Origin of the sequence: Actinosynnema sp. NPDC049800 (assembly GCF_040656635.1) — a bacterium.
In the GTDB taxonomy this organism is placed as follows: Bacteria; Actinomycetota; Actinomycetes; order Mycobacteriales; family Pseudonocardiaceae; genus Actinosynnema.
This window is the reverse complement of the sequence record NZ_JBFAMT010000015.1, coordinates 114,191-170,515: the sequence shown is the minus strand read 5'-3', so window position 1 is coordinate 170,515 and position 56,325 is coordinate 114,191. Positions and strand designations below refer to the sequence as shown.

51 protein-coding genes (1 of these 51 running past the window's edge) are annotated in these 56,325 nt (G+C 73.1%); 25 read left to right on the top strand and 26 right to left on the bottom strand.

The window, feature by feature from the left end; all coding sequences use genetic code 11:
• Window positions 1-96 precede the first annotated feature (96 nt).
• Window positions 97-999 carry an RluA family pseudouridine synthase gene (locus AB0I91_RS20135; protein ID WP_498776914.1) on the bottom strand — a complete coding sequence of 301 codons (903 nt, stop codon included), beginning with the start codon at window positions 997-999 and terminating at the stop codon, window positions 97-99.
• Between the two features lie 2 nt (window positions 1,000-1,001).
• A complete protein-coding gene (locus tag AB0I91_RS20130; RefSeq protein WP_498776916.1) occupies window positions 1,002-1,598 on the bottom strand; it encodes a DUF4386 domain-containing protein in 597 nt (198 codons plus the stop codon).
• Between the two features lie 89 nt (window positions 1,599-1,687).
• On the opposite strand from AB0I91_RS20130, the gene AB0I91_RS20125 reads away from it, so the two are divergent.
• A complete protein-coding gene (locus AB0I91_RS20125; protein WP_498776918.1) occupies window positions 1,688-2,356 on the top strand; it encodes a TetR/AcrR family transcriptional regulator in 669 nt (222 codons plus the stop codon).
• On the opposite strand, the gene AB0I91_RS20120 is transcribed toward AB0I91_RS20125, so the two are convergent.
• Together AB0I91_RS20120 and AB0I91_RS20115 are read right to left on the bottom strand one after the other, a co-directional pair.
• Entirely contained in the window at window positions 2,340-2,963 is a 624-nt protein-coding gene (locus tag AB0I91_RS20120) for a DUF4230 domain-containing protein (RefSeq protein ID WP_498776919.1), read from the bottom strand. The two genes, AB0I91_RS20125 and AB0I91_RS20120, sit on opposite strands and share 17 nt — an antisense overlap.
• Before the next feature lie 22 nt (window positions 2,964-2,985).
• Entirely contained in the window at window positions 2,986-3,666 is a 681-nt protein-coding gene (locus AB0I91_RS20115) for an SDR family NAD(P)-dependent oxidoreductase (protein ID WP_499612150.1), read from the bottom strand.
• A 61-nt stretch (window positions 3,667-3,727) separates the two neighbouring features.
• On the opposite strand from AB0I91_RS20115, the gene AB0I91_RS20110 reads away from it, so the two are divergent.
• From AB0I91_RS20110 to lipB, 6 genes are read left to right on the top strand one after another with little or no spacing between them, the layout of a single operon-like run.
• Complete coding sequence (locus AB0I91_RS20110) at window positions 3,728-4,009, top strand: acyl carrier protein (protein ID WP_498776923.1); 282 nt, start codon at window positions 3,728-3,730, stop codon at window positions 4,007-4,009.
• Window positions 3,996-5,207, top strand: a complete 1,212-nt coding sequence (locus tag AB0I91_RS20105; protein WP_499612152.1) for a beta-ketoacyl-[acyl-carrier-protein] synthase family protein — start codon at window positions 3,996-3,998, stop codon at window positions 5,205-5,207. The genes AB0I91_RS20110 and AB0I91_RS20105 overlap by 14 nt, the downstream gene beginning before the upstream one ends.
• A 13-nt stretch (window positions 5,208-5,220) precedes the next feature.
• Complete coding sequence (locus tag AB0I91_RS20100; protein ID WP_498776926.1) at window positions 5,221-6,192, top strand: beta-ketoacyl-ACP synthase III; 972 nt, start codon at window positions 5,221-5,223, stop codon at window positions 6,190-6,192.
• A 3-nt stretch (window positions 6,193-6,195) separates the two neighbouring features.
• Window positions 6,196-6,540, top strand: coding sequence for a 3-hydroxyacyl-ACP dehydratase FabZ family protein (locus AB0I91_RS20095; protein ID WP_498776928.1), 345 nt, complete (start codon window positions 6,196-6,198; stop codon window positions 6,538-6,540).
• Entirely contained in the window at window positions 6,537-6,980 is a 444-nt protein-coding gene (locus tag AB0I91_RS20090) for a 3-hydroxyacyl-ACP dehydratase FabZ family protein (protein WP_499612158.1), read from the top strand. Before AB0I91_RS20095 ends, AB0I91_RS20090 begins: the two co-directional genes overlap by 4 nt.
• An 11-nt stretch (window positions 6,981-6,991) precedes the next feature.
• Window positions 6,992-7,672 (top strand): lipoyl(octanoyl) transferase LipB, encoded by a 681-nt coding sequence (lipB, locus tag AB0I91_RS20085; RefSeq protein ID WP_499638129.1) that lies wholly within the window; start codon window positions 6,992-6,994, stop codon window positions 7,670-7,672.
• Between the two features lie 38 nt (window positions 7,673-7,710).
• Here lipB and AB0I91_RS20080 read toward each other — a convergent pair whose 3' ends face one another.
• Window positions 7,711-9,471, bottom strand: coding sequence for a 1-deoxy-D-xylulose-5-phosphate synthase (locus AB0I91_RS20080; RefSeq protein WP_499638126.1), 1,761 nt, complete (start codon window positions 9,469-9,471; stop codon window positions 7,711-7,713).
• A gap of 636 nt (window positions 9,472-10,107) precedes the next feature.
• Between AB0I91_RS20080 and AB0I91_RS20075 the strand changes: the two genes are divergently transcribed.
• Complete coding sequence (locus AB0I91_RS20075; protein WP_499638123.1) at window positions 10,108-10,527, top strand: HAD domain-containing protein; 420 nt, start codon at window positions 10,108-10,110, stop codon at window positions 10,525-10,527.
• Between the two features lie 25 nt (window positions 10,528-10,552).
• On the opposite strand, the gene AB0I91_RS20070 is transcribed toward AB0I91_RS20075, so the two are convergent.
• Together AB0I91_RS20070 and AB0I91_RS20065 are read right to left on the bottom strand one after the other, a co-directional pair.
• The gene (locus AB0I91_RS20070; RefSeq protein WP_499638120.1) at window positions 10,553-11,725 is read right to left on the bottom strand and encodes an alpha/beta hydrolase; all 1,173 of its coding nucleotides are present in this window, start codon (window positions 11,723-11,725) and stop codon (window positions 10,553-10,555) included.
• 13 nt (window positions 11,726-11,738) lie between these two features.
• The gene (locus tag AB0I91_RS20065) at window positions 11,739-12,521 is read right to left on the bottom strand and encodes a MerR family transcriptional regulator (protein WP_499638117.1); all 783 of its coding nucleotides are present in this window, start codon (window positions 12,519-12,521) and stop codon (window positions 11,739-11,741) included.
• Window positions 12,522-12,671: 150 nt separating this feature from the next.
• Here AB0I91_RS20065 and AB0I91_RS20060 point away from each other — a divergent pair, with 150 nt between their 5' ends.
• Both AB0I91_RS20060 and AB0I91_RS20055 read left to right on the top strand, forming a co-directional pair.
• Window positions 12,672-13,406, top strand: a complete 735-nt coding sequence (locus AB0I91_RS20060; RefSeq protein ID WP_499638114.1) for a sugar phosphate isomerase/epimerase family protein — start codon at window positions 12,672-12,674, stop codon at window positions 13,404-13,406.
• On the top strand, window positions 13,403-14,512 hold the full coding sequence (locus AB0I91_RS20055) for a Gfo/Idh/MocA family protein (protein WP_499612169.1): 1,110 nt from the start codon (window positions 13,403-13,405) through the stop codon (window positions 14,510-14,512). The genes AB0I91_RS20060 and AB0I91_RS20055 overlap by 4 nt, the downstream gene beginning before the upstream one ends.
• On the opposite strand, the gene AB0I91_RS20050 is transcribed toward AB0I91_RS20055, so the two are convergent.
• The 3 genes from AB0I91_RS20050 to AB0I91_RS20040 form a co-directional block, all read right to left on the bottom strand.
• The gene (locus AB0I91_RS20050) at window positions 14,493-15,083 is read right to left on the bottom strand and encodes a TetR/AcrR family transcriptional regulator (RefSeq protein ID WP_498776948.1); all 591 of its coding nucleotides are present in this window, start codon (window positions 15,081-15,083) and stop codon (window positions 14,493-14,495) included. The genes AB0I91_RS20055 and AB0I91_RS20050 overlap by 20 nt on opposite strands.
• 109 nt (window positions 15,084-15,192) lie before the next feature.
• Window positions 15,193-15,432 (bottom strand): hypothetical protein, encoded by a 240-nt coding sequence (locus AB0I91_RS20045; protein WP_499638111.1) that lies wholly within the window; start codon window positions 15,430-15,432, stop codon window positions 15,193-15,195.
• A complete protein-coding gene (locus AB0I91_RS20040) occupies window positions 15,402-16,442 on the bottom strand; it encodes a YncE family protein (protein ID WP_499638109.1) in 1,041 nt (346 codons plus the stop codon). The genes AB0I91_RS20045 and AB0I91_RS20040 overlap by 31 nt, the downstream gene beginning before the upstream one ends.
• A 306-nt stretch (window positions 16,443-16,748) precedes the next feature.
• Between AB0I91_RS20040 and AB0I91_RS20035 the strand changes: the two genes are divergently transcribed.
• From AB0I91_RS20035 to AB0I91_RS20025, 3 genes are all read left to right on the top strand, one after another.
• Entirely contained in the window at window positions 16,749-21,206 is a 4,458-nt protein-coding gene (locus AB0I91_RS20035) for a carbohydrate-binding protein (protein ID WP_499638142.1), read from the top strand.
• A gap of 64 nt (window positions 21,207-21,270) precedes the next feature.
• Window positions 21,271-22,089, top strand: coding sequence for a TIM barrel protein (locus AB0I91_RS20030; protein ID WP_499638106.1), 819 nt, complete (start codon window positions 21,271-21,273; stop codon window positions 22,087-22,089).
• Window positions 22,090-22,135: 46 nt separating this feature from the next.
• Window positions 22,136-23,032 carry an RICIN domain-containing protein gene (locus tag AB0I91_RS20025; protein ID WP_498776954.1) on the top strand — a complete coding sequence of 299 codons (897 nt, stop codon included), beginning with the start codon at window positions 22,136-22,138 and terminating at the stop codon, window positions 23,030-23,032.
• Here AB0I91_RS20025 and AB0I91_RS20020 read toward each other — a convergent pair.
• Both AB0I91_RS20020 and AB0I91_RS20015 read right to left on the bottom strand, forming a co-directional pair.
• Window positions 23,013-24,233 (bottom strand): RNA polymerase sigma factor, encoded by a 1,221-nt coding sequence (locus tag AB0I91_RS20020; RefSeq protein ID WP_499638103.1) that lies wholly within the window; start codon window positions 24,231-24,233, stop codon window positions 23,013-23,015. The genes AB0I91_RS20025 and AB0I91_RS20020 overlap by 20 nt on opposite strands.
• Window positions 24,230-24,550 carry a YciI family protein gene (locus AB0I91_RS20015; RefSeq protein WP_498776958.1) on the bottom strand — a complete coding sequence of 107 codons (321 nt, stop codon included), beginning with the start codon at window positions 24,548-24,550 and terminating at the stop codon, window positions 24,230-24,232. Before AB0I91_RS20015 ends, AB0I91_RS20020 begins: the two co-directional genes overlap by 4 nt.
• Window positions 24,551-24,919: 369 nt before the next feature.
• Between AB0I91_RS20015 and AB0I91_RS20010 the strand changes: the two genes are divergently transcribed.
• On the top strand, window positions 24,920-26,110 hold the full coding sequence (locus tag AB0I91_RS20010) for a lipase family protein (protein WP_498776960.1): 1,191 nt from the start codon (window positions 24,920-24,922) through the stop codon (window positions 26,108-26,110).
• Here the strand turns inward: AB0I91_RS20010 and AB0I91_RS20005 are convergent.
• Complete coding sequence (locus AB0I91_RS20005; protein ID WP_498776962.1) at window positions 26,044-27,333, bottom strand: PucR family transcriptional regulator; 1,290 nt, start codon at window positions 27,331-27,333, stop codon at window positions 26,044-26,046. The two genes, AB0I91_RS20010 and AB0I91_RS20005, sit on opposite strands and share 67 nt — an antisense overlap.
• A gap of 215 nt (window positions 27,334-27,548) precedes the next feature.
• Between AB0I91_RS20005 and AB0I91_RS20000 the strand changes: the two genes are divergently transcribed.
• Complete coding sequence (locus AB0I91_RS20000) at window positions 27,549-28,763, top strand: lipase family protein (RefSeq protein ID WP_499638100.1); 1,215 nt, start codon at window positions 27,549-27,551, stop codon at window positions 28,761-28,763.
• Window positions 28,764-28,839: 76 nt separating this feature from the next.
• Here AB0I91_RS20000 and AB0I91_RS19995 read toward each other — a convergent pair whose 3' ends face one another.
• Window positions 28,840-30,048: a DUF6801 domain-containing protein gene (locus tag AB0I91_RS19995; protein ID WP_499638097.1), complete on the bottom strand. Its 1,209-nt coding sequence runs from the start codon at window positions 30,046-30,048 to the stop codon at window positions 28,840-28,842.
• A gap of 200 nt (window positions 30,049-30,248) precedes the next feature.
• Entirely contained in the window at window positions 30,249-30,791 is a 543-nt protein-coding gene (locus AB0I91_RS19990) for a hypothetical protein (RefSeq protein ID WP_498776969.1), read from the bottom strand.
• A 147-nt stretch (window positions 30,792-30,938) separates the two neighbouring features.
• On the opposite strand from AB0I91_RS19990, the gene AB0I91_RS19985 reads away from it, so the two are divergent.
• Window positions 30,939-31,538 (top strand): polysaccharide lyase family protein, encoded by a 600-nt coding sequence (locus tag AB0I91_RS19985; RefSeq protein ID WP_499612183.1) that lies wholly within the window; start codon window positions 30,939-30,941, stop codon window positions 31,536-31,538.
• Window positions 31,535-32,203: a fibronectin type III domain-containing protein gene (locus AB0I91_RS19980; RefSeq protein ID WP_499612185.1), complete on the top strand. Its 669-nt coding sequence runs from the start codon at window positions 31,535-31,537 to the stop codon at window positions 32,201-32,203. The genes AB0I91_RS19985 and AB0I91_RS19980 overlap by 4 nt, the downstream gene beginning before the upstream one ends.
• Here AB0I91_RS19980 and AB0I91_RS19975 read toward each other — a convergent pair.
• Window positions 32,200-32,883, bottom strand: a complete 684-nt coding sequence (locus AB0I91_RS19975) for an aspartate/glutamate racemase family protein (RefSeq protein WP_499638094.1) — start codon at window positions 32,881-32,883, stop codon at window positions 32,200-32,202. The genes AB0I91_RS19980 and AB0I91_RS19975 overlap by 4 nt on opposite strands.
• A gap of 90 nt (window positions 32,884-32,973) precedes the next feature.
• Between AB0I91_RS19975 and AB0I91_RS19970 the strand changes: the two genes are divergently transcribed.
• A complete protein-coding gene (locus AB0I91_RS19970; protein ID WP_498776977.1) occupies window positions 32,974-34,596 on the top strand; it encodes an AMP-binding protein in 1,623 nt (540 codons plus the stop codon).
• Between the two features lie 8 nt (window positions 34,597-34,604).
• Here the strand turns inward: AB0I91_RS19970 and AB0I91_RS19965 are convergent, their stop codons facing one another.
• Both AB0I91_RS19965 and AB0I91_RS19960 read right to left on the bottom strand, forming a co-directional pair.
• The gene (locus tag AB0I91_RS19965) at window positions 34,605-36,455 is read right to left on the bottom strand and encodes an ABC transporter ATP-binding protein (protein ID WP_499612215.1); all 1,851 of its coding nucleotides are present in this window, start codon (window positions 36,453-36,455) and stop codon (window positions 34,605-34,607) included.
• A 46-nt stretch (window positions 36,456-36,501) separates the two neighbouring features.
• Window positions 36,502-37,707, bottom strand: coding sequence for an FAD-dependent monooxygenase (locus AB0I91_RS19960; RefSeq protein WP_498776979.1), 1,206 nt, complete (start codon window positions 37,705-37,707; stop codon window positions 36,502-36,504).
• Window positions 37,708-37,800: 93 nt separating this feature from the next.
• Here AB0I91_RS19960 and AB0I91_RS19955 point away from each other — a divergent pair, with 93 nt between their 5' ends.
• The 3 genes from AB0I91_RS19955 (at window position 37,801) to AB0I91_RS19945 (ending at window position 41,242) form a co-directional block, all read left to right on the top strand.
• Window positions 37,801-38,733, top strand: coding sequence for a TetR/AcrR family transcriptional regulator C-terminal domain-containing protein (locus AB0I91_RS19955; RefSeq protein ID WP_498776981.1), 933 nt, complete (start codon window positions 37,801-37,803; stop codon window positions 38,731-38,733).
• Window positions 38,734-38,752: 19 nt separating this feature from the next.
• Window positions 38,753-39,652 carry a proteasome assembly chaperone family protein gene (locus AB0I91_RS19950; protein ID WP_498777200.1) on the top strand — a complete coding sequence of 300 codons (900 nt, stop codon included), beginning with the start codon at window positions 38,753-38,755 and terminating at the stop codon, window positions 39,650-39,652.
• 1,176 nt (window positions 39,653-40,828) lie between these two features.
• Window positions 40,829-41,242 (top strand): chorismate mutase, encoded by a 414-nt coding sequence (locus AB0I91_RS19945; RefSeq protein ID WP_499612191.1) that lies wholly within the window; start codon window positions 40,829-40,831, stop codon window positions 41,240-41,242.
• 42 nt (window positions 41,243-41,284) lie between these two features.
• Here the strand turns inward: AB0I91_RS19945 and AB0I91_RS19940 are convergent, their stop codons facing one another.
• Together AB0I91_RS19940 and AB0I91_RS19935 are read right to left on the bottom strand one after the other, a co-directional pair.
• Window positions 41,285-42,253: an LLM class flavin-dependent oxidoreductase gene (locus AB0I91_RS19940; protein ID WP_498776985.1), complete on the bottom strand. Its 969-nt coding sequence runs from the start codon at window positions 42,251-42,253 to the stop codon at window positions 41,285-41,287.
• Window positions 42,254-42,555: 302 nt separating this feature from the next.
• Window positions 42,556-43,797 carry a family 16 glycosylhydrolase gene (locus AB0I91_RS19935; protein ID WP_499612193.1) on the bottom strand — a complete coding sequence of 414 codons (1,242 nt, stop codon included), beginning with the start codon at window positions 43,795-43,797 and terminating at the stop codon, window positions 42,556-42,558.
• Between the two features lie 137 nt (window positions 43,798-43,934).
• Here AB0I91_RS19935 and paaZ point away from each other — a divergent pair, with 137 nt between their 5' ends.
• Complete coding sequence (gene paaZ / locus AB0I91_RS19930) at window positions 43,935-45,959, top strand: phenylacetic acid degradation bifunctional protein PaaZ (RefSeq protein WP_499638091.1); 2,025 nt, start codon at window positions 43,935-43,937, stop codon at window positions 45,957-45,959.
• Window positions 45,960-46,081: 122 nt separating this feature from the next.
• Entirely contained in the window at window positions 46,082-46,921 is an 840-nt protein-coding gene (locus AB0I91_RS19925) for an aldo/keto reductase (protein WP_498776991.1), read from the top strand.
• A 7-nt stretch (window positions 46,922-46,928) separates the two neighbouring features.
• Here the strand turns inward: AB0I91_RS19925 and AB0I91_RS19920 are convergent, their stop codons facing one another.
• The gene (locus tag AB0I91_RS19920) at window positions 46,929-47,582 is read right to left on the bottom strand and encodes an MOSC domain-containing protein (protein WP_498776993.1); all 654 of its coding nucleotides are present in this window, start codon (window positions 47,580-47,582) and stop codon (window positions 46,929-46,931) included.
• Between the two features lie 95 nt (window positions 47,583-47,677).
• On the opposite strand from AB0I91_RS19920, the gene AB0I91_RS19915 reads away from it, so the two are divergent.
• Window positions 47,678-48,403 (top strand): SCO4651 family lipoprotein, encoded by a 726-nt coding sequence (locus AB0I91_RS19915; protein WP_498776995.1) that lies wholly within the window; start codon window positions 47,678-47,680, stop codon window positions 48,401-48,403.
• Window positions 48,404-48,407: 4 nt separating this feature from the next.
• Here AB0I91_RS19915 and AB0I91_RS19910 read toward each other — a convergent pair whose 3' ends face one another.
• The 5 genes from AB0I91_RS19910 to AB0I91_RS19890 form a co-directional block, all read right to left on the bottom strand.
• Entirely contained in the window at window positions 48,408-49,091 is a 684-nt protein-coding gene (locus tag AB0I91_RS19910; protein ID WP_499638139.1) for a peptidylprolyl isomerase, read from the bottom strand.
• A 63-nt stretch (window positions 49,092-49,154) separates the two neighbouring features.
• The gene (locus tag AB0I91_RS19905) at window positions 49,155-52,094 is read right to left on the bottom strand and encodes a helix-turn-helix transcriptional regulator (protein WP_498776997.1); all 2,940 of its coding nucleotides are present in this window, start codon (window positions 52,092-52,094) and stop codon (window positions 49,155-49,157) included.
• A 90-nt stretch (window positions 52,095-52,184) separates the two neighbouring features.
• Complete coding sequence (locus AB0I91_RS19900) at window positions 52,185-52,397, bottom strand: hypothetical protein (RefSeq protein WP_498776999.1); 213 nt, start codon at window positions 52,395-52,397, stop codon at window positions 52,185-52,187.
• Window positions 52,394-55,231, bottom strand: coding sequence for a type 2 lanthipeptide synthetase LanM family protein (locus tag AB0I91_RS19895; RefSeq protein ID WP_499612200.1), 2,838 nt, complete (start codon window positions 55,229-55,231; stop codon window positions 52,394-52,396). The genes AB0I91_RS19900 and AB0I91_RS19895 overlap by 4 nt, the downstream gene beginning before the upstream one ends.
• A gap of 206 nt (window positions 55,232-55,437) precedes the next feature.
• Window positions 55,438-55,986 carry a hypothetical protein gene (locus tag AB0I91_RS19890; RefSeq protein ID WP_498777003.1) on the bottom strand — a complete coding sequence of 183 codons (549 nt, stop codon included), beginning with the start codon at window positions 55,984-55,986 and terminating at the stop codon, window positions 55,438-55,440.
• 80 nt (window positions 55,987-56,066) lie between these two features.
• Here AB0I91_RS19890 and AB0I91_RS19885 point away from each other — a divergent pair, with 80 nt between their 5' ends.
• Window positions 56,067-56,325: the 5' portion of an enoyl-CoA hydratase/isomerase family protein gene (locus tag AB0I91_RS19885; RefSeq protein ID WP_498777005.1), read on the top strand. 284 nt of this gene lie beyond the right edge of the window; 259 of the gene's 543 nt are visible here — the first part of the coding sequence; it begins with the start codon at window positions 56,067-56,069; its stop codon lies beyond the right edge, outside the window.

Here is a 56,325-nt window from a genome sequence, read left to right as displayed (position 1 = left end):
GCATACCGCTGTTGTATGTGGCCCATTCGGCCGTGCCCCCGGGAGCCGCCTCAGGCCCGACTATCGCGAACACGGACTTGTGAAACAGGCGCTAGTCTAGAGGTCGAGCCGCAGGCCGCTGGTGAAGCGACGGTGCTCGCCCGTCACCGGATCGGTGAACTCGAGCACCTTCGCCAGCAACTGCAACGGGTCGGTGAAGTCGTCCAAGGGCTTCTCGCGCAGGACGGGGTAGAAGTCGTCGTGGCGGATGGGCACGCCGAGCGACGCCATGTGCAGGCGGAGCTGGTGCGTGCGGCCGGTGCGGGGCAGGAGCCGGTACCGGCCCCAGCCGTCGCGGTGCTCGACCAGCTCGACCCGCGTCTCGGCGTTCGGCGGACCGGGCACCTCCTGCGCGGTGATGACGCCCTTGACCTTCACGATCCGGCTGCTGACGGTCCTCGGCAGCGTCAACGCCGGGTCGTGCGGCGCGATGGCCTCGTACTCCTTGCGCACCGCGCGGTCGGCGAACAGGGTCTGGTACTTGCCGCGCAAGGTCGGTTCGACCACGAACATGACCAGCCCGGCGGTCACGCGGTCCAGCCGGTGCGCCGGGCTCAGGTGCGGCAGCCCGAGGTCGCGGCGCAGCCGCACGAGCGCGGTCTCGACCACGTGCTTGCCGCGCGGGATGGTGGCCAGGAAGTGCGGCTTGTCGACCACGAGGATGGCGTCGTCGCGGTGCACGACCCGGACCTCGAACGGCACCGCCACCTCGTCGGGCAGGTCGCGGTGGAACCACACCGCGCCGCCGGGCGTGAACGCGGCGTCCGGCGCGATGGGCCCGGCGAGGTCGTAGACGCGGCCTTCGGCGAGCATCAGGTCGATCCGCTCCGGCGCGACCCGGGGCAACCGCTCGACCAGGTGATCGCGAACGGTCGCCCACGGCCCCTCGTCGGGGAACCGCAGGCGTGCCGGGTCGAGGCCGTGGCGCTGGTCGAGCGGCGGCCGGAGCTTGCGCCTCATCGTCACGCAGCGTACGCCGGGGCCTTCTCGTCCGAGGCCACCGGAGTGGCGAACCCCTTGACGACCAGCAGCACGCCCAGCGCGATCTCGAACAGGCCGCCCGGCACGGAGAGCGCCACGCCGACGCCGTAGCCGAGGACTTCGAGCACCGCGCCCAGCAGGAAGACGGCGTAGCCGACCACGCCCCACGCCGCGATGGCGCGGGGGACCAGGCGGGCGCGGAGCAGGACCCGGCAGAACAGCACGCCCACCGCGCCCACGGCCATCATCGCGACCTGGTAGCTGTAGTGGTTGCCCGCCGCGCCCACCCCGGCCGACGCCGGCAGCAGCACGAACACGACGCCGACGGCCAGCAGCGCCGCCTCGACCGCCCGGCCGACCAGGTACGCGTGCGCGGTGAGCTCGCTGTGCGGGCGCAGCACCGGGAACGCCAGCACGCCGATGCCGACCACGACGGCGGAGTTCGCCAGCATGAGCAGGGCCCCGGCGCCCACCTGCGCGCTCGAACCCGAGCCGACCAGGGCGGTGCCCCCGCCGTACGCGACGAACGCCACGAGGAACAGCGTCCCCACGGTCCGGCCGATGGCTCTCGATGACATGGGGTTCCCCTTCGACGGCGGGCTCAGCCTTACTTAGTAAGGCGGACGGTACCGTACTAAGTACGGAGCTGTCACCGCCGGAGGTCGGGTTGTCGAAGCAAGGCGCACCACTGAGCCGGGAACGCGTCCTGCGCGCCGCCGTCGCCATCGCCGACGCGGGCGGGATCGCGGGGTTGACCATGCGGTCCCTCGCCGACGCGCTCGGGGTCAAGCCGATGTCGCTGTACCACCACGTGGCGAACAAGGACGAGATCCTCGACGGCATCGTGGACGTGGTCTTCGGCCGGATGGAGCTGCCGACGCCCGGCGGCGACTGGCGGCACGAGATGGTCAAGCGGGCGAACTCCGCGCGCGACGTGCTCCGGCGGCACCCGTGGGCGATCGGCCTGCTGGAGTCGAGGAAGGCGCCCGGCCCGGCGACGCTGCGGCACCACGACGCGACCATCGGCACCCTGCGCCGCGCCGGCTTCCCGGTCGCGACGACCGCCCACGCCTACGCCCTGCTGGACAGCTACGTGTACGGGTTCGCGGTCCAGGAGGCCGCGCTCCCGTTCAGCGGCCCCGACTCCGCCACCGAGGTGACCGAGGACATCCTGGCGCACCTCGCGCGGGAGGACTACCCGTACCTCGTGGAGATGGCCACCGAGCACGTCCTGCGACCGGGCCACGACTTCGCCGACGAGTTCGCGTTCGGGCTCGACGTGATCCTCGACGCCATGGCGGCCTGGCTGCCCGGGGGGATCAGTCCAGGCTCGTGAACTCGACCTGGTACCCCAGCGCGCCGAACATGCCGGTCAGCATCTTGCGGGTGTTGTCGTCGGCCCGCTGCACCAACCCGGACTCCCGCGCCGCGTCGGAGATCTTCTGCTCGGCCGCCACGTAGAACGGCTGCTGGTCCTGCGTCTCCACGAGCGAGGCCAGCCGGTCGAACAGCCCGCGCTCCTGCGCGAACACGTAGCACCGCTGCTGGTCCAGGTTCGGCTTGTCCAGCACCGCCTTCGGCAACGCCAGCTGGACCTTGCGCGCCTCGCCGGACGCGGTCGTCGGCGGCACCCGCAGCGCGTCCTCGGCCAACCCGCCGAAGTCGACGTAGGCGTTCACCGTGCCGGCCGCCACGAACAGCGTCCGCTGCCCGGCCAACGCCGACGGCACGTACCGGACGTCGCGCTCGAGGTCGAGCACGACCTGGAACTCGCCCGCCGAGGCGTGGTACTGGCTCAAGTCCCGCAACGACTGCAGCAACGCGGGTTGGCTGCGGTCGATCGTGTCCGTGCCCGTCAGCAACCGGGGCACCACCAACACCGCCGCCACCAGGACCCCGACCGCCACCAGCGCCGCCGCCGCCACACCGATGCGCCATCTCATGGCGGCGGGATACCCCGGCGCGCTACCAGGGAATCCGCCTCCCGTCGCGGAAGAACCCGCCGGTCGGCCCGTCGTCGGGCAACGTCGCCGCCCACACCACGCTCGCCGCGCCCTGCTCGACCGGTCGCCCGCCGGCGCCGCCCATGTCTGTCGCGACCCACCCCGGGCACACCGCGTTGACCTTCATCGCCGGCAGTTCGGCCGCCAACATCAAGGTCAACGCGTTCAACGCCGCCTTCGACGTGCCGTAGGCCGGCGTGCCGCCGCCCATCGACGCCAACGACGCGGCCTCGCTCGACACGTTCACCACCCGCGCCCGCCGGGCCGCCCGCAGCAGTGGCAGCAGGGCCAGGACGGTCCGCCACGGCCCGTAGAAGTTGGTCTCCATGGCCTCCCGGACGACCCCCAGATCGGCCGACGACGCGCGCTGCCAGGTGTCGTAGTGGATGGCCGCGTTGTTCACCAGCACGTCCAGCCGCCCGTGCCGCGTGGTCAGGTGCGCGGCCAGTTCGGCCGCCGACGCGTCGTCGGTCACGTCCAGCCGGCAGTGGTCGACGCCCAGCCGTTCGGCCGCCGACCTGGCCTTCCCCGCGTCACGCGCGGTCAGCACCACGACGTGGCCGAGCGCGGCCAGCCGACGGCACACCTCCAGCCCGATGCCCCGGTTCCCGCCCGTCACGACCGCCACCGGCGCGTCCGCCATATCCGTCCTCCCCGAGTCCTGCCGCCCGGACATTCTCCCTGGTTGACCGGCGGTCCGGCCGATGAGGTTCGATGGTGGGGAGGAGTCGCGCGAACGAGGGGAGACCGCCGTGTACGAGACGCTGAAGAAGATCCTCGTCGACACGTTGAAGGTCGAGCCGGAGCAGATCACCCCGGAGGCGACCAAGGACGACCTCGACCTGGACTCGCTCGCGTTCGTGGAGCTGTCGATGGTGCTCGGCAAGGAGCACGGGCTGCACATCAGCGACGACGAGCTGTTCGACATGGAGACCGTCGGCGACATCGTGGCGCTGATGGAGGAGCGCGCCGGTGACCGGTCTTGACATCGCGGTGACCGGGCTCGGCCTCGTCACGCCGGGCGGTGTCGGCGTGGAGGCGGGCTGGGCGGCGGTGCGCGCGGGCCGTTCGACCGCCGCGCACGACCCGGTGCTCGCCGGTCACGAGGTGACGATCTCGTGCCGCGTCCCCGACTTCGACGCCGACGCGCTGCTCGGCGCGCGGCGTGCCGTCCGGCTCGACCGGTTCACCAGGTTGGCGCTGGTTGCGGCACGGGAGGCGGTTGCCGGGGAAGACCTCGCCGGCTGGGACGCGGCGCGGGTCGGCGTGGTGATCGGCACGTCGGCGGGCGGCGTCGAGACCTTCGAGCGGCAGCACGGCGTGCTGCTCGCCGACGGGCCGACCGGGGTGTCGCCGCTGGTGCTGCCCATGCACCTGCCGAACATGGTCGCGGGTCAGCTCGCGATCGAGTTCGGCTTCCGCGGGCCGAACCTGGTGGTGTCGACGGCGTGCGCGTCCGGCGCCACCGCGATCGGCGTCGCGTGCGACCTGCTCGCCGCGCGGCGGTGCGACGTGGTGCTGGCCGGCGGCGTCGACGCGCTGCTCACCCCGGTGACCATGGCGGGTTTCGCCCGGATGGGCGCGCTGTCGCGGCGGGACGACCCGGCGACGGCGTCGCGGCCGTTCGACGTGGACCGGGACGGGTTCGTGGCGGGCGAGGGCGCGGCGGTGCTCGTGCTGCGGCGCGCGGAGGACGCGCGGGCCGACCGGCGGCGGGTCCGGGCGCGGGTCGTCGGGTACGGCGCGACCGCCGACGCGCACCACATCACCAACCCGGACCCCGAGGGGCGGGGCGTGATCGCGGCGACGAAGGCGGCGCTGGCGGACGCGGGCGCGTCGGCTCCGGACGTCGACCACGTCAACGCGCACGGCACGTCGACGCAGCTCAACGACCTGGTGGAGGGGCGCGTGCTGGCGGAGCTGCTGCCGTCCGGGCCACTGGTGACGTCGACCAAGGGCGTGACCGGGCACATGCTCGGCGCGGCCGGCGCGGCGGAGGCGGTGTTCACCGTGCTCGCGGTCGAGCAGGGCCTCGTGCCGCCGACCGCGAACCTCGCGACCCTCGACCCCCGGCTGGACCTCGACGTGGCGACCTCCGCGGTGCCGAGGGAGATCGACCTGGCGTTGAGCAACTCGTTCGGGTTCGGCGGGCAGAACGCGGTGCTCGCCATCGCGAAGGCGTGAGCGGGGGAGGACGATGACCTACCGCGGTGCGGTGCTCCTCGGGGTCGGCGCGAGCCTGCCGGCACGGGTCGTCACCAACGACGACCTGGCCGCCCGCCTGGACACCTCGGACGAGTGGATCAGGTCGCGCACCGGCATCGGCGCGCGGAGGTGGGTGGAGCCGGGCACGTCGACGTCGGACCTGGCCGTCGACGCGGGCGCGCGGGCCCTGCGCTCCGCCGGGACGTCCACTGTGGACGCGGTGATCGTCGCGACGACCACGCCGGACCGGTCGTGCCCGGCGATCGCGCCGGACGTCGCGGCCCGGCTGGGCCTGATCGGCGTGCCCGCGCACGACGTGGCCGCCGTGTGCACCGGCTTCCTGTACGGCCTGGCGAACGCGGTCGGCCTCATCGCGAGCGGCGCGGCGCGGACCGTGCTGCTGATCGCCGCCGAGACGTTCTCCACCATCCTCGACCCGGACGACCGCGGCACGGCGGTGATCTTCGGTGACGGCGCGGGCGCGGTCGTCGTGGGCGAGGGGGAGGGCATGATCGGCCCGTGCGTGCTCGGCAGCGACGGCACCGGGGCCGACCTCATCCAGGTGCCGGCGGGTGAGCGGCACTTCCGGATGAGCGGCAAGGAGGTGTTCCGGCAGGCGGTCGAGCGGATGTCGGACGTCGCGCTGGAGGCGTTGGCCCGCACCGGCCTCGGCCCGGAGGACGTCGACCACCTCGCGCCGCACCAGGCGAACCGGCGCATCTGCGACGCCGTCGCCCGCCGACTCGGGCTCGACGAGGCGAAGGTGCTGGCGGACCTCGAGGCGGTCGGCAACACGGCCGCCGCGTCGATCCCCGTGCTGCTGGCCGACGCCGCCGCGGCCGGTCGGCTCAAGGCAGGCGACCGGGTGCTCACCGTGGCCTTCGGCGGCGGCCTGACGTGGGGCGCGGCCACGCTGGTGTGGCCGGACGTGACCGCGGACTTCGGCGTGCTGGGGGAGGGCTGACCGGTGACCGGCTACCTCGCGTCGCCCGTGGAAGTGCTGGAGCGGTCCGGGACGACCGTCGTCGCCCGCATGGCGGTCGCGCCGGACGACCCGCTGTTCGCGGGCCACTTCCCGGGCTTCCCGATCTTCCCCGGCGTGGCGGTCGTGGAGTTCGCGCACCGCGCGGCGACCGCGACGGGCGCGGTGCGGCTCGCCGCGGTCGAGTCGACCCGGTTCGTGCGGCCCACGTTCCCCGGCACGACCTTGACCGTGCGCCTGACCTGGGACGACGACGGGCGGCGGTGTGCGGCGGTGGTAACCGACGACGAAGGTGTGGTCGCCCGGATCAAGCTGCGGTACGAGCCGTGACGACCTCCTCCGAGATCCTCCGCCTCCTGCCGCACCGGTACCCGCTGCTGCTGGTGGACCGGGTGGTGGACGTGGCGCCGGGCGAGTCGTTGACCGCGCTCAAGGCGGTCAGCGCCAACGAGCCCTGGCACGCCGGTGACGGTGACTTCCCGTCGACGTTGCTGCTGGAGTCGTGGTGCCAGGCGGCCGTGCTGCTGTCGTCGTGGGGCGAGCCGGACACCGGTCGGGTGGTCCTGTTCGGCGCGCTCGCGGACGTGGAGTTCCACCGGCCGGTCGTGCCGGGCTGCGTGGTGCGGCACTCGGTGCGGATCCTGCACGTCCGCGGCGACACGGTGGCGTTCACCGGGGAGGCGGAGGCCGACGGGCACGTCGTGATGACGGTCGGCCGGGTCGTGACGACCACGCGTGCCGCCGCCGACCTGCGGCCTGGGAACCTGTGACCATGGGTGCGATGCGATTCGTGCACGGCGGGTTCGGGCCGGACGCGGTGGCGTACGAGCAGGCGTACGCCGAGCAGCGGCGGCTGCACGCGGCGCGCGTCGCGGACGAGATCACCGACGTCTGCGTGCTCCAGGAGCACCTGCCCGTCTACACGGCGGGCAAGCGCACCAAGGCCACCGCGTTCCCGCCCGACGGCGTCCCGGTGCTGACCGTGGACCGCGGCGGCGAGATCACCTGGCACGGTCCCGGTCAGCTCGTCGGCTACCCGGTGGTGAAGCTGCCGGTGCCGCTGGACTCCGTCGGCCACGTCCGCCGGATCGAGGACGCGCTGATCGGCACGTGCGCCGAGTTCGGGGTGGTGACGGCGCGGCTGGCCGGGCGCAGCGGCGTGTGGGTGCTCGGCGACCGGCCGCCCGCGCCGGACGTGCCGCCGTCGGCTGCCCGCGCGCACGGGCAGCACCGCAAGATCGCCGCGATCGGCGTGCGCATCGAGCGGTGCACCAGCCTGCACGGGTTCGGCCTCAACTGCGACCCCGACCTGACCCCGTTCGACCGGATCGTGCCGTGCGGCATCGAGGACGCCGGCGTGACCTCGTTGTCCGCCGAACTCGGCCGCCGGGTCACGCCCGCCGACGTGGTGCCGGTGGTCGAACGCCACCTGACGAGGGTGTTCGCGACCGATCGCCGGTGACCCGGGCCGTCGTCCGCCCGGGTGGGGCCCGACACCGGTCAGGACGTCCAGCCCGGCAGGAAGCGGGCCGCCGTGCGGGCGATGCCGGCGGCGTCCAGGTCGTGCATGCGCAGGATGTCGGCCCGCGAGCCGTGTGGCAGGAAGTCGTGGGGCAGGCCGAGGATCCTGATCCGGCGGCTCAGGCCCGCCTCCCGCAGCGCGCCGGCGACGGCCTCGCCGACCCCGCCGCCGCGCACGCCGTCCTCCACGCACACCACCACCCGGTGCTCGGCGGCCAACGCCACCACCGCCGGGTCGACCGGCGTCACCCAGCGCGGGTCGCACACCGTCACGCCGACGCCCTCGCCGGCGAGCGCCACGGCGGCGGCCACCCCGTCGGACGCGAGCCCGCCGACGGTCACGAGCAGCACGTCCCGCCGGGACGACCGGTGCAGCACGTCCACCCGGCCGAGCCGGTCCACCGCGGGGACGTCCGCGCCGACCGCGCCCGCGGGGAAGCGGACCGCGGTCGGCCCGTCGTCGGCGACCGCCTCGTCCAGCAGCTGGCGCAGCCGGGCGCCGTCGCGGGGCGCGGCCACCCGCATCCCGGGCACGACGCGCAGCAGCGCCAGGTCCCAGGCGCCGTGGTCGCTCGGACCGTCCTCGCCGGTCACCCCGGCCCGGCCGAGCACGAACGTCACCGGCAGGCGGTGCAGCGCGACGTCCATCAGCACCTGGTCCGCCGCCCGGGTCAGGAACGTCGAGCACACCGCCACCAACGGCCGCAGCCCGCCCATCGCCAGGCCCGCCGCGCACGTGACGGCGTGCTGCTCGGCGATCCCGGTGTCGAGCACCCGGTCGGGGAACGCCTCGGCGAACGCGGTCAGCCCGGTCGCGTGCGGCATGGCCGCGGTCAGGCACACCAGGTCGGGGTGGCGGTCGGCGAGCACCAGCAGGTGCCGCCCGAACACCGACGTCCAGCCCGGACCCCCGGCGGCCGACGGCGCGGGCACGGCGTGCAGGCGGTCCACCGGATCGTCCTCCGCCGGCGGGTGGCCCCTGCCCTTCTCGGTCACGCAGTGCACGACGACCGGGCGCCGCAACGCTTTCGCGGCCGCCAACGCCTCCTCCACCCGGACGACGTCGTGCCCGTCGACCGGGCCGAGGTAGCGCACGCCGAAGGCGGCGAACACGTCGCCGCCCGCGCCCGCGCGCAGGGCGGCGAGGTGCCTGCCCACCGCGCCCACCGTCGGCGCGCGGGAGCGGCCGTTGTCGTTGAGCACCACCACGACCGGGTGGTCGACGTCGCCGAGGTTGTGCAACGCCTCCCACGCCAGGCCGCCGGTGAGCGCGCCGTCGCCGACGACCGCCACCACGTGCCGGTCGTGCTCGCCGCGCAGCCGCGCCGCCCGCGCCAGACCGTCCGCATAGGACAGTGCGGTGGACGCGTGGGAGTTCTCCACCAGGTCGTGCGGCGACTCCTCCCGGCTGGGGTACCCGGACAGGCCGCCCTCGCGGCGCAGGTCGACGAACGCGTCCGCCCGGCCGGTGAGCATCTTGTGCACGTAGGACTGGTGCCCGCCGTCGAACACGATCCGGTCGTGCGGCGACCGGAACACCCGGTGCAGCGCCAACGTCAGCTCGACCACCCCGAGGTTCGACCCGAGGTGACCACCCGTGCGGCCCACCGCCTCGACCAGGCGTGCCCTGAGCTCGCGCGCCAGCTCGTCGAGCGCGTCGCGCGGCAGGCCGGGCAGGTCGGCCGGACCGGTGCACCGGCGCGCCGGCGCGCGGACGGCACTGGGCAGGGTGTCGGTCATCAGGCCACTCCATGCGGTGCGAAAGCCCTTGCGGCAACGTGGGGTGAGGCGAACGTGCCGCACCCGGCCGGCCGGGACAAAGCGGGCCGCCGCGTTTCACGCGAACGAGATCGCGGGCGCCACACGGACGTGTGCGTGCCGTGCCGGGAATCCGGGGCACGACCCGCGAGGGCGGTGAATGCCGGGGCTGGGAGACGGGGGAGCCGGGGCGGGGAGCCGGGAGCCGGGGCTGGAGGGCTGGGGCTGGGAGCCGGCAGCTGGGAGCCGGCAGCTGGGAGCCGGGGCAGGAGCCGGGAGCCGAGGGCTGGGCGCGGTGAGGGCCGGGCTGGGCGTGGTGGGCGGTGGGGGATCTGCCCGGTGGGGACCTGCCCGGTGGGCGGCGGGTCCGGGGGTCCCGGGGAGCGGTGGGGGCCGGGCGTGCGCGGTGGGGCCAAGGCTGGGGCGGGGGCGTGCCCCGTGAGTTCCGTCCCGGTGAGTTCCGTGCCCGAAACGCCGGGCCGGTGGGCGTCACGCCCGCCGAGCGGCACGGGGTCGAGGTGATCGGGCGAGTAGCGTCGGTCGGGTGAGGCCGCTGGTGCTGCTGGACGTCGACGGGCCGCTGCACCCCTTTGCCGCTCGCACCCGCCGGACGGGTATGTGGAGCACCGGTGGCGGCTGTCGCGGTGGGGGCGGGCGGTGCAGCGGGCTTGGTTGAACCCGTCGCACGGGCCGGCGTTGCTGGAGTTGGCCCGGCGGACCGGCGCGGAGCTGGCCTGGGCCACGACGTGGGAGCACCGGGCCAACACGACGGTCGGCCCGGCGCTCGGCCTGCCACCGCTGCCGGTGGTCGGGGTGCGCGCCTACGAGGGCAAGGCGGACTGGAAGTTCGGCGCGGTCGGCCGGTTCGCCAGGGACCGGCCGCTGGTCTGGCTGGACGACGACTTCGACCTGTTCCCGACCGCGCGCCGGGCGTTCCTGGACCGCCGCCGCGACCCGACCGCCCTGATCGCGGTCGACCCGGCCACCGGCATCACGGCCGATCACCTGGCGGCCGCGGCGGCGGCCCTGGACTCCTAGTGCCGCGTCCCGACGGTCACGCCCGCTAGCGCAGGGTGCGGTCGAAGAAGGACACCACGTGCCGGCGCACGGTCGGCACCGCGACGGCCGGGTCGAGCGTGCCGACCATCGCGGTGCGCCCGGCGTCGTCCATCAGGCCCGCGTCGTGCAGTTGCGGCGTCAAGGCGGCGAAGTCGGTCAACGTCCAGTGGTTCGCGTCGGCGATCACGTGCTGCCGGACGCCGCCGTGCGCGAGCATCGCCGACCACGCGCGCCGGTAGCGGTCGTTCTGGAAGCCCTCCGTGCCGAGCAGCAGCAACGGCCGGTCCACCCCGTGCCGGGCGACGGGGAGCAGCTCGCCGGCCTGGCCGGGCTGCTCCGGGTGGTAGTCCAGGAAGCCCTCCATGTTGATCGCCGCGTCGATCCGGCGGCGCCGGTCCTCGTGCATCGCCTCGGCCGCGATCGTGCCGCCGAGGCCCTGGCCGTACATGCCGACCCGGCGCAGGTCCAGCGCACGGCCGAGGTTCGCCGGGAGCGCACGGCCGTCGGCGTCCGGGTTCCCGCCCGACGCCAGGAGCTCCAGCCGGTCGAGCACGAGCCGCACGTCCGCGAGCCGGGTGGCGATGATGGCGCGGTACAGCCCCGGGTTCACGCTGGGGTTGTCGGTCAGGGCGACGTGCCGCGTCCCGTTCGGCAGGTCGACCGCGAAGGTCTCGCCGGGGTGGTCGATCGTCACCACGACGTAGCCGCGGCTCGCCAGCTCCTCTGCGGTGGTGACGCCGAACGCGCGCGTCTCGACCAGCCCGGGGTCGTAGAGCACGACCGGTCGGCGGCCGGGGAGCACGGGCGCGTCCACGTGCGAGTGGGTGGCGATGGCGGCCCAGTCCACGCCGCTGGCCGGCAGGTGTGGGAGCCCCCACGGCGTGTACGACGGGAGCGCCGCCGCGGCGCCGGGAGTCAGCTGCGGGGCCACCGGGCGGTCCCGCACGTCGAGCGCCGGGTAGTGCACCGAGGTCATCACGTCGCGCGACCGGCCGTCGGCGGACCACGGGTCCGGCCGGTCGACGTCGACCAGGTGCAGCGCGGTGACGCCGACGCGGTGCGGTCCGGTCGGCGCGGGCAGGGTCAAGGTCGGGCCCGGGTCCGCCTCGGCGACGCCGGTCAGCGTCGAGGCGAGGACGGCCAAGGCCGCTATGGACACGCTCGTCTTGTGGAACACGTTTCCCCCTGTTTCATTCGGCTGACAATGCCGCGTACATGCGGCCCAGGTAGTCCCACAGGCCGTCGCCGAGGTCGTCCACCGACTGACCCGGCAGCACGTCCCGCAGCACGCCGCGCCCGTTCTCGCGGAAGAACGCGCCCATCGAGCTCAGGATCTCCCGGTCGCCGGCGGCGAAGGTCTCGCCGACGTCGACCAGGCGCCGGGCGGTCCGGCGGACCTCCGGGTCGTCCACCGGGTCGCCCGCGCGGTAGTGCGCGACCACCTTCGCGAGCACCTCGGGCCACTCCTCGTCGAGCCTCTTGCGGGCGTCCGGACCGATCTCGAAGGCGTGCCGGTCCAGGAAGTCGCGCTGTTCCTGGGTGAGGCGGCCGTCGAAGATCGTGGTGCTGCCCAGCAAGGCGAGCAGCCGGTCCGGGTCCGGCCGGGTCGGCCCGCTCAGCTGGGCGAGCAGCCCCCTCGTCTGGCGGCGCAGCGCGTTGAGCCGCCAGACCTGCTCGTCCAGCTGTTCCAGGTGGCCGGCGAGCACCCGGACCAGCGGCCCGGGGTCGGACGCGCCGGCCAGCACACCGCCGATCTCCTCCAGCGACATGCCGAGCTGCCGCAGCAGCCGGATCTGGTAGAGCCGGTGCAGGTCGCCCTCGGTGTAGCGCCGGTGGCCGGCGGGCGTGCGCTCGCTGGGCCGCAGCAGGCCCAGCTCGTCGTAGTGGTGCAGCGTCCGCACCGTCATCCCGGCCACCTTGGCCAGCGCGCCGACGCTCCACCGCGGCTGGTCGAGGCCCCCCTCAACGCCCATGGCACGACCCTAGAACCTCACGTCGCGTCAGGTTCAAGTCTGTTTCCCGGACGGGGCGGGACGTCATACTATGGCGTGAATTTCTACCAACTGGTAGAAATCTGTGGGAGCGCTTCCATCCACGCCCGACGCCGACGTCAGGAGCCCGTGATGAGCAGAACGTCCGTGCAGCTGTACTCCGTCCGCGACGCGTTCGCGGCCGATCCCGGCGACACCCTGCGGCGACTGGCCGCGATCGGCTTCACCCACGTCGAGCCCTACGGCGTCCTGGAGAACGTCGACGTGCTGCGCACCGCGCTGCCCGAGCACGGCCTCACCGCGCCGACCGCGCACGCCCAGCTCCTCGGCGCCGACCAGCACGCCGTCTTCGCCGCCGCGGCCGAGTGCGGCATCGAGGTCGTGATCGACCCGTACGTGGACGCGGAGCTGTGGCAGGACCCCGCGGACATCGCCGCCACCGCGTCCGCGCTCAACGCCGCCGCCCGGGTCGCCGCCGGTCACGGCGTCCGCGTCGGCTACCACAACCACTGGTGGGAGCTGGCGTCCCGGATCGACGGCCGCAGCGCGTTCGAGGTGCTGGCCGACCGGCTCGACCCCGAGGTGGTGCTGGAGGTCGACACCTACTGGGCGACGGTCGGCGGCGAGGACGCGCCCGCGCTGCTGCGCCGCCTCGGCGGCCGGGTGCACGCGATCCACGTCAAGGACGGCGGCCTGGCGCGGGACGCGTCGGGCCAGGTCCCGGCCGGTCAGGGGCGCGTGCCGGTGGCGGACGTGCTGGCCGCGGCGCCGCAGGCGTTGCGCGTGGTCGAGTTCGACGCCTACGACGGCGACGTGTTCGCCGGTATCGCCGAGAGCCACGCGTTCCTCGCCGAGGTCGCGGCGTGAGCGCCCCGGTCGGCGTCGGGGTCGTCGGCACGGGCGTCATCAGCGAGGAGTACCTGCGCAACCTGACCGCGTTCCCGGACGTGCGGGTGCTGACCGTGGCCGACCTCGACCCGGAACGGGCGGCGGCCCAGGCGCGGCGGCACGGCGTGCCGCGATCGTCCACTGTGGACGAGCTGCTGGCCGACCCGGACGTCTCGATCGTGGTCAACCTGACCGTGCCGGCCGCGCACGTCGCGGTCAGCCTGGCCGCGGTCGAGGCCGGGAAGCACGTGTGGGTGGAGAAACCGCTCGGGCTCGACCTGCGCAGCGCGCGCGACCTGCTCGACCGGGCCGCGCAACGGGGTCTGCGGGTCGCCTGCGCGCCCGACACCCTGCTCGGCGCCGGGTGGCAGACCGCGCGGCGGGCCGTCGACGGCGGTCGGATCGGCGAGCCGCGCACGGCGCTCGCCCTGTTCCAGACGCCGGGTCCGGAGAGCTGGCACCCCGCGCCGGAGTTCCTGTTCCAGGCGGGCGGCGGGCCGTTGCTCGACATGGGCCCGTACTACCTGACCGGGCTGGTGCACCTGCTCGGCCCGATCCGCCGGGTCACCGCCGCGGGCGGCCGGGCGCGCGACACGCGGGTGATCGGGTCCGGGCCGCGGGCGGGCACCGAGTTCGAGGTGACCGTGCCGACCACGGTGACCGCGCTGGTCGAGTTCGAGCGCGGCGGGACGGCGCAGGCGGTGTTCAGCTTCGACTCGGCGTTGTCGCGCACGGGTTTCGTGGAAGTCGCCGGCACGCTGGGCACGGCCGTGCTGCCCGACCCGAACGGCTTCGCCGGCCCGACCGAGCTGCACCTGTTCGACGGTGTGCAAACGCTTGCGCCGCAAGGGCACTCCGCGTCACGGGGCACCGGCGTGCTGGAGCTGGCGCGCGCGATCCGGGCCGGCGAGCCGGAACGCGCGTCCGGCGAGCTCGCCTACCACGTGCTGGACGCGATGCTGGCCATGGAGGAGTCCATCGCGCTCGGGCGCGCGGTGGACGTCGGCAGCACGGTCGAGCCGCCGCCCGCGCTGCCGGTCGACTGGGACCCGAACGCGCCGACCCTCAGTCGAGCGGAACGGTGAGGAGGGCGCCCAGGTAGAACCGCAGCGAGCCGACCAGGTCGACCTCGTCCGGCGTGGTCAGCCACTGGACCTGCAAGCCGTCCATCAACGCGATGAACGCCAGCGCCGCCGCCGCCGGGTCGACGCCCGGGCGCAGCTCGCCCCGGTCCGCGAGGGCCTGGAACGAGCCGACCACGCCCTCGCGCGCCGCCCGGTAGTGGCGGACGAAGTAGTCGTGCGCCGGGTGGTCCGCGGCGACGGCCTCGGCGGCCAGGCGCGAGTAGAGGTCGACGATGCCGGGGTGGCGCACGTTGTGCTCGGCCAGGGCGAGGAAGTGGCGCAGGACGTCGACGCCGGGAGTGGCCTGCAACCGCTCCCGCTCGGCGTCCTCCGCGTCACGGCGTTCCAGCACGGCGGCGAGCAGCGCTTCCTTGGTGGGGAAGTAGTACAGCAGCCCGGCGTGCGTGATCCCGGCGCGCTTGGCGATCTCGCGCAGCGACGACCCGTGGTAACCGGCCTCCCCGTACACCGCGACCGCCGCGGTGATGATGTCCTCGCGGCGGATCCGGCCCTTCAGGTAACCGCCGGTCACCGGCTCGCCGTCGTCTCGCGCACGCGGACATCATGCCGCACGGCCCCGCCCGCGGCGCGTCGCCGGGTGATCGGATCAGACCGCGGTGATCAGGTTCCCGGTACCCGGCTCACGGTCGCGGGGTCCACGTCCGCAGCCGTCCGGCCGCCAGTTCGGCGAACCGGCCGGTGCGCGGGTTGTGCGCGATCGGCGTGAAGCCCTCGACCACGCCCGTCCGCGCGCCGGCCGCGGGGTCCCAGACCTCCAGTCCCGCCGGCGTGCCGACGTAGAGCAGGCCGCCGTGCCCCCACATCCGGCCGACCGGGCCGGCGAACGCCGTCACCCGCCGCGCGTCCACGACGTCGTGCACCTCGACCCCCTCCACCGCCGGCCGGTCGTACCGGTCGATCGGCTGCAGCACCGCGGTGCGCTCGTCCAGCCACGCCATCGGCACGTCCCAGGCCCGGCGGACGGCCAGCTGCCTGCCGTGCTCGGTGGCGTGCACGTCGCCGCCCAGCCACGCCGCCAGGTCGTGCACGACCGTGACCGCGTCCGGGCTCCACACCCAGCCGTCGTCCAGCAGCCACGCCCCGACGGGTCGACCAGCAGCGCGCCGTGGAAGTAGTCCAGGTAGTGCTCGGGTCTCAGGTCGTCGCCCGACCACGTCGTCACCCGCTCGGTGAGCAGCCGGCCGGAGGCGAGGTCGAACGCGTCGAGCCGGTTCCAGTCGGTCGCGGCGACGACGACCGCGTCGCGGTCCGAGCCGACGAACGCCAGCGGGAAGGGCGTGTCGCGGTAGCGGTAGTCGCCGCGGTCCAGGGTCAGCACCGGCGTGCCGGTGACGAGGTCGAGCACCACGCCGTACCGGCCGAAGTCGGTCACCACGGCCGCGTGCCGCCCGTCCGGCGAGGCGTGCACCGCCGGGCGCGGCGGGTCGGCGGGCCGGGGATCCGAGGGCTCGGCGGGCAGCGGCACCGGCGCGACGAACGACGTCCCGGTCGGGTCGACCCGCACCAGGCCGGTCTCGGCGAGCACGAGCCAACCGCCGGGCACCGCCGCCGCGCACCACGCGTTCACCGGCTCGACCGGGCAGTCCGCCGTCGTCCACGTGCCGCCGGGATCGCCGTCGCGGTGGCGCACCTCCGGCCGTCCGATCCAGTCGACCAGGTCGCTGTAGTCCTCCACCCGCTCGGCGCACCCGACGCACAGCACGATCAACGACGGGTCGTCCCGCTTCGCGCACGCCTCGCACAGCCGGTCGTACGCCACGCCGACCCCGGTGAACCGCCCGTAGTGGTCAGGGGGTCGTTCGGCGACGAGGTGCGCGCAGCCCCTGGTCCCGGAGGCGTGCGCGGCATGCCCGCACGGCAGCACGTCCACCCGGCCCATTGTGGACCACCGGTGCGACCACTCGTCGGCGTTGACGGACCGTGCACATGGACGCGGGGGCCTTCGGCCATTCGGGCATGACTTTTGTCTAAAACCAGCAAAAGTATTGCCACCTTCGGTTGGTTCTGAACAGAATTGCGCTCGCGTTCCAGCTGTGAGCTGGACCACAGAGTCACCGTCCGCGAAGCCCAGCGTCGTGCGAACGAGGAGACAGCGGTGCGAAGCACGCTCGGAACCCGCCCCCGAACCACCCGCAGATCAGCCACCGCCCTCGCCCTCACCGCCGCCCTGGGCGCGATGACCCTGGTCGCGACACCCGCGACGGCGCACCCCGACGGCGAACACCTCCTCGTCTTCTCCAAGACGGCGGGCTTCCGGCACGACTCGATCCCCGACGGCATCGCCGCGATCACCGAGCTCGGCTCGGCGAACGGCTTCACCGTCGAGGCGACCGAGGACGCCGCCGCGTTCACCGACGACAACCTCGCCAGGTTCGACGCCGTGGTCTGGCTGTCCACCACCGGCGACGTGCTCGACGAGCCGCAGCAGCAGGCGTTCCAGCGGTTCGTGGAGAACGGCGGCGGCTACGCGGGCGTGCACGCCGCCGCCGACACCGAGTACTCCTGGCCCTGGTACGGCGCGCTGGTCGGCTCGTACTTCAAGTCGCACCCGCCGATCCAGGAGGCCGACGTCGCGGTCGAGGACCACGACCACCCGTCGACCGCGCACCTGCCGGACACCTGGACCCGCACCGACGAGTGGTACAGCTACCAGTCCAACCCCCGGTCCCGGGTGAAGGTGCTGGCCGCGTTGGACGAGGCCAGCTACACGCCGACCGACCCGTCCGGCGACCACCCGATCTCCTGGTGCCACACACCCGGTCAAGGCCGCTCCTGGTACACGGGCTTGGGCCACACCAAGGAGTCCTACGCCGCCCCGGCGTTCCGCCGACACCTGCTGGGCGGCCTGCGGTACGCGCTCGGCGTCGCGCCCGCCGACTGCGAGCCCGAGGACGCGCCGCCGACCGACCGGGACTTCGACCAGGTCACGCTCGCGCTCGGCGAGGAGAAGACCGGCGAGCCGATCGCGCTGGCCGTGCTGCCGGACCGCGAGGTCGTGCACACCTCCCGCGACGGTCGCGTCTGGCTCACCAGCCCGGAAGCCACGACCACGCTCGCCGGCCGCGTCCCCGTCTACAACCACGACGAGGACGGGCTGCAAGGCGTCGCGGCCGACCCCGACTTCGCGAACAACCGCTGGCTCTACCTGTACTACGCGCCACCGCTGGACACCCCGGCCGGTGACGCGCCGGAGAACGGGACCGCCGCGGACTTCGAGCGGTTCAAGGGCCACAACCAGCTGTCCCGCTTCAAGCTGACCACCGACGGCGTGCTGGACCTGGCCAGCGAGCAGCGCATCCTGCAGGTGCCCGCCGACCGCGGCCTGTGCTGCCACGCGGGCGGCGAGATCGACTTCGACGCGCAGGGCAACCTGTACCTGTCCACCGGCGACGACACCAACCCGTTCGCCTCCGACGGCTACACGCCGATCGACGAGCGCGCCGACCGCAACCCCGCGTTCGACGCGCAGCGTTCGTCGGCCAACACCAACGACCTGCGCGGCAAGGTGCTGCGGATCAAGGTCCAGGACGACGGCATGTACACCGTCCCGGAGGGCAACCTCTTCGCGCCGGGCACGGACAAGACCCGGTCCGAGATCTACGCGATGGGCTTCCGCAACCCGTTCCGGTTCGCCGTGGACAAGGCCACCGGCTGGATCCACCTCGGCGACTACGGCCCGGACGCGGGCGCGGCGAACCCGGCCCGCGGCCCCGGCGGCAGCGTCGAGTTCAACCTGGTCAAGGCGCCCGGCAACTACGGCTGGCCCTACTGCGTCGGCGACAACGTCCCGTACGTCGACCACGACTTCGCCACCGGCACGTCCGGCGGCGCGTTCGACTGCGCCGCGCCGAAGAACACCAGCCCGCGCAACACCGGCCTGGTCGACCTGCCGCCCGCGCAGCGCGCGTGGATCGGCTACGACGGCGGTTCCGTGCCCGAGTTCGGCAACGGCGGCGAGTCGCCGATGGGCGGCCCCACCTACCACTTCGACCCGGAGCTGGACAGCCCGACCAAGTTCCCGGAGTTCTTCGACGGCAAGACCTTCGCCTACGAGTGGGACCGCGGCTGGATCAAGACGATCGAGGTCGGCGCGACCGGCGAACGCGGCGCGATCAGCCCGTTCTTCGACTCGATGACGCTGACCCGGCCGATGAACCTGGAGTTCGGCCCGGACGGCTCGCTGTACGTGCTGGACTACGGCAGCGGCTACTTCGGCGGCGCGGAGGACTCGGCGGTCTACCGCATCGACTACGCCAGGGGCCGCCACACGCCGGTCGCGAAGCTGAGCGCCGACCGGACCTCCGGCCCGGCGCCGCTGACCGTGCGGTTCGACCCCGGCGGCACGGCCGACGAGGACGACGACCCGCTGACCTACGCGTGGGACTTCGACGGCGACGGCACCACCGACGACACCACGGCCGGACCGGTCACCCACACCTACACCGCGGTCGGCCAGTTCACCGCCAAGCTGTCCGTCACCGACCCGACCGGCCTGGTCGGCTCGGCCAGCGCCGTGGTCAACGTCGGCAACACCGCGCCCGTGGTGGTGCTGACCGCGCCCGCCGACGGCCGGGTGTTCAGCTTCGGCGACGAGGTGCCGTTCTCCGTCACGGTCACCGATCCCGAGGACGGGCAGGTCGACTGCGCGAAGGTGACCGTGGAGTACATCCTCGGCCACGACAGCCACGGCCACCCGCTCACCCGCGCGACCGGCTGCGAGGGCGTGCTCCCGACACCGTCCGACGGCGGGCACGGCCTGGACGCCAACATCTTCGGCGTCATCAACGCCTCCTACACCGACAACGGCGCGCCCGGCGCGCCCGCGTTGACCGGCGAGGCCGAGGCGATCCTGCAACCGAGGGCCAAGCAGGCCGAGTACTTCACCGCCATGCAGGGCGTGCAGGTGGTGGAGACCGGCACGGCCGAGGGCGACAAGCGCGTCGGCTACGTCGACGACGGCGACTGGATCGCGTTCGACCCGGTGAACCTGGGCGGCGTCGAGGCGATCGGCTACCGCGTGTCCTCCGGCGGCAGCGGCGGCACGATCGAGGTGCGCGTCGACTCGCCGACCGGCCCGCTCGTGCAGCGGCAGCCCGTGCCGTCGACCGGCGGCTGGGACAACTACGTCGAGCTCGCGCCCTCGGCGATCACCGACCCCGGCGGCTCGCACCGGTTGTTCCTGGTGTTCAAGGGTTCCGGCAGCCTGTTCGACGTGGACGCGATCCGGTTCACCGCCGGCGCCGCGCCGCCGTCGTGGGAACCGGTCCGGCGCACGCCCGCCGAGTCGTACTCCGCGCAGCGGGGCACCTCGGTGATCCAGGCCGAGGAGGCGCAGGACGGCCGGCAGGTCGGCAACGTCCACGACCGCGACTGGATCGCGTTCGACGGCGTGTCGCTGGCCGGCGTCACGGGCATCGGCTACCGGGTCTCCTCGGCCACGGCGGGCGGCACGATCGAGGCGCGTGTCGACTCGCCGACGGGTCCGCTGGTGTCGAGCACGCGGGTCGGGAGCACGGGCGACTGGCGCGTGTACGCCGAGCTGCCACCCGCGGCGATCACCGATCCCGGCGGCACCCACCGGCTGTACTTCGTGTTCCGCGGCGGTCGTGGCGCGTTGCTGGACCTGGACACGATCACGTTCCGCGGGCCGGGGACGGTCACGGCGGTCGACGTGCCGGCGGAGGCGTTGAGCGGGCAGCAGGGCGTCGCGGTGTACGACCGCGAGACCGCGCAGGGCGGCAAGCGGGTCGGCGAGATCAACGACGGCGACTGGGTGTCGTACGACGACGTCGACCTGTCGAAGGTCGCGGGCCTCGGCTACCGGGTGTCCTCCGGCGGTGTCGGCGGCACGCTGGAGGCGCGCGCCGACTCGCCGACCGGGCCGCTGGTGCACGCGCCGGTGACCGTGCCGGTGACGGGCAGCTGGGACTTCTACCTCGACCTCGCGCCGCAGGAGGTCCTGCTGACCGGCGTGCGCGACCTGTACCTGGTGTTCAAGGGCGGTCCGGGCGCGCTGTTCGACGTCGACACCATCCGGCACCTGCGCTACCAGCGGGCCGGCGCGTGCACGCCCACCAAGCCGGAAGCCGGTTACCGCAGCCTCTACGACGGCACGGGCGTGACCGGGTGGCGGCAGGCCGGTCCCGGGCGGTTCGTGGAGGAGGACTGCGCGCTGCGCACCGAAGGCGGGCTCGGGCTGCTGTGGTTCGAGGAGGAGTTCTCGGCCTACAGCCTCAAGTTCGACTGGAAGGTCGCGGGCGACGACAACTCCGGCGTGTTCGTCGGCTTCCCCGACCCCGGCACGGACCCGTGGGTGGCGGTGAACCACGGCTACGAGGTGCAGATCGACGCGACCGACGCGCCGGACCGCACCACGGGCGCGATCTACTCGTTCCAGTCGGCCGACCTCGCCGCCCGGGACGCCGCGCTGAAGCCGCCGGGGGAGTGGAACGCCTACGAGATCGTCGTGCGGGGGCAGCGCATCCGCGTCTTCCTCAACGGGGTGCTGGTGAACGACTTCACCAGCACGGACCCGGCACGTGACCTGACCACCGGGCACATCGGCCTGCAGAACCACGGCGACGGCGACGACGTGTGGTTCCGCGACGTCCGCGTCAAGGAACTGCCCCGATGACCGGAGCCCGGAGCCCGCAACCACCGAACCCCGCCGACCGTTCCCAGCCGATCGAGGAGTAACCATGCCGTCCCGCCGCACGTTCCTCAGCACCGCCCTCGCCACCGGCGCGGTCGTCGCCCTGCCCTCCGCCGCGTCCGCCGCCGACCACCCGTGCCGCCGGGTGCCGAAGGAGTCGATCAGCATCCAGCTCTACACCTTGCGGGGCATCATGGGCGACGACCCGGAGCCCGTGCTGTCGGCGTTGGCCGACATCGGCTACCGCAAGGTCGAGCTGGCCGGCACGTACGGTCGCAGCGCCGCGGAGTTCGCCGCGGTGCTGCGGCGGTGCGGGCTGCGGGCGACCTCCAGCCACGTCGGCATCGACGGCGACCTCGACCAGGTGATCGCCGACGCGCGCACCCTTGGGCACAAGTACGTCGTGGTGCCGTGGGTGGACTACCCGACCCTGGCGCAGTGGCGGTCGTTCGCCACCCGGTTGGAGGCGGCGGGGGACAAGGTGCGGCGCGCGGGGTTGAGCCTCGGCTACCACAACCACGCGCACGAGTTCGCCCCGGTGGAGGGGGTGCGGCCGTTCGACGTGATCACGGCGGGCACGACGCGGCGCAACGTGCACCTGGAGCTGGACCTGTACTGGGCGGTGGCCGGCGGGGTCGACCCGATCGCGGTGCACCGGGCGAACTTCCCGCGCGTGCGGCAGTTCCACGTGAAGGACCGGGCGGCCGACGGGTCCTTCGCCGACCTCGGCAAGGGGACGATCGACTTCGCGGCCATCTTCCGGGCCGCGAACGTGACCGAGTACATCGTGGAGAACGACCAGCCGCGCGACGCCCTCGTCACCGCGCAGGTCGGTTACGACTACCTGGTGAACCTCCGGTTCTGAGGGGGCCGCTTGCCCGTGACGACGGGCAACCGCCAAGATTGCGCGCGTGACGTCGCACGGTGCCCAGCCGGATTCGGCACGTGACGTGGCCGAGTTCGTGGCGATGTTGCGGGAGCTCAAGGAGAAGTCGGGGTTGACCCTGCGCGGCCTGGAGGAGAGCGCGGCCGCGCAGGGCGAGGTGCTGGCCCGCAGCACGGCCGCGGACATGCTGCGCCGCGACAGCCTGCCCCGGGCGGAACTGCTGACCGCGTACGTGAAGGCGTGCGGGGTCGAGCAGCCGGAGGCGTGGTTGCGCGCCCGTGAGCGGCTGGCCGCGGGCGGCGCGACCGTCGTGCCCGAAGCACCGGCTCGCCCCCGTTGGCGCCGCCCGTGGGCGGTGGCGGCCGCCGTCGTGGTGCCGGCGCTCGTGGCCACGGCCGTGCTGCTGTGGGATGGCGCGCCGGACACGGCGGCGATCGGCCCGACCACCTCGCCGCAGGCCGGACCGGGGCCGTCGGCGCCGGGCATCCACCCGGTGGGCGCGCCCGACCTGTGCCTGACCGAGGGCCGTGACAGCACCAAGGAGTACCCGCACGCGGTCGCGGCGCTGCGGCCGTGCGGCGATCCCGGGCCGCGGGTGTCGCTGCACGCGGTGGGCGCCGAGTTCACCACCATCAAGTGGGACAACCCGTCGCAGGGCGTCGGTTGCCTGACCGTGCGGCGCTCCGAACCGGCGATGAGCCTGCTCGAACCGTGGGACCGGTGCTCCGACGACAACCTCGACCAGCTGTTCCGCCTGGAGCAGACCGGACCCGGCCGGTACCGCTTCCGCTCGGCGGACGGCGTGGCGTGCGTCGGCCTGCGCGGCGGCGAGGTCCGGGAAGGCGCGGAGGCGGTCCACGAACCGTGCGCCGACGAACCGGATCAGCAGTTCACCGTCGACCTCACCCGCGCAGAGCGCTGACCAGCCGGGTGAGGTGGCGGCGCTCCGCGTCGGTCGGGGCCAGGGCCAGGGCCCGCTCGTAGGCGGCGAGCGCCTCGGTGGTCCGGCCGAGGCGTCGCAGGAGGTCCGCCCGGGTGGCCGGGAGCAGGTGGCCGGTCACCTCGTCGGCGAGGTCGTCCACCAGCGCCAGACCGGCCGCGGGGCCGTCCGCCATCGCCACGGCGACCGCCCGGTTCAGCCGCACGACCGGTGACGGGACGAGCTTGGCCAGCTCGCCGTAGAGCAGGGCGATCTGGGGCCAGTCCGTGTCCTCCGCCCGCGCGGCGGTGGCGTGGCAGGCGGCGATGGCGGCCTGCACCTGGTACGGCCCCGGCCGGCCGCGCCGCAGCGCCGAGTCCAGCAGCGCCACGCCCTCCTCGACCTGCCCGCCGTCCCACCGCGACCGGTCCTGCTCGTCGAGCGGCACGAGGTCGCCCGCGTGGTCGAACCGCGCGTCCCGGCGGGAGTCCTGCAACAACATCAGCGCGAGCAGGCCGACCGCCTCCGGCTCGTCGGGCATCGCCGCGACCAGCGTGCGCGCCAGCCGGATCGCCTCCGCGCACAGGTTGCGCCGCAGCAGGTCGGCGCCACCGCTGGCCGCGTACCCCTCGTTGAACAGCAGGTACAGCACGCCCAGCACGCCACCAGTGCGTTCGGGCAGCAGGTGGGCGGGCGGCACGCGGTACGGGATGCGGGCGTTGCGGATCTTCTGCCGCGCCCGCACCAGCCGCTTGGCCATCGTCGCCTCCGGCACCAGGAACGCCCGCGCGATCTCCGCCGTGGTCAGGCCGGCGACGGTGCGCAGGGTCAGCGCGACCCGCGCCTCCAGCGTCAACGCCGGGTGGCAGCACGTGAAGATCAGCCGCAGCAGGTCGTCGCCGAGCTCGTCGTCGTCGACTTCGTCCGGTGGCGCGTCCAGCACCGCCACCACCTCCCGCAGCTTCGCCGCCTCCACGCTGGAGCGCCGCAACCGGTCCAGCGCGCGGTTGCGGGCGGTCGTGGTGAGCCACGCGCCGGGACGGCGGGGGACGCCTTCGCGCGGCCAGCACTCCAGTGCCCGCGCGAAGGCGTCCTGCACGCATTCCTCGGCCAGTTCCCAGTCGCCGGTGAGGCGGATCAGCGTCGCCACGATCCGCCCCCGTTCGGCCCGGAACAGCTCCGAGACCTCCGCCTCGACCGTCATCCGGTGAAGAACGGCCGCACCTCGACCGACCCGAACCGCGCGCACGGGTGCCGTGACGCGATCCGGATCGCCTCGTCCAGGTCGGCGCAGTCGACGACGTCGTAGCCCACGATCTGCTCCTTCGTCTCGGCGAACGGCCCGTCGCTCAGCAGCACCTCGCCACCGCGCGCCCGCACGGTCGTGGCGTCCTCGACCGACCGCAGCTGCGAGCCGTCCAGCCGCCGGTCCCCGAGCTCGGCCAGCCACTGCTCGATGGTCGGGTCGCCCTCGGTCGGCTCGATGGTGTCGTCGACGCAGATCAGCAGCATGTACTTCATCGGTCACTCCCGTCGTCCGGTGCATTCCACCACTACGACGAACGGGGACCGCCGAGGAGGACACCCCCGCCTGCGATCCGCGTCATGACGAGGGACCTGGTCGCGATCGAGGAGGACGTCGCGCTGCTCGACGCCGTCCGGTCCGCGTTGACGCTGCTCCCGTCGACCGGTACGGCTTCGGCTCGGTGCGCGGGATCTTCCTCAAAGCCGCCCGGTGAAATGGCCCGGTCGGCCCGGGATAGCACGCGCGCGCAATTCCCGAGCTCGGGTTTGCGTGCCGGTGACAAGAATCCACAGGGCGCTTGACCTGCGGGAACCCGTCACGCAATGGTTCGGCGGTATTCGCCCGAGCTCGACGAGGAGCAGCCAATGCGATTGCACCGGGGGTGGGCCGTCGCGCTCACCGCGGTCCTGACGGCGGCCGGCACGACCGACGCCGTCGCCCAGATCTCCTACACCGGAACGGGCTCCGCGCCGGCCAACGGCGACGTGCTGCGGTCCGAGCCCGCCGACTTCTTCCTCGACCCGGTCAAGCTGCTGCGCGCGCCCGCGACCGTGCACCGGATCCTGTACCGCAGCACGGACACGCACGACCGCCCGATCGACGTCAGCGGCACCGTGCTCACGCCGCACACGCCGTGGTCCGGCCCCGGTCCGCGCCCGGTCGTGGGGTACGCGCCGGGCACGCAAGGCGTCGGCGACGACTGCGCGCCGTCCCGGCAGCTGGCGATGGGCAGCGAGTACGAGGGCCCGTTCCTGGCCGGTCTGCTCACCCGCGGCTACGGCGTCGTCGTCACCGACTACGAGGGCCTGGGCACGCCCGGCATGCACACCTACGTCAACCGCGCGGCCGAGGGGCACGCGGTGCTGGACGCGATCCGCGCCGCGCAACGGCTGCCGGAGGCGAACCTGCCCGACGACGGGCCGGTGGCGGTCGCCGGGTACTCGCAGGGCGGCGGCGCGGCGGCGGCTGCCGTCGAGCTGTACGCCGGGTACGCCCCGGAACTGGAGCTGAAGGGCGCGTACGCGGGCGCGCCGCCCGCCGACCTCGGCGCGGTCGCGCGCAACCTGGACGGCCACTACGCCGCCGGGTTCCTGGGCTACTCGCTGCTGAGCCTCGACGCCGCGTACCCCGAGCTGGACATCCCCGGCGTGCTCAACGACGCCGGCCGGACGTTGCTGGCGCAGGTGGCGCGCCAGTGCACCGCCGAGGCGCTCCTCGCGCACGCGTTCCGCAAGTCGGTCGACCTCACCGCGGACGGCCGGCCGCTGGCCGCGTACCTGGACGAGGAGCCGTACAAGTCGCGGGTGGAGCAGCAGCGGATCGGCGTGCGCAAGCCGGGCGCGCCGGTGCTCGTGATCCACAGCGCGTTGGACGACATCGTGCCGTACGCGCAGGGCGCGGAGATGGTGCGGCGGTGGTGCGCCCTGGGCGCGAACGTCAAGTTCAGCACCTCGCTCGTGCCGACGCACGCGGCCGGCATGGTCGCGGCCTACCCGGAGGCCTTCGCCTGGCTGGAGGCCCGCTTCGCAGGCTGGCCCGCGCGCGGCACCTGCTGAGCGTCGCGCGCCCGGCGGAGCAACCGGCGGGCGCGCAACGCGATCTCCAGCGTCAAGCGCTCGTCGGGGTCGGCCAGCCGGTCGCCCAGCAGCTCCTCCAACTGGTGCATCCGGTACCGGACGGTCTGCGGGTGCACGTCGAGCCGGTTGGCGATCTCGCCGATGCCGCCGCGCGTCTCCAACCACGCCAGCAACGTCGTCTCCAGCCGTTCCCGCTGCTTGACCGTCAGGCCGTTGAACGCCGCCAGCGCGCGCCGGCTCAGCTGGCCCACCAGGAACTCGTCCGACAGCAGCGCCAACGTGGCCAGGTGGTCGTCGCACCACGTCACCGGCACGGCGGGCAGCAGGCCGCGCCGCACGAACCCCAGCGCCCGCCGCGCGCATGCCAGCGACTGCCGCGCCTCGGCCAACGGCACCGTCGGACCCACCGCGGCCCGCCGCCCGCGCAGCTCCAGCTGCGAGCGCCCCTCGGGGTTGGCCACCACCAGGCACGGCGTGGAGCTCTCCAGGTCCACCAGCACGTCACGGCCCAGCGTCACCGACGGGAGCTGGTGCTGGTCCTCCCGGTACTCCAGCGCCACCACCGCGACCCGTTCCGGCAACGGCCAGTCCGTCGTGCCCGCCAGGTCCGCGAGCGACCTCGGCGACGGCGGCTGCTCGGCCAGCACCAGCTTGAGCAGCTGGCGACGCCTGCGCTCCAACGCGCCGCTGGCGTTGGCCTGCGCCTCCGAGTAGCCCTCGATGGCCACCCGGCACAGCTCGTCCACCCACGCGAAGATCGCGTCGGCCACCACGAACAGGGTGTCGGTGGACACGCCCACCGCGCGGCCGTGCTCGCTCAGGTGCCGCCACACGACCCGCGCGCCGACCCGCACCGCGGTCTGCAACGAGTCCATCGTGCGGCCTTCGAGGTACTCCATCCGCCCGCTGTAGCGCAGCACGGCCTGCCAGTCGGTCTGCGCCGCGTCCGGGTTGGCGATGTTGTCGAAGCACTTCACGATCGCCATCTCGACCGCGCCGACCAGCACCTCGCGGAACTTGCCCTCCAGCGGCTGCGCGTACGCGGGCACGGTCCGGCGGATCTCCCGCACCACGTCCCGCACCAGGACGCCCGACAGCGGCGCCATCTTCTCCGCCAGCTCGCCCGGGATGCTCGACCACAGCTGCCGCGCCGCGCTGTAGGTCCGCTGTCGCACCAACCCGCCGTTCAGTGAGATCGCCATGCCGCCTCCGCTGTGCGCGAAGCACCGCCCTGGGACTTCGCCCGGCTGACCATAAAATCATCCGCGACGGTGTGTCAAATATTCTTTCCGGCACTGCTCCGCGTTCACTCTTTCGAGTGATGGGGCTTGTTGTACGAGCATTACAAATCCGGTTTTGGAAACACGCACCCGGATGACAAGTCGGGCGGTCGGCCTGGACTGGCCGGTCCGGATTAATGCACTGTGCATTGTCTCTGTCACATTTCCTGGGAGGTGTCGGTTTGCGAAAGATATTCTCATTATCGGCGGTCGCGGTCGTGGTGGCCGCCGCCGTCACGGGCCTCGCGCCCTCGGCGGCGGCCGACGACTCGTTCTACGTGCCGCCCAGCCCGCTGCCCGCGGGCGCGCCGGGCGACGTCATCCGGTTCCGCGCGTCGTCGGCGGGCGCTCTCGGCTCGACGGTGAACGGGTGGCAGGTCATGTACCGGTCCACCGACGCGCTGGGGCAGCCGAACGCGGTGACCGGCACCGTGCTCGTGCCGCGGTCCGCCGACCCGGCGACGGCGCCGGTGGTGGCGTTCGCCGTGGGCACGCACGGCCCGGCGTTCAGGTGCGCGCCGTCGGAGATGGTGCGCATCGGCGCGCTCTACGAGCAGCCCGCCGTCAACGACCTGCTGCGCGCGGGCTACGCGGTCGCCATCACCGACTACGAGGGCTACCGGCCCGACCCGAGGACCACCTACGTCACCGGCCGGTCCGAGGGTCACGCGGTGATCGACGTGGTCCGGGCCGCGCAACGGCTGCCGGACGCCCGGCTGTCCCCGGCCGCGAAGGTCGTGTTCCGGGGCTACTCGCAGGGCGGTGGCGCGGCGATGTGGGCGGGTCAGCTGCAGCCGGCGTACGCGCCGGAGCTGAACCTGGTCGGCGTGGTCGGCGGCGGCGTGCCCGCGGACCTCGTCCAGGTCGCCCTGCCGCTGGACGGCCGGAAGGGCTTCGGCCTGCTCGCGTACTCGTTGATCGGGTTGGACCACGCGTACCCGGAGCTCGACCTGGAGGCCTACCTCAACGACGCGGGCCGCGCGGAGTTCGCCCGCATGGAACGCGAAGCGTGCACGTTGGAGCTGCTGGTCGACTACCAGGGCCGCAGGCTGTCCGACTACACGACGTCCAGCCCGGTGCTCACGCCGCCGTGGCTGGCGAGGGTGGCGGAGAACAAGCTCGGCGGCACGGCGATCCGCGTGCCGGTGCACGCCTACCACGCCACCGGGGACGACCTGGTCGACTTCACGCAGGCCAAGGCGTTGCGCGACGCGTACTGCCGGCTCGGCGTGCAGGTGGACTGGCGGACCTACGCCACCGACCACATCACCGCCGTGCACACGGGCAGCGCGGCGGCGCAGGCGTTCACCGCGGACCGGATCGCGGGCCGCCCGGCGACGTCGAACTGCTGACCGGCCCGGAACAGCAGGAGACCGCCGCGGTCGGACGCGGCGGTCTCCCAGTGCGGTCGGGGTGGGTTCCGGGCGGTTACGCGGTCTTCGCGGTGAGCGTCAGGTCGATCGTGTTGTCCGGGCCCGCGGCGAAACCGCTGACCAGGTCGTTGAGCGGACCGCAGCCCGTCAGCGCCGGGATCGTGTACGTGCCCGCCAGCTTGCCGCCCTTGAGCGGGTCGAAGCCCGCCGCCGACGCCAGGCCGATGTCCGCGGGCGTGGTGGTGCGGCAGTTCGGGTCGTTGCTGATCGGGATGCCGAACGCGGTGACCGACGGCAGCTTGATGGTGACCTTCGAGCTCGACTTCACCGCGCCGGCGGCGAGCGTGCCGGTCGTCTTGCCCTCCGGCACGAACTCGATCTTCGACTCCACCGGCACGAACCCGAACAGGCTGAACTTGCCCGAGGTCGGCGGCAGCACCAGGTCACCGGTGAAGGCGCCGGTGGCCAGGTCCAGGTCGGCGTTCAGGCTGCCCGGGCCGAGCGCGACCGCGCCGCCCAGCTTCTTGATCGTCGACGTGCCGTTCAGGGAGTAGGCGTACTTGATGCCGCCGGGGGGTCGGGTCGTCGTGGTCGTGGGCACGGTGGTGGTCGTCGTCGTGGTGGTGGTCGTGGTCGTGGTGGTCGTCGTGGTCGGGCCGCCGCCGCCCGACACGTCGAACCGGATCAGCGTCGGGTCCTGGCCCGGGTCCAGCACGCAGTTGGACGTGAACGTGCCGAGGCCGGTGTCGGTGCCGTCGGCCTTCTTCGGCGTCAACGTCGTGCTGTAGTTGCCGACCGTCACGGTCGTCGTGCCCGCCTTGGGGATCACCGCGGTCGGCACCGGACCGCTCGCGACCACGTCGAACGCGCCCTCGGCCGGCACCGGGGTCTTCGGCACGGTCAGGCCGGGGATCTTGATGTCGAGCTTGCTGCCGGCGTTGTCCAGCGTCACGCCCGCCTCGGCGGAGCCCTCCACCGTCGCCGCGCCGACCAGCGTCAGGCCCTGCGTCGCGGTCGGCGGCACGGTGACCGTCGCGGAGAAGTCCGTGGTCTTCAACTCGCCGCCGACCGAGGTCGGCGCGTCGATGGTGGCCCGGATCCGGGTCGACAGCACCTGGTTGCCGATCAGCGGGAACGGGCAGGTGAACGTCAGCGTCTTGTCGACCTGGACGGGCGCCGCCGAGCCGCTGCCGACGCCGGCGAGCAGACCGGCCACGACGAGCCCGGACGTCACGCCCGCGCCCAGTATTGTCTTCAACCTCACGGGTGATCCTTCCTCGAAATCTGCCGGAAATGTGCCGACTCGACGGAAGTTAATGAGGTGCGCGGACCACCGGCAAGAGTTGCCCGGAAAACCTTCGATATCCGCTAAATAATGCGGCAGACATTGTGGCGGCGCCGGTCGCGGCACTCACGTGGTGACAAGAACGCGGCGCCGCGCACTCGTGATCGTGCGAACAATCGCTAGTCGTCCGCCTTGGCCTCGCCGCGGCGGCGCATGAACGTGAACCCGGGGATGCCGAGGATCGCCTGCCGGACGTCGTTGGTGACCTCCAGCAGCTGGTGGATGTCCGGCCCGACGCGGTCGAGCGTGGCCAGGATCGGCAGGACGTCCTCGATCAGGTGCTTGGTCAGCACCGGCAGCTGGTCCACCAGCTGCACGGCGGCGTCCACCTCGTGGGGCGACAGGTCGTCCACGAACCGCTGCGCGAGCGGCTGGGCCTTCCGCGCGATGGGCGCGTAGCTGTCAAGCAGCTCGCGCGACGTCCGGGCGGTGCGGCCGACGTCGGTCGTCACGTCCTCGGCCGTCGCGGTCACCGCCTTCGCCCGCCCGACCAGCGCCTCGGTCTCGGCCAGCACCCGTTCGGTGCGGGTGACCATCTCGTCGGCGCGGCGCACGACGGCCTCCGCCGCGCCGAGCAGGTCGAGCACGCGGCCCGGCACCGACACGGCGGTCTCGACGGTCGTCCGGGCCAGGCCGAACAGGGCGCGCGGGGTGAGCTCCATGCCGTCCACTGTGCCGCACGCGGACGTGCCCGGCTTCAGGGAGATCCCTGACCGGGCGATCCTTGTCCGAGTCGTCCAGACCAATTACAGTGACCTGCGCCACCGCCTCGACCCTCCCCGTCACCAGGGGAGTCGAAGGAGGCGCGCATGTCCGGAACACTCCGAGCCCTGGTCGCGGCGGTGTTCGTCGGCGGCCTGGTGGTGGCCCCACCGGCCGCGCACGCCCAGGTCGAACCCGGACCGTGGACCTCGTACTCGCCCACCTTCACCGTGCAGGAGCGGGGTTGCGGCGACGTCGCGGACCTGACCTTCCGCCTCACCTGCGCCACCGCGAGTGGCGACCAGCGGGCCGAGCGCCGGTACGCCACCTACTCCGGGGGCACCCGCCAGTTCGAGGGGTCGTTCCGCATCACCAGCCTCGGCGGCACCCGCGTCAGCCTGAAGCAGACGTTCCACGAGTCCGCGGCCGGCCCGTTCTTCATGCTGGCGGTGGAACGGGGTGGCCGGCTGTACGCGGTGCACGGCGGCGCGACGATCGCCACGGGGGCGACCGTCGGCACGTCCGTGCGGGTGAACACGGTGCACGTGGTGGGCGGTCAGCACCGCACGTACATCAACGGATCGCTGAAGCACGCGTACGACGGCCCCGGTGGCAGCTTCTACGACAAGTTCGGCGCCTACCGCACCAACAGCGGCCAAGGCCCGGCGACGGTCGTGTGGAGCGGCATCCGGTTCTGGCGCAAGTGAGGCGTCTCGTCGTGGTGTCGGTGCTGCTCCTGGTCGCGTGCGGCCGGGAGCGGCCCTCGACGCTCACCGCCACGTTGACGTCGCCGACGGACGTCTCGCTGGCGTGGGAGGCCGAACCGGGCGCGGCGGGGCAGGTCGTCGAGTACGCCCACGCGGCCGGCGACGCGTACACGGTGCTGGAGTTCGTGCCGCCGTCCCGCACGACGTTCGCGCACCCGGACCTGATCCCCCGGACGTCGTTCCACTACCGGGTGCGGTCGTTCCACGGCCCGGCGTCGGCGTCGGTGGACGTGGCGTTGCCGCCCGGCGACGAGGTGCCGCCGGCCGACGGTCACGAGTGGGCCGCGCCGGTGAGCGGTCCGAGCGGCGTGCGCCCGGTGCGTTCGGCCGACGCCGGTGCGGGTGACTTCCGGGCCGAGGTGAAGCACGCCAACGGGATCCTGTTCACGTGGACCGACCGCGCGGCGGGGGAGGAGGGGTACCTGCTGGAGGTCAGGCCGGCCGGGGCGGCGGAGTTCTCGGTGGCCGCGCGGCTCGACCCGGACGTGCGGTCGTTCGGGTTGATCACGCTGCCGACGGAGAAGACCGCCACTTACCGCGTACGTGCCTACTACTACGGCGCGGCGTCCGACGTAGTGCACCTGACGACCGGAGGCGAGGCCTAGGCCAGCGCGAGGTCGACGCCCGTCTCGACGTGGATGCGGGTCGAGTCGACCAGCGGCACGGTGCTGTCGGACTGGTCGACCAGCAACGTGATCTCCGTGCAGCCCAGGATCACCGCCTCCGCGCCGCGCTCGACCAGGCGTGCCATCACGTCCCGGTAGGCGGCGCGGGACGCGGGCTCGACCCGGTTCTTGGTCAGCTCCTGGTAGATCACGTCGTGCACGAGCGTGCGGTCCGGTTCGTCCGGGACGACCAGCTCGATGCCGTGCGCGCGCATCCGGTCGCGGTAGAAGTCCTGCTCCATGGTGAACCGGGTGCCGAGCAGGCCGACCTTGCGGTAGGCGGTCAGCCGCCGCGCCGTGGCGTCCACGACGTGCACGAACGGCACCTGGACGGCGTCCGTGATCGCGTCGGCGACCTTGTGCATGGTGTTGGTGCACAAGAGGACCAGCTCGGCGCCCGCGCCTTCGAGCTTGCGGGCGGCCTCGGCCAGCAACTCGCCCGACCGCTCCCACTGCCCCGTGCGCTGCAACTGCTCGATCTCGGCGAAGTCGACGGTCAGCAGCAGGCTGGGCGCGCAGTGGTGGCCGCCGAGCCGGCGCCGCGTCTCCTCGTTGAGCAGCCGGTAGTACTCGGCGGACGATTCCCAGCTCATCCCGCCGATCAACCCGATGGTTCGCATGGCGACGATTGTGTCGGCACGCCGTCTGCCGAGCGGCATGAATAACGTTGTCGCTGGTCACGAGGTTGCGGCCTGCGGTACGTTGCCGTGATGGCGCACCTGAGTTACTCCTCGGGCACCTCCGACGTGCCGCTGCTGGGCGACACCATCGGCGTGAACTTCGACCGCGCGGTGGCCACGCACGCCGACCGGGAAGCCCTGGTCGACCTCCCCACCGGCCGCCGGTGGACCTACCGCGAGCTGGCCGCCGAGGTCGACTCCGTCGCGGCCGGGCTGATGGCGGCCGGGGTCGGCGTCGGCGACCGGGTCGGGATCTGGTCGCCCAACCGGGCCGAGTGGGTGGTGGTCCAGTACGCGACCGCGCGCATCGGCGCGATCCTGGTCAACATCAACCCGTCGTACCGGGTGCACGAGCTGGAGTACGTGCTCAACCAGGCCGGCGTGCGCACGCTCTTCGCGGCCGCGTCGTTCAAGACCTCCGACTACGCCGGGATGATCGCCGAGGTCCGGCCCCGCTGCGCGGCGCTGCGCCAGGTCGTGCTGTTCGACAGTCCCGAGTGGACGGACCTGCACGCGGACGCGTTGCCGCGGTGGCCGGAGCTGTCGGCGGACGACCCGATCAACATCCAGTACACCTCGGGCACCACGGGGTTCCCGAAGGGCGCGACCCTGTCGCACCACAACATCCTCAACAACGGCTTCTTCGTCGGTGAGCTGCTCGGGTACACCGAGGACGACCGGATCTGCGTGCCGGTCCCGTTCTACCACTGCTTCGGCATGGTCATGGGCAACCTCGCGGCCACCTCGCACGGCGCGTGCGTGGTGATCCCCGCGCCCGCGTTCGAGCCCGCCGCCACGTTGCGGGCCGTGGCGGAGGAGCGGTGCACGTCGCTGTACGGCGTGCCGACGATGTTCATCGCCGAGCTCGCCGACCCCGGCTTCGACTCCTACGACCTGTCGTCGCTGCGCACCGGGATCATGGCCGGCTCGCCGTGCCCGGTCGAGGTGATGAAGCAGGTGGTGGAGCGGATGGGCATGCGCGAGGTGTCCATCTGCTACGGCATGACCGAGACCTCGCCGGTGTCCACGCAGACCCGCCGTGACGACTCGCTGGACCGGCGGGTGTCCACCGTCGGCCGGGTCGGGCCGCACCTGGAGGTGAAGGTCGTCGACCCGGACACCGGCCGCACCGTGCCGCGCGGCACGCCCGGCGAGCTGTGCACGCGCGGGTACTCGGTGATGCTCGGCTACTGGGAGCAGCCGGACAAGACCGCCGAGGCGATCGACGCCGCCCGGTGGATGCACACCGGCGACCTCGCGGTGATGGACGCCGACGGGTACGTGAACATCACCGGCCGGATCAAGGACATGGTGATCCGCGGCGGCGAGAACCTGTACCCGCGCGAGATCGAGGAGTTCCTCTACACCCACCCCGACGTGCTCGACGCGCAGGTCGTCGGCGTCCCCGACGTGAAGTACGGCGAGGAGCTGATGGCCTGGGTGCGCCTGCGCCCCGGCGCGGAACCGCTGACCGCCGAGTCGCTGCGGTCGTTCTGCGCCGGCAAGCTCGCGCACCAGAAGATCCCCCGGTACGTCCACGTGGTCGACGAGTTCCCGATGACCGTCACCGGCAAGGTGCGCAAGGTCGAGATGCGCAAGCAGGCCGTGCAGCTCCTCGGCCTCGCCGACGCCGACGCGGTGCGGCACGCGTAGGTGCCGGCTTACGACGTTCGCACCTCCTCCGCGAACTGGGTCCGGTACAGCTCTTCGTAACGCCCGCCCGCGGCGAGCAGTTCGGTGTGGGTGCCGCGTTCCACCACCCGACCGCCCTCGACCACGAGGATCAGGTCGGCCGCCCGGATCGTCGACAGCCGGTGCGCGATCACCACCGCCGTGCGCCCGTGCAGCGCCTCGCCCAACGCGGCCTGCACCGCGGCCTCCGAGGTGGAGTCCAGGTGCGCGGTGGCCTCGTCCAGGATCACCACGCGCGGCTTCGCCAGCAGCAGCCGGGCGATCGTCAACCGCTGCCGCTCGCCGCCGGACAACCGGTAGCCGCGCTCGCCGACCACGGTGTCCAGCCCGTCCGGCAGCGACGCCACCAGCTCGGCCAGCCGCGCCCGGCCCAGCACCTCCCACAGGTCGGCCTCGGTGGCCTGCGGGCGGGCGAGCAGCAGGTTCGACCGGATCGACTCGTGGAACAGGTGACCGTCCTGCGTCACCATGCCCAGCGCGCCGCGGACCGAGTCGGCGGTCAGGTCGCGCACGTCCACACCGGACAGGCGCACCACGCCCGAGTCCACGTCGTAGAGCCGGGGCAGCAGCGAGGCGATCGTGGACTTCCCGGCGCCCGACGAGCCGACCAACGCCACCACCTGGCCGGGCTCGGCCCGGAACGACACGTCGTGCAGCACCTCCTCTCCGCCGCGGCTGTCGAGCACCGCGACCTCCTCCAACGACGCCAGGGACACCTTGTCCGCCGACGGGTAGGCGAACCGGACGTTCTCGAACTCCACCGACACCGGACCGTCCGGCACCGACCGCGCATCGGGCTTCTCGGTGATCAACGGCTTCAGGTCGAGCACCTCGAAGACCCGCTCGAAGCTCACCAACGCGCTCATCACCTCGACCCGCGCGCCGGCCAGCGCCGTGAGCGGCGCGTACAGCCTGGTCAGCAGCAACGCCAGCGCCACCACCGACCCCGGGTCCAACTCGCCGCGCAGCGCGTAGAACCCGCCCAACCCGTACACCACGGCCAACGCCAGCGCCGAGACCAGCGTCAACGCCGTCAGGAACACGGTCTGCACCATGGCCGTGCGCACCCCGATGTCCCGCACCCGCCGCGCCCGCGTCGCGAACTCCTCCGACTCGTGCGCCGGCCTGCCGAACAGCTTCACCAGCGTCGCCCCCGGCGCCGAGAACCGCTCGGTCATCCGGGTGCCCATGGTGGCGTTGTGGTTGGCCGCCTCACGTTCCAGCCGCGCCAGCCGCGTCCCCATCCGCCGCGCCGGCACCACGAACACCGGCAGCAACACCAGCGCCAGCAGCGTGATCTGCCACGACAGGCTGATCATCACCGCCAGCGTCAGCGCCAACGTGACCAGGTTGCCCGCCACGCTGGACAAGGTGTCGCTGAACGCCCGCTGCGCCCCGATCACGTCGTTGTTGAGCCGGCTCACCAGCGCCCCGGTGCGGGTGCGGGTGAAGAACGCGATCGGCATCCGTTGCACGTGGTCGAAGACCGTGGTCCTCAGGTCGAGGATCAGGTCTTCGCCGATGCTCGCCGACAGCCACCGCGTCAGCAGCCCCAACCCCGCCTCGACGATCGCGATGACCGCGATCACGACCGCGAGGACGAGCACCACCCGGTACGCCGCGCCGTTGACGATCGCGTCCACGATCCGGCCCGCGAGCACCGGTGTCGCCACCGCCAGCACCGCCACGACCACGCTCAGGGTGAGGTACTGGGTCAGCCTCACCCGGTGCGGACGGGCGAACGCCCAGATCCGGCGGAACGTGGCGACGGAGAACGGCCGCTTGTCGTCCTGCGCGTTCGTCACGTGGTACAGCGACATCCAGGCGGTGGTCTCCATGTCCATGCCCGGAACGTAGGACCTGGAGTCAGGTGGAGGTCAAGCTCCGGGGCCGGTAGTCCGCCAACGACACGGTGTTCGCCAGCTTCTGCAGGTCGCCGAACAGTCTCGCGCCGCCGGGGATGTGCGGGACTACGCGGATCGCGAAGTCGCGCATGCGGATGGACATCCGCGACTTCGGCATCAGGCTGTCGACCCCGCCCAGCGCGAACTTCTGGCACCGCGTCACGTACTCGCGCATCACCTCCTCGTACCGTCTGAACGCCGTGGCGTGATCCGGGGCGGTGGCCAGCTCGCCCGCGAGGACGTACGCGCCGACCAACGCCATGCTCGTGCCGTTGCCCGCCATGGGCGACGCGCAGAACGCCGCGTCGCCGAGCAGCGCGACGCGACCGTCCGACCAGGTGTCCATCCGGATCTGGCAGAGCCGGTCGAAGTAGAAGTCCGGCGCCTCGCGCATGTCCTCGAGCAGCCGGGGCACCTCCCAGCCGTCGTCGGCGAACGTGGTGGCGATCAGCTCGCGCTGCCACGCCGTGTCGCGCCGGTCGTGCTCCAGCGGGGGCGAGGCGAACACGAACATCGCCTTGGCCCCGCCGTCCGGCGTGGGGTAGATGCCCGCGGTGCGGCCGGGCACGGTGTGCATCAGCTGCACGCCGTCCAGGTCTTCTCGCTGGGTCGTGCCGAAGATGGAGATGTAGGCGCCGAGGTCGTGCGCGAACCGCGACTCGGGGCCGAACGCCAGCGACCGCACCTTGGAGTGCAGCCCGTCCGCGCCGATGACCAGGTCGAACGTGCGCGGCTCGCCGCGCTCGAAGGTCACCGCCACCCCGGCTCCGGTCTGGGTGAGCGAGGTGATGCCGTCGTCGAAGACGTGCTCGACGCCGGTCGCGGTCGCCTCGTGGAGGATGCGGACCAGGTCGCCCCGCAGGATCTCCAGCTCGGCGATCACGCCGCCCGAGTCGCCCATCGCGTCGGACGCCATGGTGGCGGTGCGCTTGCCCTCGGCGTTCACGAACGCCATGCCTCGCGCGCCCGTGTGCGCGGCGCGCACCTGATCGAGCACGCCCATTCGCTCGGCGACCTCGCGGGCCGTTCCGCGCAGGTCGACGGCCTGGCCGCCGGGGCGCGGGGCGGGTGCCCGCTCGACGACGGTCGGGGTGAAGCCGTGGTGGCGCAGCCAGTAGGCGAGCGCGGGGCCGGCGATGCTCGCGCCGGAGATCAGTACGGTGTTCATGCGTACACCGTACATGGGTGTTCTGCGTGGTCAATCACTCGGTCGTGCACTAGTGCTGTAGCATCCGGTGCACTACCTTTGAGGAGGCGGGCGATGACTGACGCGATCTACCAGCGGATTGCGCGCGAGATCCGCGATTCGATCGAGTCGGGCCAGCTGCGACCGGGTGATCGGGTGCCGTCGACGCGCGAGATCACCGTGCGCTGGAACGTCGCGATGGCCACGGCGACCAAGGTGCTGGTCACCTTGCGTTCCGAGGGCTTCGTGCGTCCCGTGGCCGGCGTGGGCACGGTCGTGTCGCCGGAAGGTGGGGAACCTGTGCGGCCGCGCGCGCAGGAGACCGACCTGACCGGCGAGCGGCTGGTCCTCGCGGCGGTCCGCCTGGCGGACCAGGAAGGGCTCGACGGGTTGTCGATGCGGCGGGTGGCGGCACGGCTGGGCGTGGCGACCATGTCGCTGTACCGGCACGTCGAGAGCAAGGACGAACTGGTCCTTCGGATGATCGACCACGTGTTGCGGAAGGAGGAGTTGCCCGAGCCGGGGCCCGAGACCTGGCGGGAGCGGCTGGAGGTGAGCGCGAGGGTGCAGTGGAAGTTGTTCCAGGAACATGCGTGGCTGGCGCCGGCCATGTCCATGACCAGGCCGCAACTGCTTCCCAGTGCGCTCGCGCACACCGAGTGGGTCCTGCGCGCGCTCGACGGGAAGGGGCTGAACCTGGAGGAGATGATGCACGCCGCCGTGACGATGTTCGGCTTCGTCCGGGGCGTCGCGGTGAACATCGAGCCGGAGGTCGAGCAGCGGCGGGACACCGGGATGACCGGGGACGAGTGGATGACCCAGCAGGCGCCGGCCCTGCTGGACATCGTCTCCGGCGGGGAGTTCCCGATGTTCAGCCGCGTCGTGGGCTCTGACCTGGACCTGGGGCTGGACACGCTCTTCGAATTCGGTCTCGCTCGAATGCTCGACGGAATCGGGGAATGGATCAGCGGTCGGTCGACGTTGACGGAGGGGAGGACTGGCATGTGAGCACTTGGGGAGGCACGAGGTGGCGCTGGACCCGGAGGATCTGTTCGAGGTCGACTCCGACGTCCCGGACCTGACCGGAGCGGTGTTGTTGCACCACTTCGACGGCTTCATGGACGCCGGTGCGGCGGGCGCGACGGTGGTCGCCCACCTGCTGGAGGTGCACGAACACCGGGTGATCGCCCGGTTCGACATCGACGACCTGATCGACTACCGCGCCCGGCGGCCGACGATGATCTACGCCACCGACCGCTGGGAGTCCTTCGACGCGCCCGAGCTGGTCGTGCACCTGATGCACGACGCGGTGGGCACGCCGTTCCTGCTGATGACCGGCCCCGAGCCGGATCGCCGGTGGGAGGCGGTGGTCGCGGCCGTGCGGTCGCTGATCGAGCGGTGGGGCCTGCGCCTCGCGGTCAGCTTCAACGGCATCCCGATGGGCGTGCCGCACACGCGGAAGCTGTCGGTGATCTCGCACGCGACCAGGCCGGAACTGGTGACGGAGGGCTCGCCGTTCAGCCGGGTGCAGGTGCCGGGCAACCTGTCGGCGCTGCTGGAGCTGCGGCTCGGGCAGACCGGCCACGACGCCATGGGCTTCGCCGCCTACGTGCCGCACTACCTGGCGCAGGGCACCTACCCCGCCGCCGCGTTGAGCCTGCTGCAGGCGTTGACGAAGTCGACGGGCCTGGTCATCCAGGCGGCGGCGCTGAACGAGGCGGCCAAGCGGACGGACGCCGAGATCACCCGCCAGGTGTCGGAATCGGCCGAGGTCGCCCAGGTGGTCGAGGCACTGGAACGGCAGTACGACGCCTTCACCGAGGCCTCGGACAACCTGCTGATCAACGACGACGAACCACTGCCCAGCGCCGACGAACTGGGCGCCGAGTTCGAACGCTTCCTAGCCGAACAACAACGCGACCACTAACCACCCGCACCAACCGGCCCCACCAAAGCCACACCGCAGCCGCACAGCAGCCCAACCGGCAGCCCTGCCACGCCGCGCCACCACCCACCCGCGCGCCGCACCGCAGCCCTGCCACCCGGCGCTCCGCTGTGCCCGCACCAGCCGCCCGGCAGCCTGCCCCACCGCAGCGCTGCCGCCCAGTGCTGCCCTCAGCCGACCTACTGCCGACCAGCCGCACCGTAGCCTCGCCACCCGGTGCTGCCATCGGCTGACCGGCAGCCGTGCCACCCGGTGCTGCCATCGCGGCGGCCTGACAGCCTTGCCGCAGCGCTGGCGCACCGCGTTCCGCTATGTCGCCACCGGCCGGCCGACCGACCCGCAGCCTCGCCACCCGGTGCTGCCACCGGCCGCTCGGCGGTCGGGCCGCACCGCAGCCCGGCCGCACCTTGCCGCGCTAGCCCGCCCGGCAGCCTTGCCGCACCGCAGCGCTGCCACCCGGCGCTGCCACCGGCTGACCAGTGGCCCTGTCCCACCGCAGCCCGGCCGCACCGTGCCGCGACAGCCTGACCGGTAGCCCTGTCCTACCGCAGTGCTGCCGCCCGGTGCTGCGGTCAGCTGACCGGCAGCGACGCCGCAGCGCTGCCATCGCGGCCGGCCGCCCGGCGCCTTGCCACAGCGCGGCCGTACGGCGTTTCCGGTAGGCCGCCCGCAGCCGACCGGCCGACCTGCAGCCGTGCCACCCCAGTGCTGCCACCGGCTGACCGGCGGCACTGCTCCACCGCAGCGTTGCCACCTGGTGCTGCCATTGGCTGACCGGCAGCCGTGCCACAGCGCTGCCGCCCCCAGCTCAGCAGCGCCAGCACCAGCCGACCGCCGCAGGATCCCCACCGGGGGTCGTGCGGACCTGCCGCGCCACCACCACAACGACACCACGCCGCGCACCCGAACACCCGCACCAGGGCACCCGCGCGCCCGCACCACGGCACCCGCGCGCCCGCACCACGGCACCCGAGCGCTTGCGCCGTGGTGCCTTCAGCGCTGTGCCGTCGTGTCGTGGACCCCCGCCCCCGCCGCGCCGAGGATTGGTGCTTTGCCGTGCTGCGGAGTGGCATGCGCTGGTAGCGGTGTTCGGGTGGTGGGGCGTTTGGGTGCCGTGGGGTTGCGAGGTGGGGAGTAGTCGGTTGGTATGAGTCGTGGATGATGATGGACGTGTCTGACTCCACCTCCACGTCGGTCCCGTCGCCGTCGCTGTCGCCGTCCCCGTCGTCCGATTCGTCGTCGCAGCCGTCGCTGCCCCCGACGTCACTGGACGAGGTTCGTGCGCGCATCGATGTGATCGACTCGGAGCTGGTGCGCCTGCTGGCGCAACGGCAAGGTCTGGTGCGGGCGGCTGCGGCGTTCAAGTCGGATGACCAGGCGGTTCGGGCGCCGGACCGGGTTGCCGAGGTGATCGCGTCGGTGCGGGAGCGGGCGTCGGTGGCAGGGTTGGAGCCGGTGGTGGCGGAGGCGGTGTGGCGGGCGATGATCGGTGCGTTCATCGAGGTTGAGCTCGTAGAACACACGGCAACCCGGCACGCGGCGACTCGGCGCGCGACGAACCCGCAGGGGTGACGCGGTCCGTCGGAGTCTGACCGCAGGCGGCGGTCGGGCGGGTCAGAGGTAGAGGTCGGCCAGTCGGCGGTACGAGTCGAGCATGGCGGCGCGGTCGTACGTGCTGGTGGTGACCAGGACCTCGTCGGCGGCGGTGCGGTGGAGGAGGTTGTCCAGGGCCTTGGCGACTTCGGATGGTGTGCCGTGGACGTGGCCTTGGAGGGACTGCTCGAACAGTCGGCGCTCGCGGCTCGTCATGGCCTGGGCGAGGATGTCGTTCGGCGCGCTCAGGGGTGGGAACTCGCCTCGGGTGCGTGAGTGCGCCATCGCCCACGCCTCCGGCACGAGGAGTCGCCAGGCGTCCTCGGTGGTGTCGGCGACGGCGACCGTCGAGGAGATCACCACGTACGGCTCGTCCGACCACGCCGACGGGCGGAACTCGGCGCGGTAGGTGGTGATGGCGTCGATCATGGCGTCTTCGCCCCGGAACGAGCCGATGACCAGTGGGACGCCGTGTGCTGCGGCAACGCGCGCGCCGGCGCCGGTGGCGAGGACGAACGGCGACACGCGGAGGCCGTCGGCCGGGTAGCCGCGCACCGCCTGGTCGCCCGTGAAGTACCCCAGCAGCTCGGTGAGCCTCGGGCCGAAGTCGGCGGCGTCCTCCTTGTCGTGCCCCAACGCCTTGCGGACCGCCTCGATGAAGCCGACCGACCGGCCGAGGCCCATGTCGATCCGGCCCGGGAACAGCGACTCCAGCACACCGAACTGCTCGGCCACGACCAGTGGCTGGTGGTTGGGCAGCATCACGCCGCCGGTGCCGACCCTGATCCGGGACGTCGCCCCGGCGACGGCTGCCGCCAGCACCGTCGGCGCGGAACCGGCCACGCCCGGCACGCCGTGGTGCTCGGACACCCAGAAGCGGTGATAGCCGAGCTGTTCAGCCTGACGGGCGAACGCGATCGTGTCGCGCAGCGCCTCTGGGTGACCACTCCCGACCCTCACCCGCGACCGGTCCAGCACGGAAAGCTTCACGACAAGGTCAACGGTGTCGATCACCACCGCATTCCGGTCGAACCGCGTTCCGGATGTGCGGGGGTGGCGAGGGGGGAGGGGGAGTTCGGGGAGGGGATGGTGCAGCTGGGGAAGTGCGACGGCAGGGAGGCGGGCGTGAGCATCCGCGTCACGCCCGCCTCGACCGGCGCCGCTGCGACAGCCGCGACTGTCGTGACCGACCGTGACCGACCGTGACCGCCGGGGAGAGTCGGCGGTCACGGTCGCGGGCGGGCTTGAGGGGCCCGAATCAGGAGCTACAGGCCCCGATCACGTCACGTGGCTCACGCGACGGTCCACTTCTGGTTCGCGGTGCCGAAGCAGGTCCACAGCTGCAGCCGCGTGCCGTTGGCGGAGCTGTTGTTCTGCGCGTCCAGGCACTTGTTCGCCTGGATGTTCACGATGTCGTTGGCACCGCTCACCGCCCACTTCTGCGCACCGGTCCCGTTGCAGTCCCACAGCTGGACCAGCGTGCCGTCCGCCGTGCCGCCCGACGCCGCGTCCAGGCACTTGCCCAGCGCCCGGATCGTGCCGTCGCCCGGCCGGGACCACTGCTGGGCCGCCGTGCCGTTGCAGTCCCACAGCTGCACGGGCGTGCCGTTGGCCGAGTTCGCGCCGGCCACGTCCACGCACTTGCCGCCGATGCCGGTGATCCGGCCACCCGCGGGCGGGTTGCCGTCCGACGTCGACACCCGCACGTAGTCGATCACGAACTGCTGCGGGAACGTGGTGGTGGCGTCCGGGTAGCCCGGCCACTCGCCGCCGACCGCCAGGTTCAGGATGATGAAGAACGGCTTGTTGAACACCCACTGGTTGCCGCCGACGTCGGCGGGCGTGCGGCGCTGGTAGACGTTGCCGTCCACGGACCACGCGATGCCGGTGGGCGACCACTCGATGGCGAAGGTGTGGAAGCCGTCGGCGAAGTTCGGCCCGTTGAACGGCATGCCGATGCCGCCCGCGCCGGAGTAGCCGGGACCGTGGATGGTGCCGTACACCGTGTCCAGGTCGTGGCCCAGGAACTCCATGATGTCGATCTCGCCGCTGCCCGGCCACGGGTTGCCGGAGTTGATGTCCTGCCCGAGCATCCAGAACGCGGGCCAGATGCCCTTGCCGCGCGGCATCTTCATCCGCGCCTCGACCTTGCCGTAGGTCGTGGTGAACTTGCCCGCGGTGTTGATCCGGGCCGACGTGTACTGGCACCGGCCGTACCAGCAGTTGTAGTTGCCGGGGTTCTCCTTGCGGGCGGTGATGACCAGGTTGCCCGCGCCGTCCATGGCGGCGTTGCTCGCCGAGGTCGTGTAGTACTGGTGCTCGCGGTTGTTGCCGTTGTTGTCGCCGACCTCCGTGTTCCACTTGGAGGCGTCGACCCGCGTGCCCGCCGGGCCGTTGAACTCCTCGGCGAAGGTCACCGCCATGGCGCCGACGTCGGCGGCGTCCGGCGCGGGCGCGGGTGCGGCTTGGGCGGCCGGCACGGCCAGCCCGCTGAAGGCGAGCACGACCGCGCTCACCACCACTCGTGTCCTCATCGACACTCCTCTCATTCTGGCGGCGGCCGTCCAAAAGTTACTGCATGACCTTGAATCAAGTCACGATGAAAGTACGGAGGCTTTACTGTCGGGTCATGCCGGGACACCCACCGGCCCGACGAGGAGGTCGACACCCGATGGCCATGCTGCGCAGCTACGTGTCAGGTCGCTGGCACGCCCCGTCCGTCGAAGGAACGCCGCTGCACGACGCGGTGACGGGCGAGGAGATCGCCCGCATCTCGTCGCAGGGCGTCGACATGGCGGCGGCGCTCGACCACGGCAGGCGCGTCGGCGGACCGGCGCTGCGGGAGCTGACGTTCCACCAGCGCGCGGCCCTGCTCAAGGCCCTCGCCTCGCACCTGCGGGAACACCGCGACGAGCTGTACGCCCTGTGCGCCCGATCGGGCGCCACCAGGACGGACTCCCTGATCGACGTGGACGGCGGCATCGGCGTGCTGTTCGGCTACGCGAGCAAGGCCAAGCGCGAGCTGCCCAACGACAAGGTTTACGTCGACGGCAACGTGGAGCCGCTGAGCAAGGGCGGCACGTTCGTCGGCCAGCACGTCGCGACCCCGCTGCGGGGCGTGGCCGTGCAGATCAACGCCTTCAACTTCCCGATGTGGGGCCCGCTGGAGAAGTTCGCGCCCGCGTTCATCGCCGGCGTGCCGTCGCTGATCAAGCCCGCCTCCCAGACGGCGTACATCACCGAGAAGCTGGTCGAGCTGATGCTGGCCTCGGGCCTGCTGCCGGAAGGCTCGCTGCAGCTGGTCACCGGCAGCGCGGGCGACCTGCTCGACCACCTCACGGCCCAGGACCTGGTCGGCTTCACCGGCTCCGCGTCCACCGCCCAGGTGCTGCGCACCCACCCGGCGGTCGTGCGCAACAGCGTGCGCTTCAACGCCGAGGCGGACTCGCTGAACTGCTCGATCCTCGGCCCGGACGCGGTCGAGGGCACGCCCGAGTTCGACCTGTTCGTCAAGCAGCTCGTCAGCGAGATGACGGTCAAGGCAGGCCAGAAGTGCACCGCGATCCGGCGCGCCCTGGTACCCGCCTCCCTCCTGGACGCCGTCGCCGACGCCGCCACCGCGCGCCTGGCGAAGGTCGTGATCGGCAACCCCGCGAACGAGAGCGTGCGGATGGGCGCGCTGGCCGGGCTGGAGCAGCGCGAGGAGGTCCGGCGGTCGCTGAAGGCGCTGCTGGAGGTCGGTGACGTCGTCTACGGCTCCCCGGACCGCGTGGACGTGGTGGACGCCGACGCCGAGCGCGGCGCGTTCCTGTCGCCGGTGCTGCTCAAGGCCGACCCCGACCACGCCCAGCCGCACGAGGTGGAGGCGTTCGGGCCGGTGTCGACGCTGATGGCCTACCGCGACGCCGAGCACGCGGTCGAGCTGGCCGCGCGCGGCGCGGGCAGCCTGGTCGGCTCCGTCGTCACGCACGACGCCGACTTCGCGCGCGACGTGGTGCTGGGCGTGGCCCCGTGGCACGGCCGCGTCCTGGTGCTCGACCGCGACGACGCCAAGGAGTCCACCGGACACGGTTCGCCGCTGCCGATGCTGGTGCACGGCGGTCCGGGCCGCGCGGGCGGCGGTGAGGAGATGGGCGGCATCCGTGGCGTGCTGCACCACATGCAGCGCACCGCGGTGCAGGCCGGCCCCAGGGTGCTGAGCGCGGTCACCGGGCGGTGGGTGCCGGGCGCGCCGCGCACCGAGTCGGACGTGCACCCGTTCCGCAAGTCGTTGCGGGAGTTGAGGATCGGCGACACGGTCGTGGCCGGGCCGCGCACGGTGACGTTGGCCGACATCGAGCACTTCGCGGAGTTCACCGGCGACACGTTCTACGCGCACATGGACGAGGAAGCCGCGACGGCGAACCCGTTCTTCGGCGGTCGGGTCGCGCACGGGTACCTGGTGGTGTCGTTCGCGGCGGGCCTGTTCGTCTCGCCCGAGCCGGGGCCGGTGCTGGCCAACTACGGGCTGGAGAACCTGCGGTTCCTCACGCCCACGTTCCCCGGCGACGAGCTGACCGTGACGTTGACCGCGAAGCAGATCACGCCGCGCGAGGACCAGGAGTACGGCGAGGTCCGCTGGGACGCCGACCTGGTCAACCAGAAGGGTGAGTCGGTGGCCAAGTACGACGTGCTCACGCTGGTCGCCAAGCAGTAGCCGGGTTCCACCACGTGGACGCGCGTCGGCCCGATCCCCCAGGACGGGAACAACCGACGCGGTCCGACCGGTTGGCGCGAGTGGAGAACCGAGCAACACCCGAACCACGAGGAGCACCAGAGGTGTCTGAGACCTTTTCGCTGGGTGGGGACCTGACCGTCAACCGCCTCGGCTACGGCGCGATGCGGCTCACCGGTGAGGGCATCTGGGGCTACCCGGCCGACCGCGACAACGCGATCGCCGTGCTGCGCCGGGTGGTCGAGCTGGGCGTCACCTTCATCGACACCGCGGACGCCTACGGCCCGCACGTCAACGAGGAGCTGATCCGGCAGGCCCTGCACCCGTACGCGGACGACCTGGTCATCGCGACCAAGGGCGGCCTGCTGCGCACCGGCCCGAACGAGTGGCCGATCCTCGGCAAGCCCGCCTACCTGCGGCAGGCCGTCGAGACCAGCCTGCGGCGGCTCGGCGTCGAGCGCATCGACCTCTACCAGCTGCACCGCGTCGACCCGGACTACCCGCTGGAGGACCAGGTCGGCGAGCTGCGCAAGCTCCAGGAGGAGGGCAAGATCCGGCACATCGGACTGTCCGAGGTGGACGTCGCCCAGCTCGAGGCCGCCCGGGCGGTCGCGCCGATCGCGAGCGTGCAGAACCTGTACAACCTGGCCAACCGCGGGCACGAGGCCGTGCTGGAGCGCGCGACCGAGCTCGGCATCGCGTTCATCCCGTGGTTCCCGGTGGCGACCGGCGAGCTGGCCCGTCCCGGCGGCGTGCTCGACTCGGCCGCCAAGGAGCACGGCGCCACGCCCGCGCAGCTCGCGCTGGCGTGGCTGCTGCGCAGGTCGCCCGTGGTGCTGCCCATCCCCGGCACGTCCTCGATCGCGCACCTGGAGGAGAACGTGGCGGCGGCGCGGATCGAGCTGACCGACGAGGAGTTCGAGAAGCTGTCCGCGCTCGCCTGAGCCACCGCTACGCCGGGTCGAACGCCCGCCGCTCGACCCGGCGTCGCAGGTCCTCGGGCAGGTCGTCGCCGGCCGCCAGCAGGCCCGGCAGCAACGCGGGCTCCAGGGTCAGGGCGCGGAACGCGAGCGCGATCGTGACGTCGTGGTCGGGCCGGTGCTCGATCGTGATCTCGTCACCCGCCGTGATCGTGCCGGGCTCCAGGACGCGGAAGTACGTGCCGGGAAGCCCGCGCCGAGTGAACGTCTTCACCCACCCGTGCTCCTCCATCACCCCGGCGAACGTCCGGCACGGCACCCGCGGGCTGGTCGCCTGGAGCAGCAGCCCGCCGATCCGCCACCGCTCGCCGATCCGCGCGCCGCACACGTCGAGACCCACCGTGGTCAGGTTCTCGCCGAACAGCCCGGGCCGCAGGTCGGCCCGACCCAACTCCACCGCCCACGCGTCCAGGTCTTCCCGCGCGTAGGCGTAAACGGCCTGGTCGTCGCCACCGTGGTTGCGCGAGTCGGAGATGTGGTCGCCGATGACGCCGCTGCCGACCGGGCCGGGCGCGCGGACGTCCACGGGGCCGGGCACGGGGAGCTTGCCGATACCGGTGTGGCCGACGTTGGCCTGGTCGAACTCGACGCGGGAGCCGACGTTGACGGAGAGCACGTGGGGCATGCCCACGACGGTAGCCGAGACACTTTCGGGGTTCGCACTCCTTATCGGTCGCCGGTGGGGGAGGATGGCGTGGTTCACCGTCCGTGGGGGGAGACATGCGCAGGTCCGTCGTCGCGTTGGTGCTGGCCGGGGTGGCGCTGGCGGGCTGCGCGGAGCGGACAGCCCTCCCGACGCCGACCCTCGGCCCGGTGGTGGACGACAGCGCCACGCTGATCGCGAACCTGGTCGCCCGCGCCGACGAGCAGCACTCCGTCCGGTTCGCCGCCGAGACCACCATGACCGGGCTGAGCGTCGCGCTCGACGGCGGCCTGCTGCGCGCCGGCGAGGGCCGGCTGGTGTCGTTGCGGCAGGACTCGTCCACCGACGTCGTCGTGCTGGCCGACGCCGGCTACTCCCGCACCGACGGCGGCACGTGGACCAGGCTCGACCTGGCCGACCGCGCGCCCGTGCGGGTGGACACCACGGTCGCCGGCCTGGCAGACGAGGTCGACCCGGCCTCGGTGGTGCGGTCGCTGACCGGCAGCCTGCTGGTGGAGAAGGGCGACGAGCAGCTCGACGGCGTGTCGACGCGCCGCTACACGCTCCTGGTCGACCTGCGGCTGCAGGCCGAGCGCACGCCCGACAGCTCGCGGCGCGCCCAGCTGATGGCGGCCTACGAGTCGGGCTTCACCGCGTCCGCGACCGTGTGGGTCGGTCCGGGCGACCTGCCGGTGCGGGTGGAGCAGGTGCTGAAGACGTTGGAGGGCAACGTCTTCCAGCGCACCCTGCACCGCTTCACCGACTGGAACGCCGACATCCGGGTGAGCGCGCCCGTCTCCTAGCGCCCTAGCAGGTGCGCTTGGCCCGCTGGATGTCCGTGGTCAGGGCCGGGCGGCCGTCGACCTCGCTGTCCGGGTTCGGCGCGATGCCGCCGGCGGCGACCTTGTCCAAGGTGGCGAGCCCGGCGGGGGTGACGCGGCCGAAGACGGTGTAGTTGGGCCGCAGCACGGAGTCCGACGTGACCAGGAAGAACTGGCTGCCGTTGGTGTCCGGGCCCGCGTTGGCCATGGCCAACGTGCCGCGCGGGTAGATGCGGCGCAGGCCCGTGGGGTCGTTCGGCGCGGGCGCGAGGTCGGTCGGCAGCTCGTCGGCGTACTTGTAGCCCGGACCGCCTTCACCGGTGTTGGACGGGTCGCCGCACTGCAGCACCTTCAACGTCGGGTACGCCGTGAGCCGGTGGCACGTCGTGTCGTCGTAGAACTTCTTCCGCACCAGGTGCAGGAAGCTCTGGACGGTGCACGGCGCCTTCGCGCGGTCCAGCACCAGCGGCACGGGGCCCTGGTTGGTCTGCAGGAGGACCTCGGGGTGACCGCGGTCGGGCGTGTGCCGCGGGTCGGGCGGCAGCGGCACGGGCCGGGCGGCCGGCTCGTCCGGCGTCACCGCGTACGCGCACGGCCCGCGAGTCGTGTCCGGTGCTCCCGCGTCCGGTGTCGCGGGGGAGGCCTGCGCCACCCCGCCGCCGAGAGCCATCGTCAGCGCCACTGCCACCAGGATTCTCACCGCACCAGGTCTAACGGACCGGCACCCGCCTTGCTAGGGCCGGTCGGCGGGTCCGAGGGACGCGGCGAACGCGCTGAGCGACTCCCGGTCCGGCTTCGCGGTCTTCGTGATCAGGCTCGCCACGTGCTTCTCCACCGTCCGCGGCGAGATGTGCAGCCGGGTGGCGATCGCCTTGTTGCCCAGGCGACCCGCCAGCAGCCGGAACACCTCGAACTCGCGCACGGTCACGCCCAGCGCCCGCAGCTCGCGCGGCACCTGGTCGGACCCGGTCCGCCGCTGCGGCACCGACGCGCCCACCTGCCGCAGCAGCCCGCGGCACGCGCTGGCCACGGCCGGCTGACCGGCCTGGTGGAAGTACTCCTCGGCGCCGCGCAGCCAGCCGACCGGCTCGCCCCACCCGTCGGCCACCGCCGCCTCGGCCACCAGCCGCAGCCCCAGGTGGCGGGCCAGCGGGTGGATCGCCGCCGCCTCGCGGCCCGCGCGCACGGCCTGCGCCGCCTCCGCCTCCCGACCGAGCCTGCCCAGCAGCACGGCCAGCGCGAACTGCGCGAAACCCCGGTTCCAGCGCATCCGCGCCGCCGCCGCCCGCGTCACCGCGCGGTAGCCCGCCAGGTCCAACGCGCCCGACAACGCGTCCAGCAGCAGGCGCAGCCCGTGCCTGCCGGACAGGTGGTACACGGTCGGCGCCTCGGCCTCGTACGCGATGGCGCGCGCCAGGTCGTGCCCGGCGGTCACGCGGTCCTCCTCCAGCAACGCGCAGAACGCCCGCGCCAACCCGAAGCACAGCGGCCGTTCCTGCGAGCCGACCCCGCCGAGCTGGTCGAACGCCTCGATCGCCGCGTCCATCTCGGCCCGCTTGCCCTGGTGCGCCGCCGCGGTCGCGCGCGCCATCAACCCGTACAGGGTGAGGTTGCGCAGCTGCAGCCGCCGCGTGTCCGCGATGATCCGGGTCAACTGCTCCGCCGCGGCGTCGTACTGCCCGCGCAGCACGGTGTCCAGCCCGAGGATCGCGTCGACGTTGTAGGCCACGCTGATCGCGCCGATCCGCAACGCCTCCTCGCGCGCCTCGGCCAGCTCCGCCGCCTCGCCCTCGGCCAGCCAGCCCAGCCCGGCCTGCCTGATCACCGCGTACACCCGCTGGATCGGCAGCCCGTGCTCCTCGGCCAGCGCACGGGCCCGGCTGAAGCACTCGGTCGCCTCGTCCAGGTCGCGGTCGCGCGCCAGCACGCCGAGCAGCTGCCACGTCTCGCAGCCCACCTCCGGCAGCGGCACCCGCTTCGCCGCGTCGGCCGCCCGCCTGGCCAGGAACTCGGCCGAGGAGATCCGGTCCGGCACCTCCAGGTTCAACGTCAGGAACGCGGCCACGGCGTCGAGGCGGGCGGTGTGCTCGTCGGTCGCGTCCGCGCCGAGCAGCGCGCGCGCCGTCTCCACGTGCGCCATGCCCTCGGTCCACCGGCCCGCGGTGTTGGCCACCTGCGCGAGCTTGGTGTGCAGCTCGGCCCGCCGCACCCGGCCCAACCCGGCGGCGCTCAGCTCGGTCACCGCGTCGACCAGCGCGAACGCCCGCTCGAACTGGCCCGCCTCGGCGAGCGCGGGCAGCAGCGAGTCCAGCACGTCGGCGCGGATGGCCACGTCGACCTCGGTGGCCAGCAGCCGGTGCGCGTGGTCGAGCAGCCGCACCGCCGACCCGGCCGCGCCGTCGGCCAGCGCCCGCCGTCCCGCCTCGGCCAGCAACGCGCCCGCCTCGGCGGTCTGCCCGGCGTCCAGCCGCAGCGACGCCACCAGCGCGCACCACTCGCCGGACAGGTCGGGGTGCAGCTCGCGCACGGCGTCGGCGGTCCGCCGGGCCAGCTCGGCCCGGTGCGGCGGCGGCAGCTGCGCCAGCAGCGCCTCGGCGGTCAGCGGGTGCCGGAACGCGTACCAGTCGGGCACCGGCTCGTCCGGCGTGACCAGCTGCGCGGCCACGCCCGCGTGCAGGTGCGAGAGCAGGGCGCGGTCGTCCATGCCGGTCACCCGCCGCAGCACCGACAGCGGGAACCGGTGGCCGAGCACGGCGGCCACCGACAGCACCTCGCGGCCCTGCGGCCCCAGCCGGTCGGTGCGGTGCGCGATCGAGCGGACCAGCGCCGACGGCACGTCGATGCGCAGTTCGCCGAGCACCTGCCAGCCGCCGGGCCCGCGCACCAGCAGGCCGCCGTTCACCAGGCCGTGCAACATCTCCTCGACCACGAACGGGTTGCCCGCGCTGTCGGCCCACAGCCGCTGCACGACCTCGGCGGGCACCTCGTGGTCCTCCGCCTCCAGGCACAGCCCCACCATCCGGCGCACCTGCCGCTCGTCCAGGCGGCGCAGCTCCATCAGCACGCCCACCTGCCGTTGCGCGGCCAGCCGGACCACGTCCAGGGTGGGGCCGGGGTCGGCGCGGGTGGTCACCAGGAGCGCGGCGGGCGCCTGGTCGAGGTTGTCCACCAGGTAGTCGACGACGGCCAGCGTCTCGGCGTCCGCGTCGTGCAGGTCCTCCAGCACCAGCAGGCACGGCTGCGTGCGGCCGACCACGGCCAGCAGCCGCAGCACGGCCTCGGCGAGCACCAGCACGGAGTGCGCGGGCCGTTGCTCCTCGGCGCCGGCCGCCTCCGGGCTCCACTCGGGCGCCAACCGGCCGAGCGCCGGCTGGTACGGGCCCAGTTCGCGCAGGTTGAGGCCGTCCCCGGCGCGCAGCAGCGACATCAGGGCCTCGGCCAGCGGCCGGAACGGCACGATCGGCCCGATCGTGCTGCCGCGACCGCGCAGCACCCGCATGCCGCGGTCGAAGGCGGCGCCGGCGGCGAAGCGCGCCAGCCGGGTCTTCCCGATGCCCGGCTCGCCGACGAGGAACACGGCGCGGCCCCGGTGGGCGCCCGCGTCGGCCAGCATGCGGTCGAGCACGTGGAGTTCTTCGTCGCGGCCGACCACGACCGGCGCGCGGGTGTGCATGCGCCGACCTTAGTCAAGCCGAACGGCGGCATGCCAAACTGCCCGCACCCCCAGTGTGGGCGGGCAGTCCGGCGGTAGGGCCGAGCCCGGCTACAGGGGCAGTCCCGGCGCGCTCACCGTGGTCATGGTGCCTTCGCTCACCGCGACCGCGGCGTACGCGCCCACGGCCATGGTGAGGCCGGCCAGCGCGCGTGCCCGTGCGCCCGCCTTGGCCTTGCGGGACAGCGCCATCTCCCCGGCGGGGTGGTCGCCGTCCTGGTCTTCGCTCCAGGTGGTGACCTCGTCGCGGTTGGCGTCGTTCATCGGGTGTTCTCCTCGAGGGGGTGGATGTCGTGCGTGGACCCGAGCAGGAGCACCGAAGGCACCTGCTCGGGGAAACCGAGGCGGAGCAGGCCGTACCCGATGCCGGACAGCCCGGTGAGCAGGCCGGCCGACGGCACGCCGCCGGGCGTGCCGCAGCGCGCCCCGTACTGGTCCAGCGCGCCGAGGACCAGCCCCGCGCGCCGGGTCTGCATGGCCGCGGCCAGGCCGTGCCCGCGTTCCGCGAGGACGGTCAGGGCCTCGATCACGCCCAGCTCACCGTGGCACAGGCTCAGGTCCCGCAAGGGTTCGTGCACCGCCAAGGCGTTCAGGCACCGGTCGAGGTGCAGGGTGTGCGCGTCGACCGGTTGGTCCGGGTGGGCGCAGTGCGCGAGCACCGCGCCGGAGAGCCCGGAGCACCAGCTGTGGTCCGCTTCGGCCACGTCGAGCAGGCGTTGCCGCAGGGCGTGGTCGGCGCGCAGGTTCGCGCGGCCGACCACACCGTAGCGCTGGTCGCCCGCGGCGCGCGCGTAGCGCAGCAACGCCCAGCCGACGCCCGCCCGGCCGCGGGCGAAACCGTCGCCGCCGGGGGTGGCCGCGGCGAGCCGGTCGGCGTAGGACCGGGCCAGCGCCGCGGCGGCGGGCGAACCGCTCTCCGCCCGCACCGCCAGCATCGCGGCCAGGCCGCCCGCCCACCCCTCGACCACGTTGGCCGGGTCCTCGCCGACGGCCTCGACCTCGGTCGCGACCTCCACGGCGGCACGCAGCCAGCCGCCGACCTCGTCGTCGTCGAGCAGGTTCGCCAACCGCGCCAAGGCGTAGGAGATGCCGCCCAGCCCGTGGAACGCGCCGCTGCCGACGGCCGCCGCCAGGTCGGTGTCCTCGGCGAACGCGGCCAGCAGGCCGGGGATCGGCCGCAGCGCGTCCCGCGCGTACTCGGTGTAGCGGGCGGCGCCGGTGAGCTTGCCGAGCTGCGCGAGGAACAACGCGACGCCGGTGTAGCCGTTGGACAGGCCCGCGCCCATCGGGGCGACCGCCCAGTGCCGGTCGTCGACCAGTTCGAGGCCCACCCAGTTGACCCGGCCGTCGGCGGTCGCCGCGTGCGCCAGCACCTCGTCGGCGATGCCGCACGCGGCGACCAGCAGCCGTTGCCGGTCGGGGACGCCCGCCTCCACCGGCGCGGCGACCCCGCGGCCGGTGCGGTGCTCGACCGGTCGCGGCCTGCTCGCCAGCCCGGCGCTGATCAGCCACTGCTGGTCGTGCTTGTCCACCTCGTCCAGCGCGGTGACCTTGGCCGTGACGGCGTCCAGCGAGGAGGACGGCAGCAGGTCCGGCAGCCGCTGCCCGGTCGAGGTCCACACGTCGCGGCTGCCCGGCCGGGTGGTGAACAGCGGCACGTCGCCCGCCCACAGGTCGCGCATCTCGTGCGGCACGAGGGCGTGCGCCACCTCGTCGTCCGCCGTGCCGTCCCACAGCAGGTCGAGGATGTCCTGGCGGTCCGAGGCGCCGCGCAGCGCGTCCGGGTGCGTCGACTCGTCCAGCAACGTCGCGTACAGCTGGGTCATCCGCGGCACGAACCGCACCGGCAGGTCGGCGAAGCGGTGCAGCAGCCCGTTCGGGCCGAGCAGCTCGGCGCGGTGGTCGTAGAGGGCGTCGTAGCCGATCCGGAACCCGGCCAGCAGCGCGCCCTGGTAGTCCGCGGGCTCGGCCTCGCGCCCGTCCAGCACGGGCCGGTTGTGCGCGGTGGGCATGGGCGCGGGCCTGCGCACCAGGCGCATCCGGTCGGTGCCGGGGTGCAGCCAGGCCACGCCCTCGGTCGGCAGCCCGTCGCCGTGGTCGCCGCCGATGCCGCCGACGTCCAGCGCGCCGTGCTCGCCCAGCAGCACGCGCGGCAGCACGGCGGTGCGGTGCACGGACCGGGCCAGCGCCCGGACCGCCGGGTCCGCCGGCGCGCCGACCGTGGGGTGGAACACCGTCTCCACGTCCACCAGCACGGGCTGGTCGGCCGCCGCGATGAGGTTCTCGTAGTGCATGTCGGTGCCGTCCACCGCGTACAGCAGCGCGATCAGCGCGCCGAGCCGCTGGTAGAACCGGCCGACCTCGGTGACGTCCGCGCACGGGCGGTGCTCGACGAACTCCAGCCACCCGTGCCCCGCGCCGGCGAGGGCGCGCGGTAGCCGCAGGCCGAGGCCGGTGTGCCCGTCGAACCACGTCACCAGGTCCGCGAACGCCCGGTGCAGCGCCACCGGCCGGGGCTTGTAGACCACCCGGCGGCCGTCGGAGAAGGTCAGCACGGCGACCGAACGCCCCTGCGCGTGCGGGTCGCCCCGACCGGTCTCCACGTGCGCGAGCGGGCCGGGGTCGCGGCCGTCGAGCAGGGTGCGCACGATCTCCGGCCGGTCGGCGGCGAACCGGTCGAGCAGCTCGCGGTGCGCGTCGACCGCGTGCAGGCAGGTCTGGCCGAGCAGCCGGGCCAGCACCGGGTACCGGGCGAACAGCGCGGGCAGGTCGACGCGCCGGACGAACGCGGCGAACCGCTCCTGCGGAGTGTCGCCGACCAGCCGCTCGCCGACCCGGTCGAGGTTCAGCTCCAGCACGAGCGTGCGCGCGGCGATCCGGACCAGCCGCCTGCCCAGCGCGTGGGCGAAGTCGTCGTCCAGCCGGGGGTCGAGGGCCACGGCCGCGCTCACCAGGGGTCTCAGCGCGGACGCGAACCCCTCGTCCCAGCTGCCGCCGGTGAAGTCTGCACGGGCCGCGGTCGTGGTGGCGCGTTCCACGAACGCGGCCCATGAGGGCCGTCCACGGGGGACGACCAGCTCTTGGTGGTTCCCGCGCACACCGCTCAGCCACCACGCGGGGGGCGGCCGATCTACGGCGGAGGGGAACACGCCGCACAACGTGTCACGGGCGTGCGGTGGCGCACATGGGGGCCGTGCCCCCAGATTTGCGGGTGCGCGGGTCCGAAGCCGCAGATGTGCGGAGAACGCTCCCGTCGCAGGTCACCAGCGCACCGCGGGCAGGTGAACGGACGGCGTGCCCGGCGTCAGGCCGCGCAGTTCTCGGCTTGGCCGGCGGCGTCGCGGAACTCGTCCGGCAGCGAGACCACGCCCATCTTCTCCACGCCCTCGTTCATCACCGTGACCGCCTCGGTCATGTCCTGGATGACGGCGCTGTAGATGTCGAGGGTCATCTCGGGCGCGGCGTCCACGGCCGACTTGGCCGAGACGAACTTGTCCCGCGCCCTGGTCAGCGGCTCGCTGATGACCTCGACCGCGGTGTCGGCGGCGGGCGTCGGCGCCGGGGTCAGCTCGTCGAGGTCGTGCAGGACGACGTCCAGCACGTCGACCACGCGGCCGAGCGAGTCGCTGACGGACTTCTTCGCCTGGACCGGGTCGGTCTGCGTCTGGTCGAACTGCACCCCGCCCGAGGCGATCATGTACTTCGCCACGCCGCAGAAGTTGTTCATCCAGCGCACGACCTCGGGCTCGGCCCCGGAGGCCGACGACGTCGGGCCGGGCGCGGGCTGACCCGTCACGGGCACCGCGCACCCGGTCAGGCCGACCAACGCCACCGCCACCACCCACCGCTTCACAGGGGATTTGTACCCCGCCGTCACCCGATAGTGGGGTGGAACATGACAACCGGGGGAACCGTCGACCACGATGGCGGCTCATGACCGTCTCACTCGATGTCTCCGGCGGGATCGCGGTCATCCGGATCGACGAGCCGTCGGACACCCTGCTGACCGACGTGCGCGCGCTGCTGCCCGTGGTGGCCGGCGCCCGCGCCGTCGTGCTCATCGTCGACCCGGGTCTGTGCGCCGCCGACACCGAGCGGCTGGTCCGGGGGTCGGTGGCGGAGCGGGAGGCGGTGGCGGCGTCGTTGCGCGGCGTGCGCGAGGAGGTGGCGAACCTGCCCGTGCCGGTGGTCG

Coding starts and splice junctions, on each gene's coding strand:
- AB0I91_RS20135 (WP_498776914.1), bottom strand. CDS start 999: ATGAGGCGCAAGCTCCGGCCGCCGCTCGACCAGCGCCACGGCCTCGAC.
- AB0I91_RS20130 (WP_498776916.1), bottom strand. CDS start 1,598: ATGTCATCGAGAGCCATCGGCCGGACCGTGGGGACGCTGTTCCTCGTG.
- AB0I91_RS20120 (WP_498776919.1), bottom strand. CDS start 2,963: ATGAGATGGCGCATCGGTGTGGCGGCGGCGGCGCTGGTGGCGGTCGGG.
- AB0I91_RS20115 (WP_499612150.1), bottom strand. CDS start 3,666: ATGGCGGACGCGCCGGTGGCGGTCGTGACGGGCGGGAACCGGGGCATC.
- AB0I91_RS20110 (WP_498776923.1), top strand. CDS start 3,728: ATGAGGTTCGATGGTGGGGAGGAGTCGCGCGAACGAGGGGAGACCGCC.
- AB0I91_RS20100 (WP_498776926.1), top strand. CDS start 5,221: ATGACCTACCGCGGTGCGGTGCTCCTCGGGGTCGGCGCGAGCCTGCCG.
- lipB (WP_499638129.1), top strand. CDS start 6,992: ATGCGATTCGTGCACGGCGGGTTCGGGCCGGACGCGGTGGCGTACGAG.
- AB0I91_RS20080 (WP_499638126.1), bottom strand. CDS start 9,471: ATGACCGACACCCTGCCCAGTGCCGTCCGCGCGCCGGCGCGCCGGTGC.
- AB0I91_RS20065 (WP_499638117.1), bottom strand. CDS start 12,521: ATGGGCGTTGAGGGGGGCCTCGACCAGCCGCGGTGGAGCGTCGGCGCG.
- AB0I91_RS20060 (WP_499638114.1), top strand. CDS start 12,672: ATGAGCAGAACGTCCGTGCAGCTGTACTCCGTCCGCGACGCGTTCGCG.
- AB0I91_RS20035 (WP_499638142.1), top strand. CDS start 16,749: ATGACCCTGGTCGCGACACCCGCGACGGCGCACCCCGACGGCGAACAC.
- AB0I91_RS20030 (WP_499638106.1), top strand. CDS start 21,271: ATGCCGTCCCGCCGCACGTTCCTCAGCACCGCCCTCGCCACCGGCGCG.
- AB0I91_RS20020 (WP_499638103.1), bottom strand. CDS start 24,233: ATGACGGTCGAGGCGGAGGTCTCGGAGCTGTTCCGGGCCGAACGGGGG.
- AB0I91_RS20015 (WP_498776958.1), bottom strand. CDS start 24,550: ATGAAGTACATGCTGCTGATCTGCGTCGACGACACCATCGAGCCGACC.
- AB0I91_RS20010 (WP_498776960.1), top strand. CDS start 24,920: ATGCGATTGCACCGGGGGTGGGCCGTCGCGCTCACCGCGGTCCTGACG.
- AB0I91_RS20005 (WP_498776962.1), bottom strand. CDS start 27,333: ATGGCGATCTCACTGAACGGCGGGTTGGTGCGACAGCGGACCTACAGC.
- AB0I91_RS20000 (WP_499638100.1), top strand. CDS start 27,549: ATGCACTGTGCATTGTCTCTGTCACATTTCCTGGGAGGTGTCGGTTTG.
- AB0I91_RS19990 (WP_498776969.1), bottom strand. CDS start 30,791: ATGGAGCTCACCCCGCGCGCCCTGTTCGGCCTGGCCCGGACGACCGTC.
- AB0I91_RS19985 (WP_499612183.1), top strand. CDS start 30,939: ATGTCCGGAACACTCCGAGCCCTGGTCGCGGCGGTGTTCGTCGGCGGC.
- AB0I91_RS19975 (WP_499638094.1), bottom strand. CDS start 32,883: ATGCGAACCATCGGGTTGATCGGCGGGATGAGCTGGGAATCGTCCGCC.
- AB0I91_RS19970 (WP_498776977.1), top strand. CDS start 32,974: ATGGCGCACCTGAGTTACTCCTCGGGCACCTCCGACGTGCCGCTGCTG.
- AB0I91_RS19965 (WP_499612215.1), bottom strand. CDS start 36,455: ATGTCGCTGTACCACGTGACGAACGCGCAGGACGACAAGCGGCCGTTC.
- AB0I91_RS19960 (WP_498776979.1), bottom strand. CDS start 37,707: ATGAACACCGTACTGATCTCCGGCGCGAGCATCGCCGGCCCCGCGCTC.
- AB0I91_RS19955 (WP_498776981.1), top strand. CDS start 37,801: ATGACTGACGCGATCTACCAGCGGATTGCGCGCGAGATCCGCGATTCG.
- AB0I91_RS19945 (WP_499612191.1), top strand. CDS start 40,829: ATGATGATGGACGTGTCTGACTCCACCTCCACGTCGGTCCCGTCGCCG.
- AB0I91_RS19935 (WP_499612193.1), bottom strand. CDS start 43,797: ATGAGGACACGAGTGGTGGTGAGCGCGGTCGTGCTCGCCTTCAGCGGG.
- paaZ (WP_499638091.1), top strand. CDS start 43,935: ATGGCCATGCTGCGCAGCTACGTGTCAGGTCGCTGGCACGCCCCGTCC.
- AB0I91_RS19920 (WP_498776993.1), bottom strand. CDS start 47,582: ATGCCCCACGTGCTCTCCGTCAACGTCGGCTCCCGCGTCGAGTTCGAC.
- AB0I91_RS19915 (WP_498776995.1), top strand. CDS start 47,678: ATGCGCAGGTCCGTCGTCGCGTTGGTGCTGGCCGGGGTGGCGCTGGCG.
- AB0I91_RS19910 (WP_499638139.1), bottom strand. CDS start 49,091: ATGGCTCTCGGCGGCGGGGTGGCGCAGGCCTCCCCCGCGACACCGGAC.
- AB0I91_RS19905 (WP_498776997.1), bottom strand. CDS start 52,094: ATGCACACCCGCGCGCCGGTCGTGGTCGGCCGCGACGAAGAACTCCAC.
- AB0I91_RS19900 (WP_498776999.1), bottom strand. CDS start 52,397: ATGAACGACGCCAACCGCGACGAGGTCACCACCTGGAGCGAAGACCAG.